General features: G+C 60.0%; 54 protein-coding genes (1 of these 54 cut by a window edge). 19 read left to right on the top strand and 35 right to left on the bottom strand.

All coding sequences use genetic code 11. The annotated features are described in order from the left end of the window. Nucleotides 1–302, bottom strand: the 5' end (the start) of a protein-coding gene (locus HGSM_RS08355; protein ID WP_019148297.1) for an LOG family protein. It extends 481 nt beyond the left edge of the window; the window shows 302 of its 783 coding nt (coding positions 1–302); it begins with the start codon at nt 300–302; the stop codon falls past the left edge of the window. Between the two features lie 56 nt (nt 303–358). Next, nucleotides 359–1,624: a succinyl-diaminopimelate desuccinylase gene (gene dapE / locus HGSM_RS08350; RefSeq protein WP_081581428.1), complete on the bottom strand. Its 1,266-nt coding sequence runs from the start codon at nt 1,622–1,624 to the stop codon at nt 359–361. 213 nt (nt 1,625–1,837) lie between these two features. On the opposite strand from dapE, the gene dapD reads away from it, so the two are divergent. Together dapD and HGSM_RS08340 are read left to right on the top strand one after the other, a co-directional pair. Further along, nucleotides 1,838–2,794: a 2,3,4,5-tetrahydropyridine-2,6-dicarboxylate N-succinyltransferase gene (gene dapD / locus HGSM_RS08345; RefSeq protein ID WP_019148295.1), complete on the top strand. Its 957-nt coding sequence runs from the start codon at nt 1,838–1,840 to the stop codon at nt 2,792–2,794. 189 nt (nt 2,795–2,983) lie between these two features. Next, nucleotides 2,984–3,898, top strand: coding sequence for a hypothetical protein (locus HGSM_RS08340; RefSeq protein ID WP_154646288.1), 915 nt, complete (start codon nt 2,984–2,986; stop codon nt 3,896–3,898). Nucleotides 3,899–4,084: 186 nt separating this feature from the next. Here the strand turns inward: HGSM_RS08340 and HGSM_RS08335 are convergent, their stop codons facing one another. From HGSM_RS08335 to HGSM_RS08285, 11 genes are all read right to left on the bottom strand, one after another. Continuing rightward, complete coding sequence (locus HGSM_RS08335; RefSeq protein ID WP_019148293.1) at nt 4,085–5,383, bottom strand: citrate synthase; 1,299 nt, start codon at nt 5,381–5,383, stop codon at nt 4,085–4,087. A 228-nt stretch (nt 5,384–5,611) separates the two neighbouring features. Continuing rightward, nucleotides 5,612–6,796, bottom strand: a complete 1,185-nt coding sequence (gene dapC, locus HGSM_RS08330; RefSeq protein WP_019148292.1) for a succinyldiaminopimelate transaminase — start codon at nt 6,794–6,796, stop codon at nt 5,612–5,614. Nucleotides 6,797–6,799: 3 nt separating this feature from the next. Continuing rightward, nucleotides 6,800–7,117, bottom strand: coding sequence for a ferredoxin (gene fdxA, locus HGSM_RS08325; protein ID WP_019148291.1), 318 nt, complete (start codon nt 7,115–7,117; stop codon nt 6,800–6,802). A gap of 338 nt (nt 7,118–7,455) precedes the next feature. Continuing rightward, complete coding sequence (locus HGSM_RS08320; RefSeq protein WP_019148290.1) at nt 7,456–8,511, bottom strand: prephenate dehydrogenase; 1,056 nt, start codon at nt 8,509–8,511, stop codon at nt 7,456–7,458. Next, entirely contained in the window at nt 8,505–9,443 is a 939-nt protein-coding gene (locus HGSM_RS08315; RefSeq protein ID WP_019148289.1) for a prephenate dehydratase, read from the bottom strand. Before HGSM_RS08315 ends, HGSM_RS08320 begins: the two co-directional genes overlap by 7 nt. Next, the gene (locus HGSM_RS08310) at nt 9,440–10,330 is read right to left on the bottom strand and encodes an ACT domain-containing protein (RefSeq protein ID WP_019148288.1); all 891 of its coding nucleotides are present in this window, start codon (nt 10,328–10,330) and stop codon (nt 9,440–9,442) included. Before HGSM_RS08310 ends, HGSM_RS08315 begins: the two co-directional genes overlap by 4 nt. 128 nt (nt 10,331–10,458) lie before the next feature. Then, nucleotides 10,459–12,999, bottom strand: a complete 2,541-nt coding sequence (locus tag HGSM_RS08305) for a VanW family protein (protein WP_019148287.1) — start codon at nt 12,997–12,999, stop codon at nt 10,459–10,461. Nucleotides 13,000–13,117: 118 nt separating this feature from the next. Then, nucleotides 13,118–13,483 carry a hypothetical protein gene (locus HGSM_RS08300; protein WP_019148286.1) on the bottom strand — a complete coding sequence of 122 codons (366 nt, stop codon included), beginning with the start codon at nt 13,481–13,483 and terminating at the stop codon, nt 13,118–13,120. A 73-nt stretch (nt 13,484–13,556) separates the two neighbouring features. Beyond that, nucleotides 13,557–14,549, bottom strand: coding sequence for a PIG-L family deacetylase (locus HGSM_RS13765; RefSeq protein WP_081581397.1), 993 nt, complete (start codon nt 14,547–14,549; stop codon nt 13,557–13,559). Between the two features lie 145 nt (nt 14,550–14,694). Continuing rightward, nucleotides 14,695–16,605 (bottom strand): translational GTPase TypA, encoded by a 1,911-nt coding sequence (typA, locus tag HGSM_RS08290; protein WP_019148283.1) that lies wholly within the window; start codon nt 16,603–16,605, stop codon nt 14,695–14,697. A gap of 286 nt (nt 16,606–16,891) precedes the next feature. Continuing rightward, nucleotides 16,892–18,595, bottom strand: a complete 1,704-nt coding sequence (locus tag HGSM_RS08285; protein WP_019148282.1) for an ABC transporter ATP-binding protein — start codon at nt 18,593–18,595, stop codon at nt 16,892–16,894. 84 nt (nt 18,596–18,679) lie between these two features. On the opposite strand from HGSM_RS08285, the gene HGSM_RS08280 reads away from it, so the two are divergent. Next, nucleotides 18,680–19,210, top strand: coding sequence for a hypothetical protein (locus HGSM_RS08280; RefSeq protein ID WP_019148281.1), 531 nt, complete (start codon nt 18,680–18,682; stop codon nt 19,208–19,210). A 17-nt stretch (nt 19,211–19,227) separates the two neighbouring features. Here the strand turns inward: HGSM_RS08280 and HGSM_RS08275 are convergent, their stop codons facing one another. The 3 genes from HGSM_RS08275 to HGSM_RS08265 form a co-directional block, all read right to left on the bottom strand. Further along, nucleotides 19,228–20,358, bottom strand: a complete 1,131-nt coding sequence (locus HGSM_RS08275; protein ID WP_019148280.1) for an ABC transporter permease — start codon at nt 20,356–20,358, stop codon at nt 19,228–19,230. Continuing rightward, nucleotides 20,355–21,890 carry an ABC transporter permease gene (locus HGSM_RS08270; RefSeq protein ID WP_019148279.1) on the bottom strand — a complete coding sequence of 512 codons (1,536 nt, stop codon included), beginning with the start codon at nt 21,888–21,890 and terminating at the stop codon, nt 20,355–20,357. Before HGSM_RS08270 ends, HGSM_RS08275 begins: the two co-directional genes overlap by 4 nt. A 178-nt stretch (nt 21,891–22,068) precedes the next feature. Then, the gene (locus HGSM_RS08265) at nt 22,069–23,892 is read right to left on the bottom strand and encodes an ABC transporter family substrate-binding protein (RefSeq protein WP_019148278.1); all 1,824 of its coding nucleotides are present in this window, start codon (nt 23,890–23,892) and stop codon (nt 22,069–22,071) included. Between the two features lie 634 nt (nt 23,893–24,526). Here HGSM_RS08265 and HGSM_RS08260 point away from each other — a divergent pair. The 3 genes from HGSM_RS08260 (at nt 24,527) to HGSM_RS08250 (ending at nt 28,064) form a co-directional block, all read left to right on the top strand. Further along, on the top strand, nt 24,527–26,638 hold the full coding sequence (locus tag HGSM_RS08260) for an NAD(P)/FAD-dependent oxidoreductase (protein WP_040594900.1): 2,112 nt from the start codon (nt 24,527–24,529) through the stop codon (nt 26,636–26,638). 193 nt (nt 26,639–26,831) lie between these two features. Then, a complete protein-coding gene (locus HGSM_RS08255) occupies nt 26,832–27,185 on the top strand; it encodes a YciI family protein (protein WP_019148276.1) in 354 nt (117 codons plus the stop codon). 156 nt (nt 27,186–27,341) lie between these two features. Beyond that, the gene (locus HGSM_RS08250; RefSeq protein WP_019148275.1) at nt 27,342–28,064 is read left to right on the top strand and encodes a lysoplasmalogenase; all 723 of its coding nucleotides are present in this window, start codon (nt 27,342–27,344) and stop codon (nt 28,062–28,064) included. Between the two features lie 95 nt (nt 28,065–28,159). Here HGSM_RS08250 and HGSM_RS08245 read toward each other — a convergent pair whose 3' ends face one another. Both HGSM_RS08245 and HGSM_RS08240 read right to left on the bottom strand, forming a co-directional pair. Beyond that, a complete protein-coding gene (locus HGSM_RS08245) occupies nt 28,160–30,208 on the bottom strand; it encodes an ABC transporter ATP-binding protein (RefSeq protein ID WP_019148274.1) in 2,049 nt (682 codons plus the stop codon). A 167-nt stretch (nt 30,209–30,375) separates the two neighbouring features. Further along, a complete protein-coding gene (locus HGSM_RS08240) occupies nt 30,376–30,753 on the bottom strand; it encodes a zinc ribbon domain-containing protein YjdM (protein WP_019148273.1) in 378 nt (125 codons plus the stop codon). Between the two features lie 27 nt (nt 30,754–30,780). On the opposite strand from HGSM_RS08240, the gene HGSM_RS08235 reads away from it, so the two are divergent. From HGSM_RS08235 to HGSM_RS08220, 4 genes are all read left to right on the top strand, one after another. Next, nucleotides 30,781–32,277 (top strand): hypothetical protein, encoded by a 1,497-nt coding sequence (locus HGSM_RS08235; RefSeq protein WP_154646287.1) that lies wholly within the window; start codon nt 30,781–30,783, stop codon nt 32,275–32,277. Nucleotides 32,278–32,438: 161 nt separating this feature from the next. Beyond that, a complete protein-coding gene (locus HGSM_RS08230; protein WP_019148271.1) occupies nt 32,439–32,837 on the top strand; it encodes a VOC family protein in 399 nt (132 codons plus the stop codon). A 36-nt stretch (nt 32,838–32,873) separates the two neighbouring features. Then, nucleotides 32,874–33,218 (top strand): VOC family protein, encoded by a 345-nt coding sequence (locus HGSM_RS08225; RefSeq protein WP_019148270.1) that lies wholly within the window; start codon nt 32,874–32,876, stop codon nt 33,216–33,218. Between the two features lie 44 nt (nt 33,219–33,262). Next, nucleotides 33,263–34,189, top strand: coding sequence for a patatin-like phospholipase family protein (locus HGSM_RS08220; protein ID WP_019148269.1), 927 nt, complete (start codon nt 33,263–33,265; stop codon nt 34,187–34,189). Nucleotides 34,190–34,304: 115 nt separating this feature from the next. Here HGSM_RS08220 and HGSM_RS08215 read toward each other — a convergent pair whose 3' ends face one another. Both HGSM_RS08215 and HGSM_RS08210 read right to left on the bottom strand, forming a co-directional pair. Further along, nucleotides 34,305–35,717: an MFS transporter gene (locus HGSM_RS08215; RefSeq protein WP_019148268.1), complete on the bottom strand. Its 1,413-nt coding sequence runs from the start codon at nt 35,715–35,717 to the stop codon at nt 34,305–34,307. 9 nt (nt 35,718–35,726) lie between these two features. After that, nucleotides 35,727–37,058: a glycoside hydrolase family 5 protein gene (locus HGSM_RS08210; RefSeq protein ID WP_019148267.1), complete on the bottom strand. Its 1,332-nt coding sequence runs from the start codon at nt 37,056–37,058 to the stop codon at nt 35,727–35,729. A 696-nt stretch (nt 37,059–37,754) separates the two neighbouring features. Here HGSM_RS08210 and HGSM_RS08205 point away from each other — a divergent pair. After that, nucleotides 37,755–38,537 (top strand): tocopherol cyclase family protein, encoded by a 783-nt coding sequence (locus HGSM_RS08205; protein WP_230197519.1) that lies wholly within the window; start codon nt 37,755–37,757, stop codon nt 38,535–38,537. 112 nt (nt 38,538–38,649) lie between these two features. Next, on the top strand, nt 38,650–39,168 hold the full coding sequence (locus HGSM_RS08200) for a lipocalin family protein (protein WP_019148266.1): 519 nt from the start codon (nt 38,650–38,652) through the stop codon (nt 39,166–39,168). A gap of 71 nt (nt 39,169–39,239) precedes the next feature. Here the strand turns inward: HGSM_RS08200 and HGSM_RS08195 are convergent, their stop codons facing one another. Genes HGSM_RS08195 through HGSM_RS08180 form a run of 4 tightly spaced genes read right to left on the bottom strand, consistent with a single transcriptional unit; the run spans nt 39,240 to nt 42,969 of the window. Continuing rightward, nucleotides 39,240–40,118, bottom strand: coding sequence for a DUF1295 domain-containing protein (locus tag HGSM_RS08195; RefSeq protein WP_019148265.1), 879 nt, complete (start codon nt 40,116–40,118; stop codon nt 39,240–39,242). Then, the gene (locus HGSM_RS08190) at nt 40,105–40,554 is read right to left on the bottom strand and encodes a DUF2177 family protein (protein ID WP_019148264.1); all 450 of its coding nucleotides are present in this window, start codon (nt 40,552–40,554) and stop codon (nt 40,105–40,107) included. The genes HGSM_RS08195 and HGSM_RS08190 overlap by 14 nt, the downstream gene beginning before the upstream one ends. Further along, nucleotides 40,551–42,401, bottom strand: coding sequence for an AMP-dependent synthetase/ligase (locus tag HGSM_RS08185; RefSeq protein WP_019148263.1), 1,851 nt, complete (start codon nt 42,399–42,401; stop codon nt 40,551–40,553). The genes HGSM_RS08190 and HGSM_RS08185 overlap by 4 nt, the downstream gene beginning before the upstream one ends. After that, entirely contained in the window at nt 42,394–42,969 is a 576-nt protein-coding gene (locus HGSM_RS08180) for a MarR family winged helix-turn-helix transcriptional regulator (RefSeq protein WP_040594899.1), read from the bottom strand. Before HGSM_RS08180 ends, HGSM_RS08185 begins: the two co-directional genes overlap by 8 nt. A gap of 395 nt (nt 42,970–43,364) precedes the next feature. Here HGSM_RS08180 and HGSM_RS08175 point away from each other — a divergent pair, with 395 nt between their 5' ends. Both HGSM_RS08175 and HGSM_RS08170 read left to right on the top strand, forming a co-directional pair. Beyond that, nucleotides 43,365–44,087, top strand: coding sequence for a hemerythrin domain-containing protein (locus HGSM_RS08175; RefSeq protein ID WP_019148261.1), 723 nt, complete (start codon nt 43,365–43,367; stop codon nt 44,085–44,087). 558 nt (nt 44,088–44,645) lie between these two features. Beyond that, a complete protein-coding gene (locus HGSM_RS08170) occupies nt 44,646–45,131 on the top strand; it encodes an FABP family protein (protein WP_019148259.1) in 486 nt (161 codons plus the stop codon). Nucleotides 45,132–45,248: 117 nt separating this feature from the next. On the opposite strand, the gene HGSM_RS08165 is transcribed toward HGSM_RS08170, so the two are convergent. The 10 genes from HGSM_RS08165 to HGSM_RS08120 form a co-directional block, all read right to left on the bottom strand. Then, complete coding sequence (locus HGSM_RS08165) at nt 45,249–45,701, bottom strand: DUF3817 domain-containing protein (protein ID WP_019148258.1); 453 nt, start codon at nt 45,699–45,701, stop codon at nt 45,249–45,251. A gap of 146 nt (nt 45,702–45,847) precedes the next feature. Next, the gene (locus tag HGSM_RS08160) at nt 45,848–46,378 is read right to left on the bottom strand and encodes a GNAT family N-acetyltransferase (RefSeq protein ID WP_040594898.1); all 531 of its coding nucleotides are present in this window, start codon (nt 46,376–46,378) and stop codon (nt 45,848–45,850) included. A 114-nt stretch (nt 46,379–46,492) separates the two neighbouring features. Beyond that, a complete protein-coding gene (locus HGSM_RS08155; protein WP_019148256.1) occupies nt 46,493–47,041 on the bottom strand; it encodes a GNAT family N-acetyltransferase in 549 nt (182 codons plus the stop codon). A gap of 292 nt (nt 47,042–47,333) precedes the next feature. Next, the gene (locus HGSM_RS13755) at nt 47,334–47,849 is read right to left on the bottom strand and encodes a GNAT family N-acetyltransferase (protein WP_019148255.1); all 516 of its coding nucleotides are present in this window, start codon (nt 47,847–47,849) and stop codon (nt 47,334–47,336) included. Beyond that, a complete protein-coding gene (locus HGSM_RS08145) occupies nt 47,846–48,148 on the bottom strand; it encodes a HigA family addiction module antitoxin (protein WP_040594896.1) in 303 nt (100 codons plus the stop codon). Before HGSM_RS08145 ends, HGSM_RS13755 begins: the two co-directional genes overlap by 4 nt. Beyond that, nucleotides 48,141–48,416, bottom strand: coding sequence for a type II toxin-antitoxin system RelE/ParE family toxin (locus HGSM_RS13750; RefSeq protein ID WP_051009778.1), 276 nt, complete (start codon nt 48,414–48,416; stop codon nt 48,141–48,143). The genes HGSM_RS08145 and HGSM_RS13750 overlap by 8 nt, the downstream gene beginning before the upstream one ends. Nucleotides 48,417–48,497: 81 nt before the next feature. Continuing rightward, entirely contained in the window at nt 48,498–48,968 is a 471-nt protein-coding gene (locus HGSM_RS08135) for a GNAT family N-acetyltransferase (RefSeq protein ID WP_230197518.1), read from the bottom strand. A 183-nt stretch (nt 48,969–49,151) separates the two neighbouring features. Then, the gene (ychF, locus tag HGSM_RS08130) at nt 49,152–50,237 is read right to left on the bottom strand and encodes a redox-regulated ATPase YchF (RefSeq protein ID WP_019148251.1); all 1,086 of its coding nucleotides are present in this window, start codon (nt 50,235–50,237) and stop codon (nt 49,152–49,154) included. A 156-nt stretch (nt 50,238–50,393) separates the two neighbouring features. Next, nucleotides 50,394–51,497, bottom strand: a complete 1,104-nt coding sequence (locus HGSM_RS08125) for a 4-hydroxy-3-methylbut-2-enyl diphosphate reductase (protein WP_019148250.1) — start codon at nt 51,495–51,497, stop codon at nt 50,394–50,396. Nucleotides 51,498–51,582: 85 nt separating this feature from the next. Then, entirely contained in the window at nt 51,583–51,792 is a 210-nt protein-coding gene (locus HGSM_RS08120) for a hypothetical protein (RefSeq protein WP_154896381.1), read from the bottom strand. A gap of 9 nt (nt 51,793–51,801) precedes the next feature. On the opposite strand from HGSM_RS08120, the gene xseA reads away from it, so the two are divergent. The 5 genes from xseA to HGSM_RS08090 all read left to right on the top strand — a co-directional run bounded on the left by xseA (nt 51,802) and on the right by HGSM_RS08090 (nt 56,699). After that, the gene (gene xseA, locus HGSM_RS08115) at nt 51,802–53,115 is read left to right on the top strand and encodes an exodeoxyribonuclease VII large subunit (protein ID WP_019148248.1); all 1,314 of its coding nucleotides are present in this window, start codon (nt 51,802–51,804) and stop codon (nt 53,113–53,115) included. Nucleotides 53,116–53,182: 67 nt separating this feature from the next. Then, the gene (locus tag HGSM_RS08110; protein ID WP_019148247.1) at nt 53,183–53,446 is read left to right on the top strand and encodes an exodeoxyribonuclease VII small subunit; all 264 of its coding nucleotides are present in this window, start codon (nt 53,183–53,185) and stop codon (nt 53,444–53,446) included. 8 nt (nt 53,447–53,454) lie between these two features. After that, the gene (locus HGSM_RS08105; RefSeq protein WP_019148246.1) at nt 53,455–54,378 is read left to right on the top strand and encodes a carbohydrate kinase family protein; all 924 of its coding nucleotides are present in this window, start codon (nt 53,455–53,457) and stop codon (nt 54,376–54,378) included. A 30-nt stretch (nt 54,379–54,408) separates the two neighbouring features. Beyond that, nucleotides 54,409–55,044 (top strand): carbonic anhydrase, encoded by a 636-nt coding sequence (locus HGSM_RS08100; RefSeq protein WP_019148245.1) that lies wholly within the window; start codon nt 54,409–54,411, stop codon nt 55,042–55,044. Nucleotides 55,045–55,280: 236 nt separating this feature from the next. Next, nucleotides 55,281–56,699 (top strand): class II fumarate hydratase, encoded by a 1,419-nt coding sequence (locus HGSM_RS08090; RefSeq protein WP_019148243.1) that lies wholly within the window; start codon nt 55,281–55,283, stop codon nt 56,697–56,699. A gap of 186 nt (nt 56,700–56,885) precedes the next feature. Here the strand turns inward: HGSM_RS08090 and HGSM_RS08085 are convergent, their stop codons facing one another. Further along, nucleotides 56,886–57,374 carry a MarR family winged helix-turn-helix transcriptional regulator gene (locus HGSM_RS08085; RefSeq protein WP_019148242.1) on the bottom strand — a complete coding sequence of 163 codons (489 nt, stop codon included), beginning with the start codon at nt 57,372–57,374 and terminating at the stop codon, nt 56,886–56,888. Nucleotides 57,375–57,671: the final 297 nt, after the last annotated feature.

Raw genomic sequence — 57,671 nt, 5'->3', positions numbered from 1 at the left:
TAGCCGCGTTCCACGAACATCGTGGCAGCGTCGATGGCGAGCTGATAGTCAGGGTGGTCGGGCTTGGTGCGCGCGGAACCAAAGATCGAGATTGCAGGACCCAACTCCGCGAGCGCCCCGAATCCTTCAACGAACTCGCTCTGAATACGCATGACTCGCCAAGGGTCGTCGTGCACCCAGGAGGAGTTCTGCGAGGTATCGAGGAGTCGCTTGTCGGAAGTCTCGTGCGGAATCTGGGAGCCGCGCAGGAGGACTGGTCCCTTGCGGTAGCTTTCCCGTGCCTGTTGGTTCGAAGTTGTCATGACTCCACACTAGTAGTCTTGGCCACGTCGCAGGCCTGGGACACCGGAAATTTTCGCTATTTCAACCAGGACTTCAAGGCCTCGTAACACACGGTGATCTGTGAGATCTCGCAGTGTTCGTCGTCCTTGTGCGCATACATCGGGTCCCCCGGGCCGAAGTTCACGGCTGCCACACCGAGTGCGGAGAATCGTGCCACGTCGGTCCATCCGTACTTGGGCGCGGGGCTGCCGCCCGTTAGGCCGAGGACGGTCGTGGAGAACTCGAGCGCCAGGGGGTCATCCAGTCCGGGCCTCGCCCCTGCAGCCCCGTCGGCGACCTCGAGTTCGAACCCCGAGAACACCTCGCGCACGTGTGCTTCAGCCTGTTCGAGGCTTCGTGACGGCGCAAACCGGAAGTTCACGGTGACCTCGCACCGGTCCGGGATAACGTTGCCCGCGATGCCGCCCACAATCGCCACTGCGTTGAGGCCCTCGCGGTAGTCGAGTCCGTCCACGGTGATGGTCTGGGGTTCGTAAGAGTCGAGGCGCGCAAGGATCTCGTGTGCGCCGTGGATTGCGTTCTTGCCCATCCACGCCCGCGCCGAGTGCGCTGCGGTTCCGTGGGTGGTGATGACGGCGCGAAGCGTGCCGTTGCAGCCGCCCTCAATTCCGGCGTTGGATGGCTCGCCAAGGATCGCGAAGTCGCCTTCCAGCAGGTCCGGTCGTGTCCGCGCGACCACACCAAGTCCGTTGAGGTCCGCCGCGACTTCCTCGTTGTCGTAGAAGCACCAGGTCACGTCCTGGCGCGGGCTGGTCAGCTCCACGGCGAGCGCGAGCTGGACTGCCACGCCGGCCTTCATGTCCACGGTGCCGCGCCCCCACAGCACGTCATTCCCCTCGATGACCGTCCTACGCACCGGCAGGTTCCCGGCGAGCGGCACGGTGTCGATGTGCCCCGCCACGACCACGCGGCGAGTACGCCCCAGCATGGTCCGCGCGATCACGTTATTTCCCAGCCGGGTCACCTCCAGGTGCGCGCATCCGCGCAGCACCTGCTCGATAGCATCCGCAATCGCGGCCTCGTTACCGGACACGGATTCGATGTTGCACAGCGCCTCAGTCAGCGCCACGGGCCCCTGTTCCACGGGTAGTAGAACCAGATTTTCGACGATCGACTCGCCGCCCGCATTCGGCTCGCGTCCCAGCGTGGCAGAGTCGGCGCTCACCGGGTCGGCACTCGACGCGGCCTCAGCCGCGTCGGCTCCCACGGGTTGCGTGGTCTCCTGCGTTAGTTCCAGTGGGGCGTCGTGCGGTGCGTCCTGCGGCGTTCGTGGGGAGGGCATGGTGCAAATATACTCTGCTGCCTGCCAGTGTTCGGGTGCGCGTCCGGCGGGTGTCCAGTGTTCGCATCCAGTGTCCGCCGAGAGGGCTTCAACCACACGCCAAACAGGCACCAAGCGGCCGATTGGGTTACCACCCAGTAATCGCGCGCAGATCACACAATGACTTTTCCCGAACTGTTTTTCTGGTGGCACCGGTGCGAATAGTGTTGATCCATGACCGCATCATCCAACCGTCTGGCATGGGGCTTCGGCCTCGCAACGTCTACCAATTCGGGCCTCGTACTCGACGTATGGTACCCAACGCCTCTGCTCGACGACGTCCCTGCGGAGGCAGAGGCACCGGCTACCTTGCTCGCCCTTGAGGGCAGGGATAATGACCGCGGAGTAACTGCGTCCGTGGTCCGCACCCGCATTGACCTGGACGCTCCGCCCGCCGATGCAGCTGATGCCTACCTCCGACTTCACCTTCTCTCGCACCGGCTCGTGCGTCCCCACGGACTGAACCTCGACGGCGTGTTTGGCGTGCTTACCAACGTGGTCTGGACCAACTTTGGACCGTGTTCCCCCGAGGGGTTTGAACTGGTGCGCGCTAGCCTTCGCTCCCGTGGCCCCGTCACCGTGTATGGGGTGGACAAGTTCCCTCGAATGGTGGACTACGTGGTTCCTGATGGCGTGCGCATCGCAGACGCAGACAGGGTCCGCCTCGGCGCCTACCTCGCGCCTGGGACCACGATCATGCATGAGGGCTTCTGCAACTTCAACGCGGGGACGCTAGGCACGTCCATGGTCGAGGGCCGAATCTCCTCGGGAGTCACGGTTGGCGACGGGTCTGACGTGGGCGGTGGCGCCTCCATCATGGGAACTCTCTCGGGCGGCGGCAGGGAGGTTGTGTCGATCGGCGAGCGCACACTGCTGGGCGCGAACTCGGGAGTGGGCATCTCACTGGGAAGCGATTGCATCGTCGAGGCTGGGCTGTACGTAACGGGTGGCACCAAGGTCGTTCTGGTCGGGCAGCTCACCGAAGACGGCTCCCCCGTGGTCCTCAAGGCGCGCGACCTGTCCGGCAAGGACAACATTCTGTTCCGCCGCAACTCCCAAACGGGTGCTGTAGAGGCAGTCACGCGCGCGGGCACCGGAGTGACGCTGAACTCTGCTCTGCACGCCAATTAACGTCAGCCCTACTTTTCCCCGAAACCTCCACGTCTGCACGGCGCCCGCCTCGTTGAATCGCGGCGGGCGCCGTGCTTCCATGAACGTGTGGCCCCTCCGACTCGCTCCACTCCCCGCAATCGTTCTCGTTCACGCTCGCAGTCGCGATCCTCGGGCGTGTGGGCGACTCTGCTTGCGACGCTCGCAATTGTGGCGCTTTTCGCCGCCGGTGTGTTCGGGGTCGTGCGGTTCCTCGACTCCCGGGTCTTGAGTGAGCGCACGATCAACCCCGCCTGCTGGGTGCAGGGTTCGGACTTGACGCACAAGTACTCGCCGACTCAGGCGAACAACGCGGCGCTCATCTCTGCCATGGCTATTTCGCGTGGGCTCCCTGCCCGTGCGGTTACGATCGCGCTAGCCACTGCCGCGCAGGAGTCCCGCACCGTCAATATCGACTACGGTGATCGCGATTCGGTTGGGCTGTTTCAGCAGCGCCCGTCGCAGGGGTGGGGTACGGTCGAGCAGATCATGGACCCGTATTACTCGTCGGGCAAGTTCTATGACGCGCTCGTGCGGGTCGATGGATACCAGGACATGGAGGTCACCGTGGCCGCCCAAACCGTCCAGCGCTCTGCCTTCCCCCGCGCTTATGCCCAGCACGAGAGCGCCTCTCGACTGTGGGCTTCCGCGCTGAGCGGCTATTCCTCGCGAACCGTGAGCTGCGAACTTGAACCTGCTCTTCCCTTTGCTGCTGGTTCGGCATCCGAGATCGCGCTCGACGCGGTGGCCGCGCGCGTCCACACGGACTTTCCGGGTCTGAAGATTACGACCCACCCCAAGGGCGGGTACGTGGAGGTCAGCACCGCAGGGATTCTCAATGCCGCCCGCGGCGCGGACGGGTTCGCGCAATGGGCAGTCATGACTGCCCACGAAACCCAGGTGGAGGCCGTTCTGACTCACAACTCGCAGTGGTCTCGGGCAGCCGGCCTGGCGGCCGGCTCTAATGCCGTTTCTGCTTGGTCCGCAATTACCGACGATTCACCTGACCAGGTGGGCACCGCACCTTCCAGCGCAAAGAGTGTTCGCCTCTACCTCAACATCCTGGAGCCCTCAGCTTCCTCCTAGCCCGGTGAGGCTGTCGTTGAGAACGCGTTGCGTCAGGACGAACGCGCCGAGTGGGCGCCTCCGCGGTAGCGAAACGCCGAAGGGCCGCGGAGCAGGTTCGTGTGAACCTGCTCCGTGGCCCTTCCTTTGACAACGTGGCGGGAAACGTCTGCTCAGCGCGGCCGACCGGATCCTACGCCTGCACCATCAGCGGTTTTCTACTGCCACAAAGTCGCGCTCTGCTACGCCCGTGTAGACCTGACGTGGACGGCCGATCTTGGTCTTCGGGTCCTTCATCATTTCGCGCCACTGAGCGATCCAGCCCGGCATGCGCCCGAGTGCGAACAGCGGGGTGAACATCTCTGGGTCGAAGCCCATCGCCTTGTAGATCAGACCCGTGTAGAAGTCCACGTTGGGGTAGAGCTTACGGGAAATAAAGTACTCGTCGTTCAGTGCGATCTCCTCGAGTTCCAATGCGATGTCGAGGAGCTGGTCGCGCTTACCGAGCGAGGAAAGTACATCGTCTGCGGAGCGCTTCACAATGGCGGCACGCGGGTCGTAGTTCTTGTACACGCGGTGTCCGAAGCCCATCAGGCGGACGCCGTCCTCCTTGTTCTTGACCTTTTCCATGAACTTCTTGGGGTCTCCCCCGTCAGCCTGGATGGTCGAGAGCATCTTGAGGACGGACTCGTTTGCGCCACCGTGGAGTGGGCCCGACAGTGCGTTGACTCCCGCGGAAACCGACGCATACAGGTTGGCGTGGCTCGAGCCCACTACACGCACGGTGGAGGTGGAGCAGTTCTGCTCGTGGTCTGCGTGCAGGATGAGCAGAGTGTCGAGGGCCTTGACCACCTTGGGGTCTACCTCGTACGAGTGGTACGGCTCCGAGAACGTCATGCGCAGGAAGTCTTCGACGTATCCGCGCGAGTAGTCCGGGTAGAGCAGCGGCTCGCCTGCGCGGCGTCGGTGCAGGTAGGACGTGATCGTGCGGGACTTGGCGAGCAGGAGAACAGTGGCCAGCTCGACAGTGTCGTCCTCGAACGGGTTCACGGACTCTGGATAGAAGGTTGGCAGCGCGTTGATTGCGGACGCCATGACCGCCATTGGGTGCGCCTTCGCAGGGAAGGTACCCATGAAGGTGCGGAAGCCCTCAGGTACGAGTGTGTGCCGGTTTACCCGCGACTCGAATGCGTCAAGCTCGGTAGCGTTCGGGAGCTCACCGTGAATCAGGAGGTAGGCAACCTCGAGGAACGTAGACTGCTCAGCCAACTGGTCAATTGGGTAGCCGCGGTATCGCAGGATGCCTGCATCGCCATCGATGTAGGTGATCTGCGATTCGCACGAAGCAGTGTTGGTAAAGCCCGGGTCAAGGGTGACCATACCGGTCGTTGCAAGCAACGATGAGACTCCAAAGCCATCGTTGCCAATGGATGCGGTAGTTACCGGAAGCTCTTGCGAGGCCTCATTGACCGTAAGAGTCACCTTGTTGTGCGGGTTCTCAGACATGTCTTCCTTCCTTGCGCTCTCACGCCGTCGTTGTGCGCAAACGCGGATCTTTCACTGGTGTGACGAAAAACTAGACCGGTCGTCGTCGGGTGATCGGCCCCCTCGTACATAGTGCGTCAAGTAACGGTAACCGAGTGCGCCCGTTAGGGGAAATAGTGACCGGTAATTGACCGCTTTTTGGGTGTGAGAGATGTCACACAAGCGGGGCGTTCGGCTATGAGTTTCCGGTCAGGAAGAGAGGCGCTCGGAGGCGACAGCGATCCGTTCGTCGCTCGCGGTCAATGCCACACGGACGTACTCGGCGCCACCAGCGCCGTAAAACGCACCGGGTGCCACGAGGATGCCTCGCTCCGCGAGGTAGCCAACGGTCAGCCAGCATGCACCCGGCATCTCTCGCTGCGCGCGCTCTACTAGGGCGCGGGTTGGAGCTGACACTGCGCTAACGAACGCCTCATTGCCCCGCACCCACAGGTAGAGGCCTGCTTCGGAAGACGTGACTGTAAGGCCCGCGGATTCGATGGCCCTCAGCATCACGCTCCTACGCGCGCGGTAGATTTCCCGCTGCACGCTAACGTGTGAATCATCCGAGAGCCCCACTGCCATGACGTCTTGGACCGGTCCTGGAACAATCATCCCGAGGTGCTTGCGCAGGGCAAGGATTCCTTGGATTGTGGCTGAGTCTCCGGCCACGAACGCGGCTCGATATCCGGCAAGGTTCGACTGCTTAGACAGGGAGTAGGTCACCAGAACGCCAGTGTAGTTGTCCCCACACACTCGCGGGTCGAGCACCGAGGGCACGCCCTCGCTCGCGAACGGCTCAGTCCATGGCAACTCGGCGTAGCACTCGTCGGAAACAACGAGCGCGCCGATTTCTCGTGCCGCTTCCACGATTGCCTTGAGTTCGGATACGCCCAGCACGCGGCCGTGTGGGTTGCCCGGGGAGTTTACCCAGACAAGCTTCACACGCTCATTGCCGCGCCACGCCTCCACGTCATCGGCTGGAAGAGGCGTCGCGCCCGCCAGTCGCGCACCCACGTCGTAGGTGGGGTATGCGATCTCGGGGTGCACCACGATATCTCCCGCGCCGAGCGAGAGCATGGCGGGAAGCAGTGCAACCAGTTCCTTGGAACCTACGGTCGGCAGCACGTCCCGTGGATCGAGGTTGGCCACGTTGCGCCGACGGGCGAACCAACCCGACACAGCGTCACGCAACTGAGGCGTGCCATAGGTCTGCGGGTAGCCGTGTGAGTCAGCGGACTGCGCCAACGCGTTCTGTAGAACTTGGGGAGTTGGATCCACCGGAGTGCCCACAGAGAGATCCACGATCCCGCCGGCGTGAGAGCGCGCCAAGTCGCCAAATGGCACCAAGAGATCCCACGGAAACGCTATGTCCGTGATGTCAGCGAACCCCATGGGTCACGCCTGGGGAGGAAGTGCCTCGATGATTTCGTGGTCCTTCTCGATCATTCCCATCTTGGCTGCTCCGCCTGGGGAACCGAGGTCGTCGAAGAACTCAACGTTTGCGCGGTAGTACTCCGACCACTCTTCGGGGACGTCGTCCTCATAGTAGATGGCCTCAACAGGGCATACGGGCTCGCAAGCGCCACAGTCCACACACTCATCAGGGTGGATATACAGCGATCGTTTGCCCTCGTAGATGCAGTCAACGGGGCATTCCTCGATGCACGCCTTGTCCTTAACATCGACGCACGGCTTGGCGATCACATAGGTCACTTGCAGTTCCTTTCCAACTGTCAGCCATCACTACTGGCCAATCCATTATTGCCCACCGCCGCCGCAAGCGCGAAAAGAGATTCCAGAGTGCGGTTCAGTGTTAAATGGATCTATGTCCAACACTAAACCCAAATCCGCCGGGGCGAGCATCAGTGAGCCGTGGCAGCAGTGGTCACCGGGACAGCGAGTTATGGTGCGGGTGACGCTAGATCCCGGGGATACTCACCTTTATTCGGATGTCTTAGGCACGATTGTGGAGATGGGTGAGGGAACAATCACACTCGACACCCGGGCGGGAATCAACACGATTGAGACCTCCCGAATAGCGATCGGGAAGCTCATCCCTCCGCCGCCTCCACGCCGCAGGCCTCGTACTCAATACAACCCCGAAGAGGATTAACCCGCACTCCTCGCACCAGTTCTCCCGAGCGCCCGAGGTCCAGAAGCTGATCCCTCCACGCCGGGTCAGCGTGCGAAACCATATGGGCAGCTCCACCAGTGGGGCGTACCCCGTGCGCCGTTCCCGCCGCAAAGTATGCGTGCACGGCGGCCTCATCCTGCTCCGCCAAAGACTGACGCAACGTGCCCAGTTGAGCGAGTGAATCGTCGAGAATCTGGAGCAGCGCCGAGCGGTTGTCCAGAATCATAGCGGCGTTGCGCGCGGCATCGCCGCGCGCGACGCGCGTGCCATCCCGGAAACTGCCAGCCGCAAGCGTCCTCGCAATCTGACCGATTGGGCTCTGGGCGACGTGCGCTGTGAGCGAGTGTGCATACACGTGCGGTAGGTGGCTGATCATGGCGGCAGCGCGGTCGTGGTCCGAGTCATTCAGCATGATCACCTCGCCACCCAACGCGCCGGTGATCAGTGCGGTCACGTTCGCCGCACGCAGCGGGTCCGTGGACCCGCTCAGCGTGACGGCCCATGTGGCCCCGACCAATATTCTCGACGATGCAGCAGCAAATCCCGAACGCTCAGTACCAGCCATCGGATGAGCGCCGACGTATTGCTCGTCAAGGCCAGCAGCGCGAACAGCCTCTCGGACACGAGATTTCACGCTCCCCACGTCTGTGACCGTGGTGTGGGGGTTGATGCGCTCAGCAATGTGGGTCATGGTCTGCGCCATGTGCCGCAGTGGCACAGCCACGAGCAACACGTCCGGTGCGCTGGACACGAGGTCGGCAAGGGAGGTGCGGGGCTCGATTCCCCGGTCCGACGCACTGTGACGGGTCTGCGAGTCGGGGTCCCATGCGCGGACCTCCAAACCTGCCTCAACAGCCGCAAGGGCGACGGAGCCGCCGATGAGTCCGAGGCCCACGATGCCCAGGGTGCGCGGGCCTGCGGCAATTCTGGCGAGGTCGTCACTTGCGGGCTGCACCGCGTGAGGGGTTACCACAGCAGTGCCTCACGAGCCTGTTCCGTGCTGGACTGCGAGTCGGCACTCAACGGGGCGATTCGCGGCTCGTCGATCGAATCATCAATCTCGCCGCGCGCCGGGAACACACCCAGGGTCTTGACCGCATCTCCTGCAGCGAGCAGACCCTCGATGACGTCGTGCAGGTCTTCCTCCCACGGCGCGCCATCCAGCGTCACGATGAACGTGTACTTTCCCTCGAGCGCCTTGAGCGGCCGGGTGATCAGCGAGGACATGTTGACTCCGCGCTCCCCCAACGCGCCGCTAATGCGCGCGAGTACACCAGGTCCAGTCGCGCGTGGCGTGACCGCAAGCATCGAACGCATCAGCGGCGCCGACCCCGAACGCAACTCGTCAAAACTCGCACGGGCTTGACCTCGGTCAGTAATCAGCAGAAAGCGGGTGCGCGCACCTGCAAAGTCGGAGACGTCCTTTGCGTGGAGGGCGAGCCCGTAGAGCTCTCCACACAGCGCAGGACCGAGTGCGATCTGGTGGTCTTGGACGTCCCTGCAGGCCGCCGCGTTAGAGGACGCGGGGGTCGGTTCAAGGCCATTGGCCGAGATGAACTCCTGGCACTGGGCGAGACCCACCGGATGCGCCATAACCTCGGTCTTTGCAGTATTTTCTGAGCCTGCGCGCACGAAGGCGTCAAAGGATACCGCCACAAAAGTCTCGTCCACCGCAACCACGTTGCGGGCCGCAACCAACGCATCGAGGGAGGGCACAACATAGCCTTCCACAGTGCTCTCAATCGCCACAATGCCGAACTGGGCAGAGCCCGACTCGACCTGCGCGTACACGTCCGTAACCACAGGAAGCGGCACGAGTTGCGCACCCTGAGGCGCCATCGCTAGCGCCGCTTGGTGTGTAAACGTGCCCTCCGGGCCAAGGTACGCGACCCTGACAGGGCTCATGAAGCATCGCCGCGGTGTTGTTCCAGCGCGCGATCTGACATGTTTGACCAGATCGGATCCAAGGCGTCTGGTCCCGGCACAAACTCGGTGCCGTCAATGACCGCGAGTACGCGGTAGGCGACGCCCCTCTCCGACAGCTGAGCGAGGAGGCCCAGGAGGTTTTCGGAGTTTGGCACACCAAAGCTACTGAGGAAGATGTGAGGGCCAGCTTGCGAGCGCTGTGAACGCAAGTGCTGCAGATCCACGCCGTGCTCGGCAAACACGTTCAGAGTGGTGAGTAGCGAGCCCTTGTGGTCTTGGTCTGGGCCAAACGCAAGCCATACCTGAGACGGCGAATCAAAGTCCGCGAGGGTCTCGACCGTCTCGAGCAACCCGTACCACAGCGGAGGTATCTCGGAGAACCGGCCAGCATCCGACAACTCGTGGAAGCCGGCTGGGATCAGCGACTTCTCAATGACGAGAACTCCGTGTTCGCCCGCGAGTTCCGCACGTTCTTCCACGCTCATCGACGTTGGAACCACGTGGGGGGCCAGGCCAAGGGTACGCAGGACGCCACGGCAGTCGCGCATGCCAGCCTCATCGATGATTGCAACACCAGAGGTCTCGTTTGACCGTCCAACGAGCGTCCACTGCGAGTGCACGGGCACCGCGGCGGTGAAGAGGAGCGAGTTCGACGTGGACAAAAGTAACCGCTCGAGGTCCGGGAGCGGCTGGGCAGGATGTCCAATGTGCACCACAGCAGAGATGCCGTCGATTGCCGCGATCGTAGCAAGCGTGACGCTCCGGGCCCCCAGGTCGAGGAGTACTGAGTCACCGCCCGTCCAACCTCCCAGCTGCGCTGCGAGTTGAGCGTGGACTGCGGACTCGCGTTCGCTCTTGCCAAGCATTGTGTGCTCCATTCTGTGGTGTGGCCTGCTCAACATGCTATAGCGCCGAGACACCATAAGGTGCCTCGGCGCTATATTCCGGACTTGGTTGTGACTCTATGAGCGCATTGCGGCTCATACGCGGCCGACTATTCGTCGGACTTGCTAGCTTTATCTGCCGCTGCCTCTGGCTTTTTGCAGACCACGCCGTTGTCTGGACGGTAGGTCCACGACTTTGCCTCGTCCTTGACGATCTTGCCGGTTGCGATTTCCTTCACCTTGCGGGTCACGGTCACGTTGAAACCGTCGTTCCCCTTTGGATAGGCCTCGCAGTTGGCAGCGGTCGAGGTGGTAGTAGTAGCGGCCACGATGTTGCGCTTAGGCGAAGTGGTAGTGGTGACCTCGTAGGTCTTGGTCCCCCACGCCTCTACAACCAGCTGGTTGTTTGAGATGTAGCTGCGCATCAGGATGCCGGTTGACGAGTCGTTGCGCCAGATCATGTCAATTGAGCCCGAGTAAAGGGTCGACTCGCGCCCCATTGGGTATCGGTTGAACCACACGGTATGCGGGCGGTGCGCGATGTCCGTCATGCCGGCAAAGAACCCAGCGTTGTACGCTGTGGTGGACATCTGCGAGAGTCCGCCGCCCATGCCCTCGGTGTGCACACCATTCACTATCACGCCGGAGTTGTGGTAGCCGTTGGCTGCCGAAATGGGACCGATCACCTCGATGAGGTTGAACTCCTCACCCGGCTTGACGAGAGTGCCGGTCACGCGTTCAGCTGCGACTCTCAGGTTCTCAGTGCGTGGCGGAGCGTACGGCACGGGAGTCGAGAACGAGGCGACCTTCTCCTTGATGCCCAGCTTCTTGAGCGATTCAACGGAATCCTTAGCCTCAAACTCCACAAGCTTGATCTCAGCGGTGCGCGTTTCAGAGCTGGCGGCCTTGGCGAACTCGGCTACCAGTTCCTCTTCGTCGATGGTCGTGCCAGCCTTACCAGCCTTAATGACCGGCTTGCCGCCCTCAAACACGAATCGCGCGTCCTTGGCGTCCGTCAGAAGATTCGTGGTCCGCTTGACGATCTCCTTGGACAGGTCCTTGCCGTTGTACGCGAAGTTCATAGTGGTGCCTTCGACCTCGACTGAGATGTCTTTGGTGAAGATATCCACGGGGATCTCAGCAGTCTGACCGTCGACCTTAACCGTGACTGGACCGCTCGCAATCTGCTGAGCCTGTTCAAGGTACGAATCGGTGATTTCCTGCGTGATCGTTGGAACGGTCGCTACGGAACTTAGTGCGACGGGTCGCACCGTGGTGAAGAGGTTGTCAACGATACGTGCCTGTGCCTCTTTGACGTCAACGCCCGAGCCATCCTTGGCATCCGTGGCCACGGCCTCGCCATCAACAAAAGCAACGGTTCCGTCCACGGGCTCGACGAGCAGCGAACTTGCGATCGATTCCAAAGTTGCAGTGAACTTGGCGTCATCAACGTCAAGCAGGGGCTGGACCTCACTGCCACCCGTGAGGTGTTCCCACAGGTAAACGGGGTCGAGCGTGAATCCGGTAAGGCCCGCAACTGTCCCTGCAGAATCCAGAGCAACTCCGGCATCTGCTGGCACGATGGACGTTTCCAGATCGCCCGCAGTCAGCGCCATCTTCTTGGAAAGGCTTGACGTGAGTTTGTCATCCAGGAGCGCAGCAGCCTCCGATTCTGATTTTCCACCTACGTCGACACCCGCAACCGTAGTGCCCTTCGCGATACTGTCCGAAAACGCCCACTGAGCGCCTGCGTACGCGCCCGCGAGTACGAGGACAGCGCCCAGGACTCCGGCCGCTACCTTGCCTGCACTGCGCTTTCGTTCAGGTTCCGATTCAAAGTCGGAGAGCGAAGAGTTCGATTGCTTCTTTGAAGATGGGGACGGCTTGGAAACCGAAGGCTTCTTCACCGCGGCTGAGGAACTTGGCACTGATTGGTTCTCTGTATCTGGCGTTGGACCGGCGCCGTTCTGGCCTGCCGAGTCCGGAAGTGTGGGGGTAAGTACAGCGGTGTCGTCAGAATCCGTCACTCGGCCAAACACATGAGTGTCATCATCGCCGCTGACTGGTTCGATTACGTGAGTGTCATCATCGCCTGCAACTGGCTCGAACTCACGAGTGTCGTCAGAGGCAATGGCCTCAAATACATGGGTTTCATCGGAGTCGGGCTCGACGGTTACCTGCGCACTGGCTTCTGGGGAACCTGTCTCAGGCACGTCATCGGCTTCGGTTTCGGCATTCTCCGCGACAGGAGCATCAGCAGCAGCTTCACGCTCGGAGGAGTCTGGCACGTCCTGTGGAGCCTCGTCTTCGTACCAGTCAAGGTTTGGGCTGTTGTCCTCGATGGGCGCCAACGGGTCAGCAGGCGGCGTGCTCAGAATGGGGATAGGCGACGGGGAAACACGGCGCTCAAGAACCTCAACGACTTCCTCTGGCTCGTTCGAGACGTCAACCTGCTCGCTGGCAACTTCCACTTCGGAAAGCTCGGCGTCTTCGCTCGAGGAATCGGCGTCCTCGACCTGGGAATCCTCTACTGCCTCAGTCTGTTCTTCGATATCTGGCGTCTGCGAAACCTCGGCGTGGGTCTCCCCTGCCTCGTCGAACGACTCTTCAGACTCGGGGCGCTGTGGCTCGTTGTCCTTAGGGATCGTCATTTCTCAAACCGCCTATGCATCAAATGGTTCCGGTGATTTTCCCAACGACGTTTACCTACCTGGCGCCGGGACCCTCACTATCTTAGTCAGAACCTCCGACAGCAGGGTTCACAATTCCCTATGCAAACCATCGCCGTGGGGTGAAACAGGCAATTCCTACCGCAATGAGGCTGCCTGCCATCCACAGGTAGGACAAATATGCCGTATCACCAGCGGGCATGAGGATATCTCCGCCCGGTCCATTGAGCGCGAGAACCTGAATAACCACGAGCAAGCCAACGCCAAACGCCGTGACTCCCCCAAGCCCGATCCATGCCCTGACCATCGTGGCGGCTGCAAACACTGCAATGATGGAAAACAGAAGCACCCAAGGCAGCCATTGCCTGTGCAACGTGGTTCCGATCGCACCAATGAGCACACCCAATACTCCGGCCAGCGCGTACTCAAAAACCGCGATCGCGCGTTCAGCCTTTTCGAGTTTCATACGTTGAGGTTACCTTTCAAACCTTGGCGATCACTGAACCTACTGACCGCCCAAGAAAGTAGTTACGAATGATCTAGTTGAGCGCTGCCACATACTCTCGGGAAAAAACTGGAAAGAAGACCCCGTTGCTGAGGGCAGCGGCGCCGAGCACCTCAACGCCCGCCGCCTTCTCACGACTCCCCGGCAGATCACGCCAGTCAGCTACCCACTGGACCTGAGTTGCGTGCGCTTCGAGCGCTCGAAGCACCTTGCCGGCAACGTCGCATACCTCCACCACATAGGTAATCTCCGGGTCATGCGAGCTGACTGCAGCAAGAGGGTCACTCGGCCTTGGTATGACAACCTCCACGCCGCCGTTGCCGCCCTGACCTGCCACATCGTCGCGAGCCAGGTCTCGCAGGAACTGCTCGCGCTGCCCCAGAACCTCGCGGCCGAAACGCATGACCTCACTGGGGATGACGGAGCTGAGGAGCTGTGGGACGTAACCAAGATCGTCGGAAATCAGTTCCACTGCGCGTGACGCAAGCTGATACGCCCGGATATGGTCCGGGTGTCCATACCCTCCGCCTGGCTCGTACGTGACCACGTAGCGCGGGCGGCGGGCTGAGATCAGGCGCGCAAGCGACTGGGCAGCGCGGTCGAGATCCGCAAAGTAGAACGCACCCTCAGGAACCTCGGAGGGCAACGCCGCGGCAGCGCTCGTCCCCGCGGCCCCTTCACCCACCCACGACATTCCCGAATCACGATACCTAGGTGACGGCTCGTTGGCGCCGAGTGCGCCATCGATTTGGTCGAGGAAGTAATGGTCACTCACTTCGAGCTCCCGCAGCGCGCCCGCGAGCTCTCGCTCGCGGTGGGCGCCGAAACGGTCTCCACTTCCTTCAAGACGATCTGGGTCCGGACCGATGACCTCGCCCTGTTCGCCACGTGTGCAGGTCACAAGCGTGACGGGCAGTCCCGCCGCAGCCCATGTGGCCAGCAAGCCGCCTGTGCTCAGGGTTTCGTCGTCTGGATGGGCATGGACGGCCAGAAGGCCACCCTCAATAGCAAGTGGTACATAAGTCACTGACCAATTCTCTCACTCGGTTGGAACTCGGCTCAGTTGTGACCACCGTTTTTTGGGCATCAGGTGGAAGTAGCGAACGGTCTGATAAAGCAAACGGCGCCCCGCAGCCGAAGTTGCGGGGCGCCGTCACAAGCTAACCGTTCGGTCAGGCCTTCTTGGCGCGGGAGAACGCACGAGCGCGCTCCGTCTGGTCAAGGATGACCTTGCGGATACGGACAACCTCAGGGGTGACCTCAACGCACTCGTCCTCGCGAGCAAACTCGAGGGACTCCTCGAGGGTGAGGTGCTTTGGTGGCACCAGGTTCTCGAACGTGTCGGACGAAGCTGCACGCATGTTGGTGAGCTTCTTTTCCTTGGTGATGTTCACGTCCATGTCCTCGTTGCGAGCGTTCTCGCCAACGATCATGCCCTCGTACACTTCCTGGGTTGGGTCCACGAAGAAGGAGCCGCGCTCCTGGAGGTTGATCATTGCGAACGGAGTGACAACACCTGCGCGGTCAGCCACGAGAGAACCGTTGATGCGGGTCTCGATTGGACCAGCCCATGGCTCGTAGCCTTCTGCGAGGGACGACGCGATACCGGTACCGCGGGTCTCAGTCATGAAGCGGGTACGGAAGCCGATAAGGCCACGTGCAGGAACCATGAACTCCATGCGAACCCAGCCGGAGCCGTGGTTCGACATGGTCTCCATGCGGCCCTTGCGCTGCGCCATGAGCTGCGTGACAGCACCGAGGTATTCCTCAGGTACGTCAATGGTCATACGCTCCATAGGCTCGTGGACCTTGCCGTCAATCTTCTTGGTCACAACCTGTGGCTTACCCACGGTGAGCTCAAAGCCTTCGCGGCGCATCTGCTCAACAAGGATGGCGAGCGCGAGCTCTCCACGGCCCTGAACCTCCCAAGCATCTGGACGCTCGGTTGGCAGAACTTTGAGGGACACGTTACCGATGAGCTCGGAGTCAAGGCGATCCTTAACCTGGCGTGCGGTGACCTTGTGGCCCTTTCCACCCTTACCTGCGAGTGGCGAGGTGTTGATACCAATGGTCATCGAGATCGCCGGGTCGTCAACCGTGATGGTTGGCAGCGGGCGTGGGTCGTTCAGGTCGGTGAGGGTCTCACCGATCATGATGTCGGCGATACCGGCAACTGCAACGATGTCACCGGGGCCTGCGGACTCGGTTGGAACACGGTCAAGAGCCTTCGTCTCGAGAAGCTCAGTGATCTTCACGGTCTGCATGGAGCCATCGGCACGCGCCCATGCAACCTGCTGGCCCTTGTGGAGGGTTCCATTGTGGATGCGGAGCAGTGCGAGACGTCCAAGGAATGGCGAAGCGTCAAGGTTGGTGACGTGGGCCTGGAGTGGAGCGTCCTCGTCAAAGGTTGGTGCTGGGATCTTCTCAAGGATCGTCTTGAACAGAGGCTCAAGGTCCTCATTCTCAGGAAGCGAGCCGTCAGCAGGCTGCTCGAGGGTTGCACGGCCGGTCTTTGCAGCGGCGTAGACAACTGGAACGTCGAGGATTGCCTCGAGGTCAAGGTCGTCGACCTCGTCCTGGAGGTCGGCGGCAAGGCCGAGGAGTAGGTCGGTGGCTTCGCCAACGACCTCGGTGATACGTGCGTCCGGGCGATCCACCTTGTTGACAACCAGGATGACTGGAAGCTTGGCGGCCAGAGCCTTACGCAGGACAAAACGGGTCTGTGGAAGTGGACCCTCAGAGGAGTCCACCAGAAGGACGACACCGTCGACCATGGACAGTCCACGCTCGACCTCTCCACCGAAGTCGGCGTGGCCTGGGGTGTCGATCACGTTAATCGTGATGCCATCAGCGTGGCCAGCTTCAACAGCCGCAGGACCCGAGTAACGGACAGCGGTGTTCTTGGCCAGGATGGTGATGCCCTTTTCCCGCTCAAGGTCACCGGAGTCCATGGAGCGCTCGTCAGCGTTCGCGCGTGGGTCAAATGCACCGGTCTGGCGGAGCATTGCATTAACAAGGGTGGTCTTACCGTGGTCCACGTGGGCGACGATTGCCACATTGCGCAGGTCAGAGCGCACTGACATAAAGGAACTCGTTTCACAGTGTGAGAGTGGGACACGCTGAGTTGTCAGCGTGTGGCGCATCGTGGACGGCGCAAACTCTAGGTTCGCACTCAGTCAATTACGGGCGTTTCATACGATGGCCTATGCAATATTACCGCCCGGCCCCCAGTTGGGCGCTACATGTTCTCCCTCACACACCTGTCACGAGGGCGATCACGTGGGAGAACGCAAAGATGGACCGCCCTAATGGGCGGCCCACCTTTGGGTCAATCTATGCTGTGTGTGCCTGCACTGTTGAGTGCAAGACTCACGCGTTCTGTTCGAAGAGCTTATCGCGGGTCAGACGACGCTGCTGCTGAGCATCCGGGTCCGGAACCGGAACCGCTGCCAGAAGCCGCTTGGTGTAGTCATCCACTGGATTCTCCAGAACCGACTTGCGGGTTCCGAACTCAGCCATCTTTCCGTGACGCATGACTGCGATGCGTGACGCCAGCATTTCCACAACCGCAAGGTCGTGAGAGATGAACAGGCAGGCAAAGCCGTGCTCGCGCTGCAGGTCAAGGAAGAGGTCGAGAACCTTGGCCTGCACGGAAACGTCAAGTGCCGACGTAGGCTCGTCCGCGATGAGCAGCTTAGGGCTCAGGGACAGAGCACGTGCGATACCTACGCGTTGACGCTGACCACCCGAAAGTTCGTGGGGGTAACGGTTACGCATGGCACGTGGCAGTTCAACCTGGTCGAGCAGTTCCTCAATGCGCTTCTGGAGACCAGCACCCTTTGCAAGCTTGTGCAGGAGCAGAGGCTCACCGATCGACTCACCGACTGGGAGACGTGGGTTCAAGGACGAACCCGGGTCCTGGAACACGATCGAGACGTCGTTGCGGACAGCGAGGAGGTTCTTTGAAGAGATCCCCTTCATCTCGACGCCGTCAATCTTGAGCGAGCCGCCAGCAACAGGAAGCAGACCGATCGCCGCGCGGCCAACGGTTGTCTTACCTGAACCAGACTCACCTACGAGACCCACAACCTCACCGCGAGCGATGTTGAAGGAGATACCGTCCACGGCGCGAACTGCAGGTACGCGTCCGCGCTTCGGGTACTCGACCACCAGGTCTCGTGCGTCAAGAACGAGGTCCTCGTCCTTGTAGGTCACAGGAACCACTGGGTCGACATCGTTCACCGTGAACTGTCCCAGGTGCGGGACAGCGTCCAGCAACTGGCGAGTGTACGGGTGCTGTGGGTTGTTGAAGATCTCGTGCGAGGTACCCCGCTCGACGATCTCACCATTGCGCATGACGAGGATGCGGTCAGCCATGTCGGCAACAACACCCATGTCGTGCGTGATCAGCACGATGCCGGACTCAAACTTGTGGCGAAGGTCGCGCATGAGCTTGAGGATCTCAGCCTGAACCGTCACGTCAAGTGCCGTGGTTGGCTCATCGGCGATAAGCATCTTGGGGTTAAGTGCCAGCGCCTGTGCGATCATCGCACGCTGACGCTGACCACCAGAGAGCTGGTGAGGGTACTTGTCCAGCGCGATCTCTGGGTTAGGAATCTCCACCATGGTGAGGAGCTCGAGCGCGCGGGCACGAGCCTGCTTGGGGCTCATTTCCGTGTGAGTGCGCAGAGTCTCGATGATCTGGAAACCGATGGTGTACACCGGGTTCATCGCAGTCATCGGTTCCTGGAAGATGACGGCCATTTCGTTACCGCGCAGGTGACGAAGCTGGCTGTGGCTCAGGCCAACAAGCTCACGTCCGTGAAGCTTTGCGCTTCCCTTAGAGCGACCGTTTGGTGGAAGGAGTCCAAGCAACGACATGGAGGACTGGGTCTTGCCAGAACCAGACTCTCCTACGATTGCGAGGACCTCACCTGGGTACACCTCGTAGCTAATGTCCTTTGCTGCGGTGAACCAATCACCATCAACCCAGAACTCGACGGTGAGGTCATTGACCTCAAGGATCGGTTCATTCTTAGTTAGTTCGTGCGATTGCGCGTTGTCTGAAGTCACGGACAATCACTTCCTTCCAAGTACAGTCGCCCGGTTGCGAGCGTCGTGTGCTGCAATACCCGAGCGCACTGTCAAAATTGAATTATGGGCCCTACAGAGATTTTCCGTCCAACGTTTAGCCGAGTACTCGCCTACGCACTGTGGGTACTTCTCGCGTTCATCGCGATTAGTGCCACAGTGGGAACCTCCGGTTCCGTCCGTTTGCGCGTCATCACAGGCTGCATATTTGCAGCGACTGTTGTTGTCCTCTTCTACTTCCGCCCTTACGTGGAGGTCTCGGATGGTGGCATATTGCTTGCCAATCCGCTCAAAACCACGATGCTTCCCTGGCCGGCAATTGAGTCCACCGAGATTCACGGTTCGTTCAATGTCCAAACAGTTGATGGCATGAAGCACAGCTCCTACGCCGCAACCATTGCGAACAAACGAAACGACCTTGGCCTTGCCGGGGAGGTGAAGAAGTTCAGCGACAACCGCTTGGAAGCGCTCTCCGCTGCCGGATACCTCAATGACATTCGCCCCGAGGGCGCGCCGGTCACAGTAACCAGGAACATTGCCGGACTGGTTGCCATCTCGGCGACCGCCCTTGCCTTCCTGATCACGCTCTTCACGTAGCGCGCCCTCGGAGACCATCAGTTCTTCGAGTCCTTGCCGTCCGAGTCGCCTTCACTCTCGAGGCGGTCGACCACAGGTCGATCTGCCTCGAGGGTGTCCACAGCGATTCCCGTCGGGGTAGCCTCAGGAGCGCCAAGCTGAGCCTTGAGCTCCGCCTTGCGCAGTGCGCGAACCGTAGGAACGCGACGCTGGCGTGGGTCAAACGCGTCTCGCAGACCGTCACCAATGAAGTTGACGCACAATGCGATGGTGACGATGAACAGACCAGCCCACCAGAACAGCCATGGACGCGTAGCGAACGCCGACTGGTATTCGGAGATGAGGTTACCCAGAGAGACCTCTGGAGCCTGGATACCAAAGCCCAGGTAAGACAGCGACGTCTCAAGCAGAACAGCCGAGCTGAGCATCAGCGTGGAGTTCACGATGATGACAGCGATCGTGTTTGGCAGCATGTGCTTGAAGATGATGCGAGTGTTCGAGGCTCCGGCAACACGTGCCGCCTCGACAAACTCCCGCTCACGCAGCGAAAGAAACTCTGCACGCACAAGACGCGCCAAGCCCGTCCAGTTCAACAGACCCAGAGCAATTGCCAGAATTACTGGAGTTGGTGAACCGTAGAGCTTTCCAAGAACAGCACCCGTGATAAGCACAGGAACCACGATGAAGAGCTCAGTGAAACGCATCAGCAGAGTGTCCAGCCAGCCGCGGAAGAAGCCTGCAATCGCACCAATGAGGATACCAATAGCAGTCGAAACCGTAGCCACGATGAACATGACCGTGAGCGAGGTCTGGATTCCACGCATGACGCGAGCAAAGTTGTCACGTCCAAGCTCGTCCTGACCAAATGGGTGGTCTCCGATCTGGAAGCCGCCCTCGCCCCACAGCTGCAGGGTTGGGCGTCCACCAGGCAGAGTCAACGCACCGGTTTCCTTGTAGCCGAACTTCCACCATCCTGGCAGTGGTCCCCAACCAATGGAGGTCACTGCAAGGAGGATGACTGCGGCCAGCACGATCAGGGAGATCATTGCCGCCTTGTGGCGGAAGAACCGCTTGCGGACGATCTGCCCCTGGGACAGTCCAGCAACCTCGCGGAGCTCGAGTTCATTCTCAGCGCGAGTTTCTTCTGTGTTACTCATGTTCTCGCTCATGCGTTCACTCGAATCCTTGGGTCCAGTACGGCGTACAGCAGGTCCGCCAAGAAGTTCGCGACGATTGCGACAAAGCCAATCACAAGAACGTAGGCCATCACTGGGTCGATCTCGCTCTTCTGCAGACCCGAAAGGAACATGGTTCCCATGCCTCGCCAGCCAAAGATCTTCTCCGTGATAACAGCACCACCGAGAATTCCAGCAAAGTCGAGCGGAATGATCGTAGCGAGTGGGATCAGGGAGTTACGGAATGCGTGGCGAACCACTACGACTCGCTCTGAAAGGCCCTTGGCACGCGCTGTTCGCACGTAATCCTGGTTCATGACCTCAAGCATCGAGGCACGCGAGTAACGCGTGTACGCGGCGAAAGAGACTAGAACAAGTACGAGGGTTGGAAGAATCAGGTGGGTGTACGAGTCGAGCTGAGTGGTCCAGAAGGAACCCTTCAGACCAGGAGTCTCAGAACCGATCGTTGCGATGGGCCGACCATTGATTGCACTCGAGTTGAAGTAAGGAACCCAAGCCTGCATGACTCGGTCAGCAAACAGAAGTCCAAACCCAAGTAGAGCAACCAGCGCGGAGATTCGCATCGAAACGGCGCGGTCGTAACCGCCCCAGAGCCAACCAATAAGTACACCCCCGGCAACCACAGCAACGAGGAGGCCGAACACGATTCCGGCATTGGCACCGTGGAATGCGAACTGCATTGGGTACCACAGGGCAGCGATGAGCACTGCCGTGGAAACGGCTGCGTAGAGCGCCTTCCTGTTTCGCAGGCCAGCCATGATGGCGGTCAGCGCGAACGCAATGCCGACACCCGTCAGCAGAATCACGATTGGGCCAAGCGACGGCTTACGGAACCAGTCCGTTGCGATCATGTACCACAGGACACCCGAGGTCACCGCAAATGCCGATCCAAAGACAATGAGTCGGCGTTTGAGGTCACCAGAGAAAATGGCCTGCCAGATTATGCCCGCAACCACTCCAATAAGGAGGATGACTCCGATGCTCAGCTCAGGGTTGGCGAGGAAGTCGTTAAATCCGATTGCTCCCCACTGCTTCATGAGTACAGCGACCCAGAAGCTTGGGAGCGAGTAAAGCAGGAAGGAGATGAAGATCATCGTGTAGTCAAACCCGGTGTACTGACGCAGTGCGGAAACCACACCGACAGTGATGCCGAGGATCATTGCAACAACGGTAGCCAGGGTTACCAGCTTGATCGTCACGCCGATGGAGGAAACGAGGATGTCCGTAACCTGTTGGTTGGTGGTCCATGCAACGCCGAGGTCACACTTTCCGATAAAGCATCCAGCTACGCCCCCAAGCCATCCGAGGTAACGGACCGGCGATGGAACGTCCAGCTGCAACTGCTGGACTCGGGCGGCAATGAGCGCTTCCTTGTTGGGTGCGGTGCTCTGCAGCAAGTCTTGAAGTGGGTCGATAGCGATATCAACCAGCACATAGATCAAGAATGTTGCGACAAGCAGCACACCCAGAGACGAAAGCGCTCGTCTAAAGATGAAGTTGTACATGAATTGACCTCTCCAGCGGCGACCATTCCGGCCTGTCCGCAAGCGAATTACCGCTCAAGTTTACCCGGTGATTGGGAAACTCAAACATCGCACTGAGGCGCCAGAGCTGAAGCCAGCTCTGGCGCCACAGTTAAACTACGCGATTACCGCGGTTGTTCAGACCTTAGGCCTGCGATTCTCAACCAGCGATCTCCCAGTTCCAGAACTCGGAGAAGATGGTTGGGCTGATCGAAATTGGGGAAACACCGGTGATCTTGGAGTTCCAAGCGTTAACTGCTGGGAACTGGAAGATCGTGGTACCGAAGGCGTCGGCCCACAGGTGCTTTTCAACGTCGATCTGAATCTGAGCCTGCTTGGCTGGGTCGGTCTCAGTCTGCAGCTGGTCGAACAGGCCGTCAACGGTCTTGTTCGAGTAGCCGTAGAAGTTGTTCAGGCCACCGGTACGGAAGTTAGCGTCAGACTCCGTCACAGCGGTCGAGGTGGACTGCCATCCGAAGAGTGCTGCGTCGTACTTGTCCTGTGCGGTGGAGAGCATGGTTCCCCAGTCGTCGTTTCCACCGTCAATGACGTTGAAGCCGGCCTTAGCAGCGGACTCCTGGATCAGAACGAACTCGTTCGCACGACGAACGTTGGACTTGCCGTAGAGGAAGCGAACGTCAACCTTCTCTACGCCAGCTTCCTTGAGGAGGGACTTTGCCTTCTCAATGTCAGTTTCCTTGTAGAAGTCCGAGCCGTTCTCGGCGACCATCTTCTCGTAGTTAGGGTCGTCCGAGAGGAGGATGAAGGAGTCACGGGTCTCAGCGTTAGGGTTGAGCGGCTTGATCAGCTGGTCAACAATTGCCTGGCGTGGGATGGTCAGCAGGAATGCCTGGCGAACCTTCTTGGCCTTCTCTGCGTCTCCACCGTAGGACTCTGGGTCGAATGGACCGCCGTTGTCCTGGACCATGTCGACGTGCTCGTAGGTGCCGTCAACACCGGTCTGGATCTCAACCTTGTCGCCGAGAGCCTGGAGCTGGGTCAGGGTGTCAGCAGTAGCCTGTGGGGCGAGCATGTCCAGCTCACCGTTCTGGAATGCCTGAACCTGAGCCTGTGGGTCCTCAGAGTAGCGAACGATGATCTTGTCGATCTTGCCCGCGTGGTCACCTGTGTACTGAGCGTTCTTCTCGAGGATGATCGACTGATTCTCAGTGTACTCAGTGATGATGTATGGACCGGAAGCGAAGTTCTGGTCTGCAGTTGGCGTCGAGGTGAAGTCGAAGCCGGTGCGCCATGCGTTTGCAATCTTGGCAAGGGTCGCACGGTCGTTGTCCTGGATTGCCTTGATGACAGCAGCCTTGTTTGCAGTGGCGTCATCGCCTAGGCCTGCAAGCTTAGCGGTTGCGTGTGCTGGCATGGTTACACCGAAAGCGGTCTCCCAGTCAGCGAAAGGCTTGGTGTAGGTAACGGTGACGGACTTGCCGTCTTCGCCGATCTCAGGAACGTCCTTGATGAGCGCGGTTCCTGGGGAACCTGAAGCAAAGAACACTTCGTTCTCACCAACGATGACCTCACCGGTCTCCTCGTCAGTCTCAACCTTGTCGTTCAGGTTCGAAGAAAGGCCTGCCCATGCGAGGACGAGGTCAGCGGCGTCGATTGGGGTGCCGTCAGACCACTTTGCGTTCTCGGAGAGGGTGTACTTGACCTGCAGTGGGTCGTCGGAGAGCTTCTCGTACGAACCGAAGGACGTGTCTGGAACGAGCTTCAGGTCCTTGTCGTAGTAGTTGAAGCCGGCCTGAGTCATGTAGTTGATGACTGCGTTGGCGGTGGCGTTACCGTGGTCAGTGTTCTGGTTAGCCGAGTACATTGGCTGGTTCCAGCCGACGCGTACCTCAGTTGGACCAGCAGATGCCGAGGTTCCCTCGGTGGTTGGATTGTCGTCCCCTGGGGCAGGGGTCGAGCATGCGCCCAGTGCCAGGGTGGCGCCAACGAGTGCGGCCAGCGGGGCCCACTTCTTGATCTTCAATTTTCCTCCTTGAAGGAAGGGAGGCATCGGAACCGTTTGTGTCAGATGTAGACACTCCGATGCTGCAACTCCCAGTGCTTACCTAGAAAGGTACAGACGTTTAACCCTCTTGAGATACCAAATTCGGGCTATCACATACATCGTTATCGAAGTGATACCGAGCGGTAACCTGAGAAACAGAGTTCTCAATATGTGGACAGCAGTCGCGACTTTGGCTTAATTTCGCCGTTTGAGCGCGACAAAGTGCTGCGCATCGAGGCAAAATAGAGTGTGCCAATGCCGTATTAGCGCGAAATATCCGTTTAGATTTTAGGGACTTATGCCCCCTAGACGATCACGCGTCATGGATCTCACATCGTGATATTTCCCGTCAAACGCTTCCAGCAAGCGTCGACAGCTGCAGGAGCCAACGTCGCGCGCGCATCCGCGTATCGCGATCGTCACCCTGTGCACTCGCACACGTCGACGACTGGGGCATCAATTGAAAGACCGCAAGAAACGCAGTCTGACCTGCTATAACACCCTCGAGGAGCAAAAATGATCAGCTGGCGCAGAGCCATAGCAAAAATGATCCGTCCGTCACGTCTCGACATTTGGGCCATCTTTGATGTCTCTGGGACGTTAGTCTGATGAAATGAGCACAAAGAGATTCCCTCATCTGATGTCTGCCGGCAAGATCGGCCCAATGGAGACATCGAATCGTATTGTTCTTCCAGCAATGGACATGAACGTTTCCGAGCACGGTGAGGTTGAACAGACCGAAATTGACCATTATGTCGCACGTGCCAAGGGTGGCGCGGGTCTTATCATCACTGGCGCATGCGCCATCGACTTCCCGTACGGTGCGGCTTCGATGAAGGAGCCTGGACTTTCGGACGACAAGTTCATTCCGGGACTCAAGGCCCTTGCGGACGCGATTCACGCTGCTGGCAGCAAGCTGTGCATCCAGTCCACTCACCACGGCAAGGTCGCCCGCGTGGACGTTGCCAACGACCGTCCGGTTCTTGCACCAAACCAGCCGGACTACAGCTACTCAATGGCGGCTCTCGCGGACTCCACTCCTGAAGAGCTCCGCAAGATGGGCGCTGCAACTGCAGGCAAGCAGATCACTTACAAGGCAATGGATAAGAACGACATTGCCAAGCTCATCTCCGACTGGGCCGACGCCGCTGAGCGCGTAGCCAAGTCCGGTGCTGACGCACTCGAGATCCACGTAGCTCACGGCTACATCCTCGGTGTGTTCCTGAACCAGCGCGACAACAAGCGCACCGACGAGTACGGCGGCTCCCTCGAGAACCGTGCACGCCTTGCATGTGAGGTCATCAGCGCAGTGAAGCAGCGCGTTGGCGACCGCATCGCAATCCTCGTGCGCGTCTCCGGTGAAGAGTACGGTCAGGAAGGTGCACTAACCCTGGCTGAGTCGACCGAAGCATCGGTTCTGTTTGAGAAGGCCGGCGCTGACGCAATCCACGTCACCGGCTGGGGACGCAACCCGTTCGACAACTTCACCGATGGCCCCCTCCCTAACAAGGTTGGCGCCTACTTGGAGAACGCTGCTGAGATCAAGAAGCACGTTTCCATCCCAGTGATCGCAGTTGGCCGTATGCTTCCTGAGATCTCTGAGAAGGCAATTGCTGCAGGCAAGGTTGACTTCGCCGCAATGGGCCGCCAGCTCCTCGCTGACCCAGAACTGCCAAACAAGCTCCGTGAGGGCAAGTTTGACCAGGTTCGTCCATGCATCAACTGCTACCTGTGTGTCACCGAGAACTTCTTTGACGACACCCCATTCTGTGCAGTTAACCCTGCACTGGGCAACGAAAAGGTTCTGCCACTGCGCTCAACCTCAAACTCCAAGCACGTTGTTGTTGTTGGTGCTGGCCCTTCCGGCCTCGAGAGCGCACGCGTCCTCACCGAGCGTGGCCACCGCGTCACCGTTGTGGACAAGGCTGACCGCATGGGCGGAACCATGTGGTTCTCCACCATGACCACTCCTGATAACGAGCGCCTGCTGAACTGGCTCAAGTCCGAGGTCAAGCGCCTTCGTATTGACGTCAAGCTCAACACCTTGGCAACTCCTGAGGTGATCAAGTCGCTCAAGGCTGACCACGTCATCGTTGCAACCGGTGCGGTTCGTCCAAAGCCAGACATTCCTGGTGGTGACCTGCCAAACGTTCAGACCGGTGACACCCTGCGCGCAATGATGCTGGGAACTGCGACCGCTGAAGAGGCCGGCATTGTTATGTCTACCCTCGGCAAGGTTGGCCGTCTCTCCGGCATGACCAAGAGCCCAGGAATGGTTCGTCAGATCACCAAGATGTTCCTCCCTATGGGTAAGGACATCGTTGTGATTGGTGGTTCGCTGGTTGGCCTCGAACTCTCAGAGTTCCTTGCCGAGCGTGGTCGCCGCGTTACCCTCCTGCACGAGTCTCAGCAGCTTGGTCTGCCACTCGCTATGCCACGTCGCTGGACTGCAGTACACGACACCGTTGAGCACGGTGTGAAGATTCACCGCAACGTGAAGGTTACCCGCATCACCAAGAACACCGTTGAGTGGACCGAGGGCGGAGAGACCTTCTCCGCACCCGCATCGACCGTGGTCTACGCTGACGGCACCACCTCGGCATCGCCACTCGCTGATGCGCTCCGCGCTGAGGGTGTTTCGGTGGATGTTGTTGGTGACGCCAACGAGGTCAACTACATTCACGGCGCAATCCACTCGTCGTGGAAGGTTGCAACGGAGCTCTAAGCCCCGCAAAGCGGTCCGCGCATGGCCGTCACATAATATGCACGCGAGAACGGTTCGGATGATAATTGTCCGAACCGTTCTCGCGTTTGTGCGTTTCAGAGTCGATTGGGCTGACACTTCCGGTTCCATAGCAAAGGGCTGGGCTGCATTACGGGTCATAACGAGACGCACCCGTTCACCTAGGAGTCCCACCATGCCTATGTTCCTCATTTCCTTTCCTTCCTCTGCAATGGTCCTGACTGCGGATGAGTTTCCTGTCGTAGCGGCCGCAGCAAACGCCATCGTCGACGAGATCAAGGCTGCGGGCATCTACGTGTTCGCGGAGGGGCTCGACGACCAACAGCCCGCCACGGTGGTGAGCCAAGACGGCACGGTCTCAGCGCATTCCAACCCGGAGACAGCAGGCCTCAACGGCGGCATGACAATCATCGATGTCCCCACCCGCAAGGACGCCGAGTACTGGGCGGCTAAGGTTGCGGTTGCGTGCAGATGCCCGCAGGAGTTGCGCGCGTTCGGGATCGACATGGACGCCGTGCCCGAATCCTGAGTCTGGCTCCGCCTTGATGCCCGACCCAATCCTGAGGCCTGCCCCAGCCCCGGCCCCACTCCCGCCCCATACGCCTACCCCGGCCCCTTGACCCCGCCTACTCGCGCGCCGATATACTCTGGCGGTCCACCCATTTCAGCGTTGATATGAGGTTCCGTGCCCGACTCCCTACCCAGCTCCGCCCTCGCTCCCACTCTCAGTGATCGTCGCCCGTGGCCGTGGGCTGGCGCCGCCTTCATCGCGATCGCCACCATTCACCTTGCGTCCCAGCTGTTCGGCCTCGACGTCCTTAACAATGTCACGCAGGTCTTTCTGATGCCCGCACTTGCGCTCACGGTTGTGCTCGCCACCACCTCCCCGCGCTCACTGCTTGTCCGATTGCTCCTGGTGTCCTTGTTCTTCTCGTGGTTGGGTGACACCGTCCCCCGCTTCCTGCACGGTGACCCAGGTTTCCTTGCAATGGTTGGGTTCTTCCTCATCGCTCAGGTGGTGTTCATTGTGGCTCTGTGGCCGCACCGCTCGCATTCAGTCCTGCGCAAGCCTGTGCTGCTTCTCCCCTACATCGCGTTTTTTGGCCTGCTCATCGCGATGTGCGCACCGAACGCTGGTTCACTCCTAGTGCCCGTGATCTTCTACGGGCTCACGCTCCTGACCATGGCGGTCCTGTCCACTGGCCTGGGCCCGGTCGCAGCACTCGGCGGCGCGCTCTTCTTCCTGTCTGACGGCCTGATCGCGTCCCGCTCGTTCAGTGACTTTCTGCTTCCTCAGCACGGATTCTTGGTAATGCTCACATACATTGCCGCGCAGGCGATCCTCGCTTACGCGTTCGTCACGCATGCTCGTTCCAGCGCAGTCACGTCGGGAGAAACCGCATCCTGACGGATGCACACCTAATAAACGACGATTGACGCTGGTTCCGCAACGTGCGTGCGGTACCAGCGTCAATCGTCGGGAATCAAATTCTGACCCGCGGGTCAGTGGTCTCCAGGGTAGATCCTGCCCTCAGAATCTGGCAGGCCGAACAGCGGAAGCGACGTGACAATCGCTGCCACGGCGTCCGCGGCAGCGGACCCGGCTGGCGCGCGGTCTGCACGGCGCTCAGGGTGGGACTTGGGCAGCCCGCCCGAGACGACCGAGTCGATTGCTACGGAGGTCTCGAGGACCTTGGATGCGGCCACCTGCTGTGCGGCAAGCTCCGCGTACAACCCATCTAGAGCGAGGAGTTCGTTGTGGGTTCCGGACTCCACGATCTTGCCGGCCTCGATGACATGGATGATGTCGGCGCCCATGACTGTGGAAAGCCGGTGCGCGATCGAGATCGTGGTGCGGCCCTTGGATGCCTCGTCCAACGCTTCTTGGACGACTCGCTCTGACACTGTGTCAAGTGCGGAGGTCGCCTCATCGAGCAACAGCACTGCTGGGTCCTTGAGTAGAACCCTAGCGATGGCAATGCGCTGCTTTTCACCGCCGGAAAGTCGGTAGCCGCGCTCACCCACTACGGTGTCATAGCCGTCCTCGAAACCGGAGATAATGTGGTGGATGTTGGCTGAGGTGCAGGCTGCGATCATCTCCTCTTCCGTGGCGCCGGGCTTGGCATACAAGAGGTTCTCGCGGATCGTGGCGTGGAAGAGGTAGGTCTCTTGGGAGACGATTCCAACGTTGTCGATGATCGAGTCTTGCGTCAGCGTAGTGACATCGGCGCCCGAGAACTTCACTACGCCTCCGTTCGCGCCATACAGGCGAGGTGCTAGGTAGAGGACCGTGGTCTTACCCGCGCCAGAGGGGCCAACGAACGCAACGTGTTGTCCGGGCTCGGCCACAAAAGAGATCCCCTTGAGGGTCGCGGGTGCGTCCGGCGCCGCGTCCGGGTATCTGAAGACCACGTCTTGGAACTCGACCTGGCCGCGGGGACCGGGCGCCTGGTTCACGGAGATCGCTCCCGGGGCATCGGAGATCGCTGGGACCAAATCTAGGTACTCAAAGATCCGGGCGAACAACGCGGACGAGGTCTGTAAGTCGAGCGAGACGCGCATAAGGCCCATGAGTGGCTGAAGCAGCCTGGCCTGAACAGTGGTGAACGCAACCACGGTTCCAGCAGTGATTGTGTCCGCTCCCCCGGTGATGAGATATCCGGACACCAGGTAGATGACCGCGGGGACACTCGCCATGAGCACCTGGACCACGGCAAAGAAACCCTGGCCGCTCATTGCCCGTTTGACCTGGAGGTGCACCTGGTTGAGGTTCTCGGCCTTGTAGCGTTCGGACTCCGTCTGCTGGCGATTGAACGACTTGGACAGGAGCATGCCCGAAACGCTGAGCGTCTCCTGCGTGATTGAGGTCAACTCGGACAGGGATTCCTGGGTTTCCCCCGCAATCCTCGCTCTGACCTGACCCACCTTGCGCTGCACAACAATAAGGAATGGCATGAGCACGATGGCGATGAGCGTGAGCCGCCAGTCGATCAGGATCATCGCCACGAGCGATGCAATCACCGTGACCACGTTGCCAAGAATGCTGGTCACCGTGTTGGTCAGGACGCCAGACACCCCGCCAACGTCGTTTTGCAGCCTGGACTGAATAACACCAGTCTTGGTGCGAGTAAAGAAGCCCAGCTCCATGGACTGTAGATGCTCGAAGAGCTTGACGCGCAGGTCGCCGGTAACACGGTTTCCCACAGTCGCAGTGAGCCACGTCTGCGCGACTCCCAGCAGCGCCGACAGAAGGAACAGCCCGACCATTGCGAGTACGAGTTTGATCAGGAGCGATGTATCTACTCCCCCAGTGGTGGGGAACAGCGCGTCGTCGAAGATGCGCTGGACGATCAGCGGTGGAATGACGGCGATTGCCGCGCCGACAATAACAAGTGCCGCTGTGGCCAGGAGTCTTCCGCGGTAGGCGCTGAAGAGCCCCACAACGCGCTTTCCGAGTCCAGCAATCTTGGGGGCCTGCGCATTCAGCTTGCGCTGTGCCGCCTCATCGACGCCCCTGAAACCGCCTCCGCCGCCACCGCGGCCGCCACCCATACTCATTTTGTCAGCGTAACATCGGGGCCTTTTCCACCAGCGTAAACGCTGGAAATTAACCCGATTATCGACGATTCCCGCGGGCTCCCAGCGCACCACCGGATGTGGTGGGGTGGTGCTGGGAGGAGGTGGATCGTCGAGAATCTTGGAGGTGACCGGAGGTCAGCTCACAAGACCTTCTTGACCACGGAGGATTTCAATTGCATCTGGCCGAAGCCGGGGACCTTGGCGTCGATGTCGTGGCCGTCGGGGCCGCCGGGAGCGAGGCGGATGCCGCGCACCTTGGTGCCCACCTTGACTGTGCCACCTCCCCCGCCTTTGACCTTGAGGTCCTTGACCACGGTCACGGTGTCGCCGTCTTCGAGTACGTTGCCCACGGAGTCTTTTATGACGGGCTCGGAGTTGGCATCGGCGTGGGTTGCCTCTGCGCCAGTAACCGCATCAGCTGACCATTCGTGCGCGCACATTGGGCAGACGAGGAGCCCGCCCATTTCGTAGGTGAACTCGCTCTGGCACTGTGGGCAGGGTGGAAGTGATGCGGACATGGGCCAGCTCCTTTGTGGGATGGGGACGTGGCTACAGCATACGTGGGCCCGGCTACGCGCTCGTGGGACCGCCTTGGTGAAATAGCAGGGCGTTCAGGCAATGAGTTGTGTACGCTGGGACTTCGTGCCAAAAACTTTGAGGGGAAACTAATGCGCGTCTGGCTTGAATTCACTATTGAGACAAAGGACGCTACTGTTCAGCGCATCTCGCAGGTCCTCCAAGACTCTGGACTGTATGGAGTAATTGATTGGACCTCGAGTTCCCTAGAGCTTGTTAATGCACAGGTTCTGGCGGAACTAGATGGTGTCACCGAGGAGACTTCTCTGGTCGTGCGAACCACGGACGGCGCGCAGTTAGTCGAGGACATCGAGGGGTTTCTGCAGGAGATCGCCAATGCGCATTCGATTACAATTGCCGCTGACAACTGGGAGGTTGACCTTCACGCATACGTCGAGCCTGAGGGCCATCAGGAGGGCGAGGTTGGGCTGGGTGACCATGACTACGAGGATGGGGTCGATCACGAGGCATCCAATCCGCACCTGTTCGTGATCTACGGGGAGGCCATGTCGCTGGGAGGGATTGCCAACCCATCTCTCACTTCGCTCGCACACGAACTAGCACGAGACGTGAAGAGCCCCGTGACGGTGGCGGCAGTGACTCTCACAGGCGGACGCGAGGTGGCAATCGGCTACGCAATGCAGGGCATCGATGAGGAACCCGTCTGGGTTGATCACAGGCCAATCCTCGATTTCACTCAAGGTGACTTCACTGAGCTCAGCTGGCACTCTGTGCACAAGTCCACGGCAAAGGGACTACGTAAGCTCGCCGCGTTGAGCGAACCAGCGCACGTGTGGCTCCTATCTGACTTCCGCCATTACGACGTGGACTTTACTCCAATTGCTCCGAACTCCGGAGGCGAGGGGGACGATGTCGTTGCCGCGGCGTTAATCGCGCAGGACGCCCGACTGGCGGAGATGCGGTATGAAGCCGCGGATGTAACGCGTGACAACGACGAACGCGTGCAGGCGATTGCACTTGCTGACGAACTCGGACTTGATGAGGCCAACACCGAGGCGTTGACCAGCCTACTCACCGCAAAGGACCGCGCAGTGGATGCAGCGGAGGTTCTCAAGGTTCTCGGCGTACCCGCAGAAGCCATCGCGGCCTTCGGAGCAGGAGGGGACCCCGCATCTCTGCCCAACGCTGTGCACGTGGAAAAGGGCAAGGTGTTCAACCAGTTGATCGATCTGCCGTCGTTGTCCGAGCGACCATCAGACGATTCATGGGTTTCGCGTGCTCGGCGAATCGACTTTGACCGTCCGGCACTGGGGCTCGTGCTGAACCTAGCGCTACTTGCCGCGGGCGCGGCACTGGTTGTGCTTGGAGTGCTGGGAATCGGTCCGTTTGATCGGACCTGGATCAAGGTAGTTGGCTTTGTGGTGGGCGGTTCGATGCTGATCGATGGCGTTGCGTCGATGTGGGTGTGGACCAAGATCCGGCTCAAGAATCGGCGATCCCGGTAACTTGGTGGCCGAGGGGCCCGACGCACGGTATTGCGCGTGTCCGATCCCGCTGAATCGGGACGTTCGCAATGCTCGCAGGGTAATACAGTGCAATCCTGTGAGGAGCATCTCTCTAGTTTGTGACTCACCTACAGCACCTGAACTCGGAAGGAAGTACCAGCATGGCTCAGAGTTTGTACCTTTGGTTCCCCGGCAACGCAGCCGAGGCCTTGAACCATTACCACAGCGTCTTTGGTGGGAAGCTGGAAACGTTCACCTTTGAGCAATTCGAGCGGACAGACGGGCCACCAGACGCCATTGCGCACGGCGTGCTTTCAGGCCCCGTAGAGCTTTACGGCACTGACGCGGTAGAAGGCGAAGACACTGTGAACCCAAAAGGTGTGGCCATTTCGCTTCTGGGCGTTGCGGACGGGACCACGCTCACATCATGGTTTGAGGCGCTGAGCCAGGATGGCGCCGTCCTCGATCCACTCGCCCATCGTGCGTGGGGCGCCACCGACGGTCAGGTGGTAGACAAGTTCGGCGTACGGTGGCTCATCGGCTTTGAGGACGGGCACTAGCGGCAGACGCCAGCAAGGCTGAGGCTCGAGTTCTTTGTGCGTGACCTCAATGCGTTTGTGGACCTCTACTCGCGGGTGCTCGGGTTCGAGATTGCGGATGACAGGCGCGAGTCCGCGGCACCCTGCGCCTCTGTGGTCCGCAGAAGTGTTCGGCTCGGCGCTGTCCCCGCATGGGAACCAGTCGATCCGTCCACGAGGTATGTGCCAAGCGGAGTGGAGATAGTGATTGAAGTCGAGGATGTCTCGGCGGAGTTCGAGCACGTCCAGGCAACGGGTTGGCCGCTCGTGGAAGGCCTTCAAGCGCGCGCGTGGGGGCTCACAGATTTCCGCCTCCTAGATCCTGATGGGTACTTCCTGCGGATCACCTCCGCAGCACCCTAGGTAAATGGGTTGCGCTGCCCGCGATGGAAGCGCACGCTTCAAGGTTGGATAACAACCTTGCCTTGGTACTGGGTGGTGGCGGCGCCACAGGAAACGGGTGGGAGATCGGAGTTCTCGCGGGATTCGACCATGCAGGGATCCGCGTGGCCAATGATGCTGGCGTGATCATCGGGACCTCGGCGGGCGCGACCACTGCGACGCAGGTCAGCGGAAATGTTTCGCTTTCGGATCTGTACGAACAGGCGGTAGCCCCCGCCCCGACAAGCACAGGTCGCTCGCAGCAACGCAGCGCCCCTGCCATACCCGTCAGCACTGTGTTTGATCGGATGCGCCAAATCTCCGCCAACGCCCACTCGGCGCAGGACATCAGGGCCGGAATGGGCACCTTCGCGCTCGAGTGCGATCCCGTGCTTGCTGACAGCGCAGACGCGTGGCGCGCAACTGTCGAGTCGAGGTTTCCCGCTAGGTCATGGCCCGAGCAGCGGCATCTCATCACTGCCGTCAACGCCCACACCGGCGAGTTAGTGGCGTTCGATCGCAGTTCCGACGTGGACCTTGTGGACGCCGTGACGGCAAACTGCTCACTCCCTGGTGGTGTGGCCTCCCGTGAGATCAACGGCGAGCGGTTCATCGACGGAGGCGCGCATTCTGCCGAAAACGTCCACCTTGCATCCGGGTACCGCCACGTTGTCGTGCTGGCGCCGCTCGCGCGCCACCCCGGTAGCGAGGGCCACGCAACGATGTTCGAGGGACTCCGCCGCGAGCCCGCCTGGGGCACCGAGCTGTTCTCCTGCATTGAGGACCTCGAGGCCGGCGGCAGTTCCGTCCTCCTGCTCACCCCAAGTCCCGCAGTCCTTGAGGCCATGGGCGGAAACAACATGAACCCTGCGGCACGGGCTGCAACAGCCCAAGCAGGGTTCAGGCAAGGAGTGGAATCCGCCCGATCGCTCGGTCAGTTCCTCGAGAGCTGATGTCCCCGATGGGCAACCCTCGTGTTGTAGCGCGGCGCCTATTCACGCAGGAAATTCCCGACGATCTTGGCTGGGAGGCGAGGACGCAGCGACTCCCAGCCAAGATCGTCGAAAATCAGGCAATTTCCTCAGAAGCCAACGGCTTCTGAGGGATAAAAGCGGTACTGTCCCCGCGCCTGACGCGGGAGAACTCGGAAAGGTCCGCCTCGACCTTTTTGGAGTAGGGCAAGAAGAAGAGCGCGACGATACCGAGCAGGCCAAACAGAATGGGGACGCCCGCAGCCGCGATGCGGATTCCCCACTGGGCGGTCTCGGACTGCACGTCGGCGTCCTGGTTGTAGCCGTACGCGGCGATAATCCACATGAAGATCGTGGTCTGTGTTCCGGTGATCGGCGCGGACATGAGCGCGCGAAGCGCAGCGAACGAACCGGTCTTGCGGGTGCCGGTGAGGCGCTCGTTGTCGTCAATAAGCGCACCTTCGAGCGCGACGCCCGCAGTTGTCATGATGTAGCGGCCGCCCATGATGAAGATGTAGCTGATCAGGACCTGCCACCACTGCGTGACAAAGAACAGTGCCCCGAGCCCTCCCAAGTACGGGACGAATCCGATATAGATCGCGGTGCGGCTCCCCACCCGCTTGATCATTCGAGCCGCGAACGGCAAAAGGAGTAGGACGACAACCATCGAACCTACATCGGTGATGGTTGCCTCAGTGCCGCTGCTCCGGATCACGTGGTCCATGAGGAACAGGAACGCCGTGAAGTACATGCCCATAGGCGCCAATGCCGTAATGCCATAGCCAAACCACGCCCAGAACGCGCGCATGGACACGATCGACTTAGCATCCACCTTGAGCTGAGCCCAGGTGACGGCCTCGTTGCCGGCATCGCCATTCTCGTAGAGTTCCGGCGGATCCTTGAGGAGCAACGCCGGGATCAGATACAGGGCGGCATTGACCAGGACTACCCCCATGAGCATTGTTGCCATGGTGGTGCGCTCGGTGATCGCGTCGCCTACCAGCAGTTGTGTCGCAACGATTGTGGCCACCGCCGAGGTGATGTTTCCTACCCAGGACTTCACAACCTCAACGTCGATGCGGTCCTCCCGAGTGGGCGCCGCCAAGTATCCGTAGCTGACCGCCGAGATCATGTAGAACGTGGAGGCCACGTCAAAGAGAAAGAGCTCCAGCAGGAACACCGTGAGGATAATGGCTTGCGGCCATGACGGACTGCTCCACGCCATGGCAACGATTCCGACCAGCATGAACGGGATTGTTACCCGCATGACCAGCAGGAACTTGCCACGCCCCGGCCGGTACTTCATCTTGTCCAGTATGACCCCGAACACCGGGTCGTTGAGGATGTTCCAGATATTGAAGGCCAGGTACACCCAACCCACATACTTGGGATCAAGCCCGATCACGTCCGTATAGAACTTGACGTAGACGTTGTGGATGATGACGTTCGACATCCACGTGGCAGGGAGCGGAGTAGCGAGCAGAAACCTCTGCTTGAACGACATCGCCATCGCGGCGGCCTATTGCCTTGCGTTCAACACAAAGTGGCCCTGTGCGGCGGGGACCCTGATCCACGGGCCGTCCATCTGGGCCGCGATCTCGGCCCCATCGCACAGTACTTCCACGTGGTATTCGGAGGCTGATTCTGGGACGAAGAAGACTGACGGCTGGTCTCCTACCTGGCCGTCCCATTCAGCGTGGAGGTGCCCATCCTCGACTCGCCACACGCGGGCGGTTCCAGCAAAGGCGATGGGTCGAGGCCTAGTGAGAGTTTCGCAGGCTTCCGAGCCGGAAAACTCTGGTTCCCACGCCCAGTAGGTCCACGACCAGCCATACGAATCAAACAGGTCCATGAGGAATTGTCCGTGCGCACGCACGCCCTCACCCGTACTGAGCGCGCCCCACTCCCCCACGATCACGGGCACGTTCAGGCGCTCTTGAGTTTCCTTGTGCCGAGAGAAGATCACGCCAGCACGAGTGTTCGAGGACAGCGCGATGGCCGGTGTATCCACCGTCAGGTCATAGCCGTGCGGAGAGTAGACCCACGCGTTGTCCGCGAGCGCAGGCTGCCCAGATGGCACGCCCATGTTGGCAAAGTAGGAGTGCTCGCGGGCCAGAAGTCCGTTTGTGTCCACGGCACGGATCGCCTCCGCCACTCTCTCCATGAGCGGCGCCACTGAGTCGACCTCGAACGCTTGGACGAGTGGTGCAACGGCGTCCCCAAGTTGGCGGTAGAGCGCCGCATCCTCTAGCCTCGCTAGCTGGGCAAACTTGGCTTCCGGATCCTCAAAGTCTGCAAAGACCTGCTCTGGGGCTTGGTCCGTCACCGCGGCAAATGTAGCGATGAGCGTGCCAAAGATCTCCGGCGCCTGCGAGCCCGGCGAGGGCTCATTGAGAATGTCATATCCAATCACAGCCGGGTGGCTGCCCAACGTTGTGGCCACGTGCGCCCACATCCCAGCGAACCTGTCCTGCAATCCCACTCCGCCGGGTCCGGGGGCGTTGGCCCAGAACGCGTCTAGCGCCTCATGGAGTGCAGGGCTCGTCAGATAGGCGTCACTCCACAGTTCGGTTTCCTCGAACGAATGGGTGGACTGGGTGGCCCATTCCGGTGCTCCGTCACCAAAGCTCTGCGAGTACAAATCCTGGTGGGCATCAAGGAGCACGCTCATCCCCGCCGAGTGGATCAGGTCCAACTGCTCTGCAACCCAGTGGAGATACGCGCTGTCGTACTGCCCTGGCGCAGGCTCTACTGCCGCCCACATGACTCCAAGCCGGATCAGCGTAAAACCGCGGGCGGCAAGTTCCTTGATGTCCTGCTCAGTCCACTCGCCTTTGAACCCTCTATCCACGAATGTGCCGTGGGGTTCATGGTTCCCCTTTGCCACTAGGTTTATCCCGTGAAAAACACGTTGCCGGCCGTACTCGTCCCTCAGTGTGGTTCCATCATTGGTAACCCGCATTGCGCCCCCTCCTGTGCTCCGTTGCAGCAAGATTGCGTTCCCACAGTGTACTGGTGAAGTGTGGCTTTAAGCATGAGCCCAGTCATCACAGTTTCCTGGCACACACCCCATTCGAAACCCTGTCCAGAACGAAATCTCGTTTGCGCGAGTCCGCGACGCAGTCTCGTGGCCCATTCCTTCCGCGCTTATCACTAAGTCCTCGCGCCTTTGGCGCCTGATTTTCGACGATCTTGGCTGGGACCGCACATGGGCTGCGGTGCCAGCCAAGATCGTCGTGAATCCTGTGGAGCGGCATCTCAGATGGCGTGTTGTACTGAGGCATGGGACTGCTCAAGCGTTACCGCGGCACTGGCGCCGACCCACTGTTTGGATTCCCTGTGCGGGCGCACAGTGGAGTTGCCATGGAGGGCTACTTTTGGCGGATCACCGACCCCGACACTGGGCGCGTGCTCATTGCCTTGTGCGGTGCTAATCGAGGGCCACAGGGTCAGTGGGCAACGGTCGGTCTGGCTTCATGGCCCAACGGTTTTCTACGCACCGAGGCCTTCGATGGGGCGTGGACAGACCCCAAGCGGCTAGGTGTATGTGGCGGGGACTGAAGACCGGGTATTCGAAGGCGATGAGCGGAGCTTGCGCGTGGACCTCGGTCCGGACGTACGTCTCGATCTCACCTTCGATGAGCTGGTTCCATGGCCCCGGCGCTCGCTTGGAGGTTCGAGCGTTTTCCACATGATTCCAGGCCTCAACCAGTACTGGCATCCGTGGCTCCTTGGAGGCAAAGCGAGCGGGACTGCAGTTGTAGGAGACACGGTGATGCAGTTCGCTGGCGCGGAGGTGTACGGGGAGAAGAACTGGGGGCGTGAGGGCTTTCCAGAGGCTTGGTGGTGGGGGCAAGCCCAAGGGTTCGCTGACACTGGTGCATGTGTCGCGTTTGCCGGCGGACTCGTGACTGCGGGCCCAATGAAGGTCGAGGTGACCGGGCTTGTTGTGCGGTTGCCCGATGGGCGGGTCTTCCGTTTGGGCAATCCCGTGGTCAGCCCCGTGCGGACTACCTCGGGCGATGAGTGGTGGCGGTTGTCAGGGCGCGGATATGGGTGGCGAGTCGAGGTTGAAGCCTCGGCCCCTCTGGACCAGGCGTTCGTGCTCCCCGTTCCACTGCCCAGCGAGCACCGCAATGTTGCCGGCGATCTGGAACACTTAGTTGGGGACCTGACAGTTCGGGTGTGGCGTTTCGGCCGCGAAGTATGGGCAGGAACTACCGCGCTTGCGGCGCTGAAGCACGGAGGACTGGAGCGCGCCCGCGCCGAGCTACTTCGGAGGAGGCTCGATGCTTCCGTAACTTCTGCGGGACCAGCAAGATTGCCCTAAGGTTTTGCTGACGGCACAGAATCCGGCACATCGTTTTCATGATTCGCAGGTGCTGCCGTCCACCCAACGTGGAGTGGTTGGACCATTCCCCGCCCTATCGTTAGGAGTACGGATGAGTGAAACCGCCGGCGTACAGTCTGTTTCTGAGCTCGACCTTACAAAGTACGTTGGTCAGTGGTTTGAGATTGGCCGCTTACCCCTCAAATGGGAGGACCATAACGCGTCATGTATTACGGCCAACTATGCGCTGGCCGAGGACGGCAGCGTAACGGTAGACAACCGGTGCTTTGATGAAAACGGCGAACCCACTCAGTCACTTGGCCGCGCACTACCCGTGGACGGAGAACCGGGACAACTCACAGTGTCGTTCCTGCCCAAGCTCCTACGGTGGCTTCCATTTACTGAGGGTGACTACTGGGTGCTAAAGATTGATCCGGAGTACACGGTTTCGCCTGTGGGCACGCCTGACCGCAAGAACCTGTGGCTTCTGGCTCGAGACTGGGACCTTCCTGAGGCCATCAAGGCCGAGTATCTTACTGAGGCGCGCGCGCAGGGTTTTGATCTGTCGGCGTGGATAACCCCTGCCCAAGATGGCCAAGTGGTCTCCGACGAGCTCCTCAATGATCTGTAACTAGGAGCTCGCCGGAGTTTTCGACCCACAGGCACATCAATGGCTTTTTAGGAGTCCTTCCTCTGCGCGCATTACTTCCGGCGTGGTGGCATCGGGAACAAGATCGATGTGCGCGCTTTGTACGCTTGATAGGCGGGGTCATCCCCCCACTTAGTTTCCGCCTTCGCCTCAAGCGTGGGGATACCACTAACTTTGGTGAGCAGCACGTACACAAAAACTGGAGACATAAGGCCGATGAGCTGCCAGCCACTGAGGTTTCCCAGAGCAACCAGGGCGATGCCCGTCCACATCGCAACTTCTCCAAAGTAATTCGGGTGCTGCGACCATGCCCACAATCCTGAGGTTATGAACGGTTCCGTCTTGTCCGTGCGGGCTCTGAAGCGACGCTTCTGCGCATCAGCAATGACCTCAAATGCGAACCCTACGACCCAGATGCAGATTCCGACATAGAAGAGCACATCGGGCTTGGACTGGTTGTTCGAACTTATGGCAATCCACGCTGCTGAAGCAGTGACGGTAATCCACAAGCCCTGAATCGTCCACACGTTGAAGAAACGCATAGGCGATTTCTTGATCTCATCGAACCTGCTGTCGGACTTGTCTTTGCTGATGCGGATGAACAGGAAGGAGCCCAACCGGACAGCCCAGACTATGACAAGGACACCGAGCACAGTTGCTCGTACACCCCGGTCCTCGTTCGCGGCCAACACACCAAGCGTGATCAGCGAGTAGGTCAGGCTTCCAGTCAGGTCAAAGAACCGCTCCGTGTGGAAGATCTGCGAAGGAATGTATACGAGCCACTGCACAATGAACGCGGCTGCCACAACCACGGCATAGAGAGGTACCCCACTCCATTCCACGGTGTCGCTGCTTCCCGCCCAAGCAAACAACGCAGCAGGAATCAGCACACCCAGGGTGATAGCTAGTCGTCGTGCTTCAGTCTTTTTCATGGTTGAGTGCCTTCCTTTGGGAGAGTTTTCCCAGTTGGTAACTGATGAGCATTGTTATTCCACTTACAACTCCACAAAGAGCGATACCCCACAGAATGTCGCCCAAAACTAGAGCCCACGACACCTTGCCGAGTACGACCTTCAGCGTGAGGGCCCAGGTCGCGTACGTAAATAACCCGTAGAGCGCAGAGTTGATAATGCGCTGTTTCACGGGAACTCCCTGTTTCTGTGGCGCCAACCCGAAGTAGGTAAGCCCCGCACAGAACAAGAGGTAGAAGGCCAAAGCTGAACCTGAATCCACGGACGCTGCCATCACATCACCAAGTTCTCTGCGGTAGATCGGCATGACAACGCCCATGATCCAGCCAGCATCTACGAGCGCAAACACAATGAGAACCAGCAGCCAGTTCAAGATCCAACGACGAACGCCGCTCACTGTAGCGCCCGCCCACTCACGTAGAGTTCTTCAAACTGCCTTGTCATCTTGCCGAGGACATTTGACCGTCGGAGCTTCATAGTGGGAGTCATGAACTCGCTGCCTGGCTGGAAACGTGTCACGAAAACGGCGAAGCGCTTCACTTGCTCGGGCTTGGAAACCTGCTGGTTGGCAGTTTGGAGTGCGCGAATGACTCGGGCCAAGATTTTAGGGTCCTCAACCGGAGTAAATCCTTGTTCTGAGGCCTCAAGTTCCAGACCAACTCGAGACAACTCACTCGATTCCAGGAAAACAAAGGCACCTGGGAACGGTTTTGCTTCTCCCACCATGATCGCGTGGGCAATTAATGGATCTGACTCCACCTGCTGTTCCCATGCCTGTGGAGAGATCGTTTTCCCGCCAGCCGTAACGATGGCCTCTTTGATCCGGCCGGTAATCGTCAGTCTGCCTTGCGAGTCCAGCCTCCCGAGATCCCCGGTTTTGAAGTATCCATCAACAAACGAGTTATCGGTGCTGGGAGCATTCCAGTACCCCGGCGTAACACCTATCCCGCGCGCTAGCACCTCGCCCTCGTTAGAAATACGGATACTGTGCCCGGGCTGCGGTGGACCTACGGTACCCGAGAAGTTGTTTCCTACGCGGTTTCCTGTCACAGGAGCAGTGGTCTCGGTGAGACCGTAGCCTTCGTAAACATCAATGCCCATTCCTCGAAAGAGCAAGCCGAGCTCCTTTTCCAGTGGCGCGGCACCACTCAGCACATACTCAAGTTTGTTACCAAAGAGTTTGCGAACCTTCCGGTAGAAGAGTAAGTCAAAGAACGTGTGCGCAGCCCTGAGCTGCAAAGGAGGTTTGGTGTGCGGTGCATCCTGAACACTTTCTAGATGAAGCCCAAAGGAAACTGCGGTAGTTTCAGCGTTCTTCCAGAGCCATCCGATCCGCTTCTGTGCAGCAGTTGCTGCGACTCGTTCACGAACCTTCTGAAGCACGCGCGGCACCACCACCAAGAACGACGGTCGAATCTGGGTAAGCGCCGCCACAGCCTTGGAAGGATCTGATTCGTAACTGATCGCCATCCCCTCCGAAAGACAGATCAGTTGCAGCCCTCGTGCAAGGACGTGCGCCAGAGGCAGGAAGATCAGAGTGCTTCCGTCAACACTGAATACCTCCCTATATCCTGCAGCGATGTTCAGCACCTGGCCCACCAAGTTCCGGTGGGTAATAACCACGCCCTTGGGGCGCCCCTCGGTGCCGGAGGTGTAAACGATAGTTGCGACATCATCGAGAGCGGCGGAGACGCGGCGTTCTTCCAGAGTCTCATCGCTGATCCCCAAACCGGATTCTGCCAGCCCGAGCATCCCGGAGTCGTCGAGGCTCAAACTCCACACCACCTCAGCACTCGAGCTACTTGGCTTCACCAAGGAGTCTTGTATCCCCGCTCGCTGCTTGGCAGTGGTGGCGAAACCCCACTTGACACCCGCATCTTTGAGTGCAAAGTCCACTTGGTCGGGCGATGCGGTGTCAAAAATCGGAACGACCACAGCACCAACCCAGAACGAAGCCATATCGGCCACTGCCCATTCGTAACTGGTAGGACCCTGAATCGCAATCGCGTCTCCCGGCCTCACCCCTTTACGGATCAAACCTTTTGCAACGGACGTGACCGTACGGTGGAACTCAGCAGTTGTCACATCGGCAAGCGCTCCTGCTGTCGAATCGCGTAATGCAACCTTGAAGGCGACATGGCCAGGCGACCGAGTGACCCGATCTAACAGCAGATCTGTCACGTTCTGTTTGGTGGATGGATCCACCAGGAGTGGCGCATGGATTTCAGTTCTTGTGTCAGTCATTGTTCCCCCAGTCGGCGTGAGCAAGATCTATTTCCTGCGTCATATCTTTGAGGAAGCGCGTTACCACTTCCCTCTCACGTGAAGTCAGGCGAGCAGCGGCATGGAACCGCCGCGCCTGATGCTTTCCTACGGTTTCGTACGCAGCGCGCCTGGTTTCCGGCGTTACGTTGATTTGTAGAGCGCGTCGATCGCTGGGGTGCGGTTGCCGCGCGATGTGCCCGCCATGCTCTAAACGGTCGAGGAGTTTGGTTGTAGACGCGGCGGAGACAGAAAGGAACTTTGAGATGTCCCGTGCAGTCACCACAGTGTTTTGGTTTTCACACACCATGATGTAGCGCAAGGCACGCATGTCTGTCTCATTGAGCCCCATGTACTTTGCAGAGGCCTCGGCTACTGCTTTCTCCATCTCACGCAGATGCCCCAAAGCTTGCATGAGCGAGGAGATCTCCTCCAGATCTTGCGGCGCCACAGAAGAAAAATCAATCAACTTACCCTGAGGGTCGTTCTGGGTTACGCCATTAACGCCACCCATTCGTAACGCATCATGTGCATCTGGTGTACTTTCCATTCCATAAACTTACTACACATGGCTTAATACATGCTAGGTATAATTTCAACCTAGTTAAGTTAATGAGACTGCTCGGGCCGATCCTCCTCGCCATCTATAGATAGTCACCTCCGAGCAAGACTCACGCTTTCGATCTCAATCGAGTTGAGTGCAGATTCCGGAAACACCGTGCGCGTCACCACCCTTAGAGCGACAATTAATGGAGTTACTAGGTGAACGCGACACTCACCGATGCGAATTGACCAACAGAACTCCCTTTTGGGCTGAATCTGTGAAAGCGCCACCGCGCCTCATCTCATGCAACGCCAGGTGCCTCCACGTTGCAGTGGACCCACCTACAGTTCTCCCTCCCCGTACTTATTTCGCACCTCGACAGTGCGTACTTTGGAGTACCTATGAAGATTGAATACGCCTCGCTTCCTGGTGAGGTTCCACCACCCGTCCCCGACGGACCGCGCCTATGCAGCGGTGACGACATGAGAATCCTTCACAACGCATTCCTCTGGGGGTACGAACAAGCACCAGAGTTAGTCCGAGCGGTGCTCTCCGGTGACACCAACCGCAGCAAGTTCGTAGGTGAATGGCTTTCCAACCTAGACAAGACACTGCACAGTCACCACGAAAGCGAGGATCTCCTGCTCTGGGAAAAACTCGAGAAGCGTTCTCCCAGTTGCGCCCTACATGTTGGCCAAATGCGAGCACATCACGCACAGGTTGCATCGCTGTTGGACGATGCGTCGCCACTTCTTGAACAGTGGACAACCACTGCGGACAAAAGGATTGGAGAACAACTCGCAGAGGCTTACGAGCGTTTGCTGGAAGTGCTCAAGGTGCACCTGCGGCGGGAAGTGGTTGAAGTAGTACCTATCGCCGAGAAAGTTCTTACAGCTGAGGAGTGGGAGGCCATCGGCGAGCACAGCAGGGCAGCGATTCCGAAAAGTCGCTTGCTACCTCAACTCGGCATGCTGTTTGCTAACTCCAGCCCAGAGGACAGAGCAGCGTTCTACGCCACCATGCCCGCAGCGGTGAAATTCCTCTGGAAGGTGAGCGGGAGGCGCCAATACAAACACGAGTACGAACACTTATTCCCAGGAGAACCCATCCCCGAGACGATATAGCCGTGGAACGTTGCTGCAGGACCGTGCGCCCGCCAAGCGGCGGTCCTTTCAACACGTCTGCGCAAGAAGTTCTGTCCTACCAAATGGTGTACTCTCGCCTGATCTCCCGTGTTGTTGCGCCCCATTCGCTCGACCGCACCCGCTTATGGTGGGATTCGAAGGCTTCCCGGCTGGCAAACAGCCCGAGACTTCCCACACCAGTGGATCAATGGTCGCGTTGACCTCGAAGGAGATACATCCTTGCTCCGCCCGCGTCAGCGCGAGGTGCTGCGTCAGATGTTCGCGCACGATAGCTGCCTGGCCTTCATCCTCACAGAGCAGCAATCCCCGAAGTGAGACCTCGCTGCGTGCTCGCGCAACTCCACGCGCGACCGAGTGGGCACTCTCCGATCCAGTTGGCATGGTCTCCCCCGTCAATTGGCTGCGCAGTCCCATTCGGGACTGCGCACCAGGACCCCAATACTATCGACGATCGACTCACCGTTCGTCCGTACGTCCAGATGGACTGATGGCAGGGATGTATGGTGCTTGGAGACACCAACTCCGAAGGGAATCCTCATGACACTGCACCCCGGACTTGCAGCGGTAGCCGGGCTCATCGGCACCTGGAGGGGAGAAGGCTCGGGCGAGTACCCAACGATCCACTCTTTCACTTACACCGAGGAGGTGACGTTCACAGACATTGGAAAGCCGTTTCTCCACTACGCCCAGCGCACGTGGTCTCCGACCGGAGCTCCCATGCACACAGAGACCGGCTACTTCCGCGTAATTGAGGGAACAACAGTGGAGTTCGTACTAGCACAACCAACTGGCCAGACCGAGCTGGCGGAAGGCCCACTCACGGTTTCCGAGAATGGATTCAAGTGCACGCTTGAAGCGCAGATCACGAACTCAGCAAGCGCCAAGCAGGTTGACGCAACAGGGCGCCAACTGGAACTCGTTGGAGACGTCCTCACCACTCGTTTTGCCATGGCAGCAGTGAGCGTTCCCATGACCCACCACCTGGCATCCGAACTACATAGGGTCGACGCAGCGGCTGGTTAATATGAAGACCTCAGCCATATCGTCGAAGATCAAACAAAACAGGGGCCACAATCCATCTGGATTGCGGCCCTGCGTGCGTCAGCGCGCGCACGATTGCGTGTCGGCGTCCACCTTGCCTTACGACTGTGGGATAGGAGGTCCGAGGTACAGGAGCACGGAGAAGACCACGGACACGATGAGAAGGAGAAGGACAGCCGCTACGACCGGACGTGCAAGGACGAGGGCCTGGATCTTCTCAACAAAGTTCTGTGGCGTCTCTCCGCCAGGGGCGAGCCTCCAGGTGCCGTCCAGCAGGTTGTTGCGGTCAGCCCACAGTTCGAATGGCAGCGTTGCAAACGGAATGATGGCCAAAGCAACACCGGTCACACCGATGCGTGGCTTCCACTGCTGGTTTACCCACACGAAGATCGTGGTGGCTACGTAGCACAGGAAGATAAAACCGTGGATTCCTCCGGCAATTGACACAATGTCAGCGGTACCTGTCGCACGGAGAATGAGTGCGGTAATAAGGCCGGCCCAGGTGAAGAGCTCTGCGATCGAGAAAATCCTAAACAGCGTGCGCGGTGCCATACGGGGTAATGCCTTCCAACGTGAGTTTCTCGAATACGGCCAGAGCGGCCTTGCTCATCCTATCCGTGCCGTCTCGCGGGGCCTAAAGCGCTGCTCACGCACCTGGGGAGTTCAACATCGTCATGTGACGAAATTGTGCCCTAGCCTTAGAACATTGGAAGACCCTCAAATGATGGTGAAGGGTCCGATCTCAGCCGCCCGTATGTGGCCACGTCGACCCTCTGCCCATCCACAAGGAACTTCTCGCGCTCTGTGCCTTCCTGCACGAACCCAGCACGCCGAGCTACCGCACCCGATGCGGGGTTGTTCACGCGGTGCCCAAGTTCCAAGCGTTCGAGTCCACGTGGTCCTAGCGCCCATTCCGCGATGGTGGCCGCTGCTGCGGCGGTCCACCCGCGCCCTCGGGCAGCATCCGTCATCCAATACCAGAACCAGCCGTTCCGGTTCTCTTCGTCGACACTCACGCATATGAGGCCCACCACAGTGGAGTCAACTGTGATGGCCCACGCTTCATGCGGTGATCCTGGCTTGATCAAGTTACCCACATACCTTTCGGCTTCTGCCAAGTTGGATACCTCGCCTTGGCGCGCCATGTCAGGATTCGAGTCGAACGCGTCAAGAACTGCCCTAGCGTCCTCGCTGCGAAGTCGCCGCAAGGCGGGAGAAATGTGAGTCATGGTTTTCACACTAGCCTGTGTTCCCGCGACCGGTCACAACGCGGATGCTCCTGACCTGCACCGCTCGGTACCAAACTCACCATCTGACTCGGTGCGCGTCCTATCAATCTGGCCTCAGCGCCGCTTCGGAAGAATACTGTAGCTGTACATGTCTTTTCGCTCGTCGCCAACCTGCTGCCACGATCTCAGAAGGCCTTCGCGCTCGTATCCACACGCTTCGGCGGTCCGCCAGGAGGCCACGTTCCAGGGCTCAACGTACAGCTGGATCCGTGCCACAGGGTCAAGGCATAGGACCCAATCCGTGAGTACGGAGAGAGCAGCACGTGCACGGCCAACTCCACGATCCTTTGGCGCAATCCAATAGCCGGTAGAGGCACGCCATTGGGAAATGTCACCGATCCACAGTCCAATCTGCCCGACCGCACGATCAGTGGCGGCATCGGCGATTGCGAACGAGTACCCAGTGTTGGCTGCCAACCGAGAGCGCTGCCTCGCGACATACGCAAGACCGTCATTGCCGGTACCACTTGTGGGAACCGTTGTAATGAGCGGGATGAGTGGATCAGACGCCACGGTCATCACCATCCCGGCAGCGCGGTCCTCGAACGGTCGAAGGGCCACGCCTTCGTCGTTGAGCCGTGGCATCTCCTGCGGCAACGTCATATCAATCGAGGCCCTTTCGGTTCGGTTCAGGACTGACTAACCGACATCATCTACGAGAAGTAACTGAGATCCGTCCCGTTCCTGAATCTGCGAAAAGCCGTCGGGGACGCCTACTGCAGCCGCTGAAACCACGAGCCAACTTGCCGTCCCGGCCTTTTCGTCGATATGACAAAAGTTAGGGCCCGCATTCCAAACGGAATGCGGGCCCCCGCCGGAAAATTAGCGCCGCAGATCAGACGTTAAAGCGGAACTCCACCGAGTTCCGGTACAGACCAACCTCTGGGTCAAGAGGTCACCCATGCCTCAGCAGCACTCCCTCACCGCCGGTGAACTCGATGCCCGCGTAGTTCGCCGACCGCCCCACCTCGACGAATCCCAGCTTCAGGTGCAGATCGATCGAGGCGAGGTTCCGGGCGTTGATCACGCTGAAGACCGACTCGCCAGGCGCTCTCTCCGTCGCGGCTCGGAGCACCTCGCCCAGCAGCCGGGCAGCGACACCCTCTCGGCGCGCCTCAGGCACGACCATCAGCCCTGCGATCAGCCACTCCGGATCAGAGCCGGGGTGAAGTGCGAACTTCTGCACACCGCACCAGCCGACTGCATCTCCATCCCGCTCAGCGATGAGCAGGACATCCAGCCGTTCGATCATCCTCCGCGCGCGATCGACGTGTTCGTCGACGGTTCCGCCACGCACTGCCATGACTGTGGCGAGCGCGCCAGCGTCCGCCGGGTCGGCCAACCTGGTGCTGACCGTCCCGTTGGCCACCGACGGATTCACGCTGGGCGCGTAGGCGGCGAAGTCGCTCACGCGACCTGCAGCGGCGTGATCGACTCGATCTGCTCCCCCGCAGCATCCTCTGCCCGGTCAAGCTCGTAGTGGCTCTGCAGGTTGATCCAGAACTCAGCCGACGTGCCGAAGTACTTCGCCAGCCGCAATGCGGTGTCCGCCGTGATCCCTCGCTTGCCGTGCACGATCTCGTTGATTCGGCGCGGCGGCACCCCGATCGACACGGCGAGCTTGTTCTGAGTGATCCCGAACCCCTCGATGAAGTCCTCCATGAGGACCTCCCCGGGGTGGATCGGCTCGATCCTGCCAGTGCTAGTCAACGATCTCCACCTCCTCTGGCCCAGCATCCGTCCACACGAAGCAGATTCGCCACTGGTCGTTGATCCTGATGCTGTATTGCCCGACCCGATCACCCTTCAGTGCTTCGAGCCGGTTGCCCGGCGGGACGCGAAGGTCGTCGAGCACCTCCGCCGACCCCACCTGACGCAGCTTGCGCAGAGCAACCCGATGGATCCTGGGATCGATGGACCGCACGCGCTCACGACGCCACAGACGCTCGGTGTCCTTGCTGCCGAACGACCTGATCACGAGACCAGCGTATAACGCGAAGCGTCAATAACGCTATACGTTAAATCGAAACTCGACCACGTTTCGTCGCTTAGAGAACATCTAGGCGACAGCCACCGGCCGCACCCAGATTCGAGCGGTCGACTCCACAGTCCCGGAAACGTACGGCACCGCTTCACCGGTGGGCTCGTAGCCAAGCTTCGTCCAGAACGGTGCAGCCAGATCGGCATTGGTATCAACTATCGACAGCCGAAGCGACTGAATGCCAGGCCTCCTGCCAGCCAGGTCGACCACGGCGTCGTGCATCTTACGGCCGAGGCCTTCGCCCTGACGAGCACCATCCGTCATCAGCAGGCCGATGTGAGCGACAGACACGGTGGGCCATCCGAGGATCACGTCTGCAAAGGCGACGAGTTCCTGACCATCCCACAGCCCGAGATCGACCTTCTGCGAGATCGGCACCCCTGGCGGCAGGGCCGACAGGACTTCGTTTGCAGCAGCGGGGGTCGGCACAGCACCCTCGACGCGACGTGAATACTCGGCGTTGGATTCCATGATGCGCTGTACAGCCATGGACTGACTCGGATCGACAAGCCGCGCTTCCATCTGCACCTCTCCGTAGTTCAGCTTGACCCAACGGCATCAGCATCGACCGTAGCGTCAAGGCTGGCGCTCATCCTGCCCGTACCTAAGACGTTGAACTGGAACTGTACAGCACTGGCGCTCCGAGCCGAAAACCGTGCATGACCAGCACTTTTACACGTTAAATCTGAACTCCACCACGTCGCCATCCTGCATGACGTAGTCCTTGCCTTCCATGCGCGCCTTACCTGCTGCGCGGGCGTTGGCTACGGAGCCGGTCTCAACCAGGTCCTCGAACGAGATGACCTCTGCCTTGATGAAGCCACGCTCGAAGTCGGTGTGGATGACGCCGGCGGCCTGTGGTGCGGTCCAGCCCTTGTGGATCGTCCACGCACGGGACTCCTTGGGGCCTGCGGTGAGGTAGGTCTGCAGGCCGAGTGTGTCGAAGCCAACGCGGGCCAGCTGGTCGAGGCCTGCCTCTTCCTGGCCGTTCTCGGCGAGCATCTCGGCGGCCTCTTCAGGCTCGAGCTCTACCAGCTCGGACTCAAACTTGGCGTCAAGGAAGATCGCCTCGGCTGGAGCAACAATTGCGCGGATCTCGTCCTGGAACGCCTTGTCCTGCAGACCAGCGTCGTCAGTGTTGAACACGTAGATGAATGGCTTGGCGGTCATGAGCTGCAGCGACGAGATGTCATCGAGGTTCAGCTTGGCTGCGGCAGCGCCCGCGAACAAGGTCTGTCCGTCCTCAAGAATCTTCTGGGCGGTCTTCGCGGCCTCAAAGAGAACCGGATCGCCCTTCTTGATCTTGACTTCCTTTTCGATCCGCACGAGCGCCTTCTCAAGCGTCTGCAGATCGGCGAGGATCAGTTCAGTGTTGATGGTCTCGATGTCGTCTTTAGGCGAGACCTTGCCGTCCACGTGGACCACGTCTGGGTCGGCGAATGCGCGCGTGACCTGGCAGATTGCGTCAGCCTCGCGGATGTTAGCCAGGAACTTGTTGCCCAGTCCTTCACCCTCAGATGCGCCGCGCACGATACCTGCGATGTCCACGAAGGACACGGTCGCCGGCAGGATCTTGGTGGAACCAAAGATCTCCGCGAGCTTGTTCAGCCGCGGGTCGGGAAGGGGAACAACGCCAACGTTGGGTTCGATCGTTGCGAACGGGTAGTTCGCTGCGAGTACCTGCGCACGTGTCAGGGCGTTGAACAACGTCGACTTACCGACGTTCGGGAGACCAGCAATTCCAATAGTAAGAGCCACGTTGCCCAATCTTACCGGCTCACGCCCAAAAACTGGACTTCCACAAACGAGAGGTTGACCGCATAACTCAGCCCGATCGTCGAAAATCTGTGGGGCCAAAGGCCCCAACTGACAATCGACGAACGGGCTGGGTTGGTACGACGCGTCGTGCTGGTACTACAGGGAGTTGCAGTCATCCCCCGCAGGAACGACCGAATCGGCCGAAACTGGCGTGACGTCAAGCGACTTGCGTGCGCCACGGCGAGGGCGAGGCTCGCCCATGCCGGCCTTCTTGAGGTCGGCGCGCAGCTCGCGAGGGAGCGAGAACATGAGGTCCTCGGTGGCGGTGCGAACCTCTTCGACATCGCTGTAGCCGCGCTCGTCAAGGTACTTGAGGACGTCCTGGACCAGGATGTCTGGGACCGAGGCACCGGAGGTGACGCCGACGGTCTTGGCTCCCTCGAGCCAGGCCTCGTCGATTTCCTTGGCGTAGTCGATCAGGTACGACTCGGTGGCGCCGGCGTCCTTAGCAACCTCCTTGAGGCGCACGGAGTTGGACGAGTTACGCGAACCGACCACGATCACCACGTCACACTGCGGCGCGAGCTTCTTCACCGCGACCTGTCGGTTCTGGGTGGCGTAGCAGATGTCATCGCTTGGCGGGTTCTGCAGGGTTGGGAACTTGGTGCGCAGGCGGTTGACCGTTTCCATGGTCTCGTCCACGGACAGGGTGGTCTGCGAGATCCAGACGACCTTTTCGGGGTCGCGCACGGTCACGTTGTCCACGTCGTCCGGGGAGTTGACGATCTGGATGTGGTCGGGGGCCTCACCTGCAGTTCCCTCAACTTCCTCGTGTCCGGTGTGGCCGATCAGCAGGATGTCGTAGTCGTCAGCCGCAAAGCGGACGGCTTCCTTGTGAACCTTGGTCACGAGCGGGCACGTTGCGTCGATCGTGTCCAGGTTGCGCTCCTTAGCGGCGGCAACCACTGCGGGCGAGACTCCGTGGGCCGAGAAGACGACGCGGGCGCCTTCTGGAACCTCATCGGTCTCGTTAACAAAGATGGCACCGCGCTCAGACAGAGTTTCCACAACGTACTTGTTGTGGACGATCTCCTTGCGCACGTACACGGGCGCGCCGTGCAGTTCGAGGGCCTTTTCAACTGCGATCACAGCGCGGTCCACTCCGGCGCAGTACCCGCGTGGGGCTGCAAGGAGGACGCGCTTTCCGTTGTCAGATTGGGAGCGCGAACCTGCGAGCCGCTCACCAGTGGCGAGTGGCATGTGCAATACGGATTCGGCTGGGCTGGCTGCGGAAGACAAAGTTTGACTCACCCCTTGATTCTAGGTGAGAGCGGCACAGAAAGGGTCAGGGGAATGCGGTGACCTTGTGCACGATCTGGGGGTGGCTTGGTTCTGTTTCATCGAGAGTGGGCTCAGGAATACTCTCGTAAGGGAGAGTGAGCTCAGGGACACTCTCGTAAGGGAGAGTGGGCTCAGGGACACTCTCGTGGAGGGTGGTGGTGTGGGTTGGCGGCGTGGCGGGTCGCATGCGAGCAGTGTCAGAGGGCTGAGGCATCCTTGATGTGTGACTGATCAAAACCCTGAGGTCCCAGCCCACGACTCCCCTGCCACTGCGGACGAGTTCGCGCCGGATTCGTCTGTGCCAGCGCCCGCACCCGCTCGGCCCGCGGAGCGCGCCGGCGACACCACCAAGGACAACCCTTGGCCTGTGCGCCTGCTCTCGCAGAAGATCGCGCAGTACATCGACCGCATGGTTCCGCTGTGGATCGAGGGTCAGGTTGTTCAGCTCAACCGCCGCCCCGGCGCCGGGATGGCATTTCTGACGCTGCGCGACACCGACCAGGACATGTCCCTGCCGGTCTCCATCTACGCCAATGCGCTGAGCGCCGCTGGCCCGTTGTCCGAGGGGGCGCACGTAGTCGCCCACGTCAAGCCCACCTTCTGGACCAAGCGCGGCTCATTCCAACTTCAGGCGCGGGAAATCGCGCAGGTAGGGTTGGGCGAGCTGCTAGCTCGGATTGAGCAGCTCAAGTCCCAGCTCGCTGCGGAAGGGCTTTTCGACGATTCACGTAAGAAACCCCTCCCCTTCCTACCCGCTCGGGTCGGGCTGATTTGCGGCCGCGAATCCGAGGCTCTCCATGACGTCGTGGTGAATGCCTCCAACCGCTGGCCCGAGGTTCAGTTTGAGATCAGAGAGGTCGCGGTCCAAGGTGTGCACGCGGTTGCGCAGGTCTCCGCTGCCCTTGCGGAACTTGACGCTCGGGATGACATCGACGTGATCGTCATTGCCCGTGGTGGCGGGGCCGTTGAGGATCTGCTGCCGTTCTCCAACGAGTCACTTGTGCGTGCTGTGGCTGCGGCCCGCACACCGATCGTGTCCGCGATTGGGCACGAACGCGACACTCCCCTTATCGACTTTGCGGCGGACTTCCGTGCGTCAACGCCCACGGACGCGGCCAAGCGGATCGTCCCAAACGTTGTGGAGGAGCGCGCCGGGGTCGCCAACGCTCTGGGCAGGATCCGTGGGGCTATCGAGTCCCGGGTCATCCGCGAGAGCAACGGGCTCGCACAACTGGTTTCACGGCCTGTTCTAGCCAACCCCATGGCACTCATCGCGCCACACGAGGTAGCGCTTGGGCAGCAGACAGAGCGATTGCGCAACTCCCTGGATCGACAGGTCATGCGCCTTGAGCTGGAATTGCACCGCCTCAGCGCGCAGGTCGGGGCGCTGTCTCCTCGGGCAACCCTCGAGCGCGGATACGCCGTGGTCCAGGACCTAAGCGGTCACGTGGTGACTACGGCTGAATCCGTAGCTCCCGGCCAGGAGGTCTCGGTCCGGCTCTACGAGGGCTCGTTCACTGCGACTCGCAACTCATAAAACTTTCTTAATTGGATTATGTAAGCCCTAGCATTTCCCTACATCGGTATCGGAGAATAGAAGAATCATGACGGAAAACTTCCCAACACCCAGCGCAATCGACGCCGCTGCGCGGGAGCAGATCGCCCAGCTCGGTTACGAAGAGGCCCGCGATGAACTGATCGGGATCGTTCAGCGACTCGAGGCGGGCTCGGCTTCGCTAGAGGCGTCACTTGCCCTATGGGAACGCGGCGAATTACTCGCCGCGAGGTGCCAGGAATGGCTCGATGGTGCGAAGCAGCGCCTAGAACAGGCCCGTCAGTCCACATCAGGCTTTCCATCTGAAGACTAGGAAACTGCATGTCCAGTCCAACGCACTTTGCATTCATCATCGGTGAAGCACTCATCGATGCCGTCACTACAACGGACGGGGTAACCAAGGAACACCCAGGTGGAAGCCCTGCAAATGTGGCGCTCACGCTTGGCAGACTTGGACGAAGCGCCCATCTGCTGACGTGGATTGGACAGGATGAACGAGGGCGGACGATCGAGCAATGGCTCCAGGAGTCTCGCGTCTACATTGAGCCTGCGAGCGCCGGGGCGCAGGCCACCTCGCTTGCACGCGCGTCACTTTCCGCAAGTGGGTCAGCCACGTATCAGTTCGACGTCGAGTGGGACCTTCCCCCGGTGCAGGTACCCGCTGGCGCTGTCATCGCACACACCGGATCCATCGCCGCAATCCTGCAGCCTGGCGGAGCCAAGGTTCGTGCGCTCCTCGAGGCTGCCCGCGACACCGCAACCATTACGTACGACCCAAACATGCGGCCCACACTCATGGGCAGTCCGAATGAAGTGCGCCCCCACGTTGAGACCTACGTTGGACTGTCGGACGTGGTGAAGGTCAGCGACGAGGACCTTGAGTGGCTCTACCCGGGAGTTGACCCACGCGACGTTGCGCGGCGTTGGCAAGCTGGCGGCCCAGCCCTCGTGGTTGTGACCTTCGGCGGTGAGGGAGCGTTTGCTGTCACCTCCCAGGATGAACTCACGGTGGCGGCCCCTCAGACGACGGTTGCTGACACGGTCGGCGCAGGTGACTCGTTCATGGGCGCACTCCTCCACGGCCTGTGGGAGCAGGGACTTGTCGGATCCGTGGAACGCCAAAACCTCCACGCGATCAACAGCGCTACTCTAGAAACTGTCTTGTTGCAGTGCACCAAGGTCGCAGCCGTCACTGTCTCCCGCGCAGGCGCTAACCCTCCTTGGCTTGCTGAACTCGACGAGTAAATCTATTTCCAACATTGGGTTAGGAATTTCGTGCCAACACAACTCACTCCCGCTCAGGCTTGGCAACAACTCAAGGACGGCAACTCCAGGTTCGTTAACGGAACCATGGAACACCCCTCACAGGGGTTTGAAATCCGTGAGCAGCTCAAGGTCGCGCAAAACCCCTTTGCCACGTTCTTTGGCTGCTCCGATTCCCGTGTCGCGGCCGAGATCATCTTTGACCGCGGCCTCGGCGACCTCTTTGTGGTGCGCACTGCCGGCCACACCGTGGACACCACAGTGGTGGGCTCAATCGAGTACGCAGTAGAGGTCCTGCACACACCACTCATCGTTGTCCTTGGACACGACAAGTGCGGAGCCGTCCATGCGGCTGCTCAAACACTGGCCACCGGCGAGCAGCCCCCAGGGTTCATTCGCGCAGTCACCGACCGTGTCATCCCATCGATCGTAGCTATGACGGCGACACCGGAAGCACTCGATGAGATCGACGAGGCGCTCCTGCGCACCGTGCACGTCAAGCACACCGCTGAGATGCTCCACGGGTACTCTGCAGCAATTGCCGCCGCCGTGGCTGAGGGGCGCTGCGCGATCATTGGTCTGGAATATGACCTCGAGGATGGCGCCGCCCACCTCATTAAGGTGATCGGCGACATCGGGGAAGAGTAGTCCTCATCGGGTCCCGGACTGCGGGACGTCAGCGGAGGAATGCCACAGCGGTGTTCCTCCGCTTTTTTACGCCGTCTGCCCAGGTAGTCGTAGAGGGGAACTGGGTTTGTGGGCTCATTCCCGCCCGTCCGGGTCTCCACAAGGAACTCGATGACAGATCGCCTGGCTGGACCGCTCCATACCAGATGCAGACCAGCGACTTTGGGTCACAGGTCACAATGAGGCAGGATTGACCCATGAGCCTTTCACACGAAGAAGAAGTCACCGCAGACTTCCGCATTGAACACGACACCATGGGAGAGGTCCGCGTACCCGCATCGGCCCTCTACCGCGCACAGACCCAGCGCGCCGTTGAGAACTTCCCCATTTCTGGGACTCCTCTCGAGCGCTCGCACATCGAGGCACTTGCCCGCGTCAAGAAGGCCGCTGCTCTAGCCAACGCGGAGCTCGGCGTCCTTGACTCGGCAGTTGCCTCCGCGATCGTCTCCGCTGCAGACCAGGTAGCCGGCGGAGGGTTGGACGAGCACTTCCCGGTAGACGTCTATCAGACCGGTTCGGGCACCTCCTCGAACATGAACATGAACGAGGTGCTCGCCACGCTGGCCACCCGCGAGCTGGGCAGCGAGGTTCACCCGAACGACCACGTCAACGCTTCGCAGTCCTCGAACGACGTCTTTCCCACCTCGGTTCACGTAGCCGCGACCGCAGGCGTCATCCACACGCTCATCCCATCGCTCGAGCACCTCGCAGTCTCACTTGAAAAGAAGTCCTCTGAGTTCAAGGCCGTGGTCAAGTCCGGCCGCACGCACCTCATGGACGCAACCCCTGTCACGCTGGGCCAGGAGTTCGGCGGCTACGCAGCCGCTATCCGTTACGGCATCGAACGCCTAGAGTCAGCCCTCCCCCGCGCAGCAGAGGTCCCACTCGGCGGAACAGCCGTGGGCACTGGAATCAACACCCCCAAGGGATTCCCGCAGCGCGTCATCGCCCTGCTGGTTGAGGACACTGGGCTTCCGCTGACCGAGGCACGCGACCACTTTGAGGCGCAGTCGTCCCGTGACGGCCTCGTCGAGCTCTCCGGAGCGCTTCGCACCATCGCCGTGTCCTTGACCAAGATCTGCAACGACCTGCGCTGGATGGGCTCCGGTCCAAACACCGGCCTTGGCGAGATCGCAATCCCGGACCTCCAGCCCGGCTCATCAATCATGCCCGGCAAGGTCAACCCGGTCATCCCTGAGGCCGTGCTCATGGTCGCCGCGCGCGTCATCGGTAACGACGCAACGGTCGCGTGGGCTGGTGCATCCGGCTCCTTCGAGCTCAACGTCCAGATCCCAGTCATTGCTCAGGGCGTGCTCGAATCAATCCGCCTGCTCTCCTCTGCGGCAACAGTGCTCGCCGACAAGACCGTTGACGGCATCACTGCGAACGTAGAACACGCTCGCGCGCTGGCCGAGTCTTCCCCATCGATCGTGACCCCGCTCAACCGCACCATCGGTTATGAGGCTGCGGCCAAGGTGGCCAAGCACTCCGTCAAGCAGGGCATGACCGTACGCGAGGCAGTCATCGACCTCGGCTTTGTGGAGCGCGGCGAGGTCACCCTCGAGCAGCTCGACACTGCGCTCGACGTGCTGTCGATGACGCGTCCAGCCGAGTAGTCCCACCGCCCGACAATAAGAAGAGGGAGGCGCCCCGGAGAAATTCTCCGGGGCGCCTCCCTCTTCATGACCCCACACCTCACGCATCAAGAGCTCTGCGTGGTCAGGCGCTCGACTTGAACCCCTCTACGCCCAGCCCACACCGTACGGTGCGGGAAGCGACTAACGCGAGGGAATCGTCGAAAATCAGTACTGGACGGGATCAACCGCAGCCTGCAGGCGAGCCAGGAACTCACCAAACTGCTTGATCTCCTGCTCGTCAAAGTCCGCGAGTAACTTGCCCTCAGCCACTGTCACGAGCGGTAGGAGCTTGTCCACGAGCTCGCGACCCGCGTCCGTGAGGTCCACCATGACGACCCGGCGGTCGCGCGGCAGTACCTGGCGGGACACCAAACCCGCGGCCGACAGCCGATCTAGGCGCTTAGTAATGGCGGCTCCGGACGATTTGGTGAGGACAGAGAGCTCGGTAGCCCTGCAATTCTTGCCTGAGCGGCGCACAGCGGAGAGCAAATCAAACTCGCCACGCGTAAGGTTGTGCGCCCCAACGATCTCCTCTGACGTGGCAAGGAGGAAGGACGCGATGCGCAAGATGCGCCCCGTCGTCAACAAAGAATCTACGTCTTTGCCCGGCAGGATAGCTTGCCACTGCCTGTGGGCTCGTTCATTGAAATCCACGCCGTCATCGTATCCATTTTTCGTGTGAAAGTGTTATAGGCAATCCTTCCGATGTGCCACACAAGGCTTCGAATCGCGCAAAACACCCGCACTACATGCATCTGACGGCCCAAAAACGTAGGCTGGTGTCACTAGGAGTCGACTGAGTTTTCAGCCGTTTCCACTGGTGCGGGCGGGTTTCGAGGCGCAGAGTTAGTCAGGAGTCCCCAGCCCCACCTCAGGATTCCACCAACGACCCAAAAGGACACCTCTTGGCCAGCGCGAACTCCCCCGATGCGACTCCCCGAGTGGCACCCG

This window comes from Timonella senegalensis JC301, assembly GCF_000312125.1.
In the GTDB taxonomy this organism is placed as follows: Bacteria; Actinomycetota; Actinomycetes; order Actinomycetales; family Cellulomonadaceae; genus Timonella; species Timonella senegalensis.
This window is presented reverse-complemented; position numbering and strand designations above follow the sequence as displayed.

Coding starts and splice junctions, on each gene's coding strand:
- dapE (WP_081581428.1), bottom strand. CDS start 1,624: ATGCCCTCCCCACGAACGCCGCAGGACGCACCGCACGACGCCCCACTG.
- dapD (WP_019148295.1), top strand. CDS start 1,838: ATGACCGCATCATCCAACCGTCTGGCATGGGGCTTCGGCCTCGCAACG.
- HGSM_RS08335 (WP_019148293.1), bottom strand. CDS start 5,383: ATGTCTGAGAACCCGCACAACAAGGTGACTCTTACGGTCAATGAGGCC.
- dapC (WP_019148292.1), bottom strand. CDS start 6,796: ATGGGGTTCGCTGACATCACGGACATAGCGTTTCCGTGGGATCTCTTG.
- HGSM_RS08315 (WP_019148289.1), bottom strand. CDS start 9,443: ATGAGCCCTGTCAGGGTCGCGTACCTTGGCCCGGAGGGCACGTTTACA.
- HGSM_RS08310 (WP_019148288.1), bottom strand. CDS start 10,330: ATGCTTGGCAAGAGCGAACGCGAGTCCGCAGTCCACGCTCAACTCGCA.
- HGSM_RS08305 (WP_019148287.1), bottom strand. CDS start 12,999: ATGACGATCCCTAAGGACAACGAGCCACAGCGCCCCGAGTCTGAAGAG.
- HGSM_RS08300 (WP_019148286.1), bottom strand. CDS start 13,483: ATGAAACTCGAAAAGGCTGAACGCGCGATCGCGGTTTTTGAGTACGCG.
- typA (WP_019148283.1), bottom strand. CDS start 16,605: ATGTCAGTGCGCTCTGACCTGCGCAATGTGGCAATCGTCGCCCACGTG.
- HGSM_RS08280 (WP_019148281.1), top strand. CDS start 18,680: ATGGGCCCTACAGAGATTTTCCGTCCAACGTTTAGCCGAGTACTCGCC.
- HGSM_RS08275 (WP_019148280.1), bottom strand. CDS start 20,358: ATGAGCGAGAACATGAGTAACACAGAAGAAACTCGCGCTGAGAATGAA.
- HGSM_RS08270 (WP_019148279.1), bottom strand. CDS start 21,890: ATGTACAACTTCATCTTTAGACGAGCGCTTTCGTCTCTGGGTGTGCTG.
- HGSM_RS08260 (WP_040594900.1), top strand. CDS start 24,527: ATGAGCACAAAGAGATTCCCTCATCTGATGTCTGCCGGCAAGATCGGC.
- HGSM_RS08255 (WP_019148276.1), top strand. CDS start 26,832: ATGCCTATGTTCCTCATTTCCTTTCCTTCCTCTGCAATGGTCCTGACT.
- HGSM_RS08245 (WP_019148274.1), bottom strand. CDS start 30,208: ATGGGTGGCGGCCGCGGTGGCGGCGGAGGCGGTTTCAGGGGCGTCGAT.
- HGSM_RS08240 (WP_019148273.1), bottom strand. CDS start 30,753: ATGTCCGCATCACTTCCACCCTGCCCACAGTGCCAGAGCGAGTTCACC.
- HGSM_RS08230 (WP_019148271.1), top strand. CDS start 32,439: ATGGCTCAGAGTTTGTACCTTTGGTTCCCCGGCAACGCAGCCGAGGCC.
- HGSM_RS08215 (WP_019148268.1), bottom strand. CDS start 35,717: ATGGCGATGTCGTTCAAGCAGAGGTTTCTGCTCGCTACTCCGCTCCCT.
- HGSM_RS08200 (WP_019148266.1), top strand. CDS start 38,650: ATGAGTGAAACCGCCGGCGTACAGTCTGTTTCTGAGCTCGACCTTACA.
- HGSM_RS08195 (WP_019148265.1), bottom strand. CDS start 40,118: ATGAAAAAGACTGAAGCACGACGACTAGCTATCACCCTGGGTGTGCTG.
- HGSM_RS08185 (WP_019148263.1), bottom strand. CDS start 42,401: ATGACTGACACAAGAACTGAAATCCATGCGCCACTCCTGGTGGATCCA.
- HGSM_RS08180 (WP_040594899.1), bottom strand. CDS start 42,969: ATGGAAAGTACACCAGATGCACATGATGCGTTACGAATGGGTGGCGTT.
- HGSM_RS08175 (WP_019148261.1), top strand. CDS start 43,365: ATGAAGATTGAATACGCCTCGCTTCCTGGTGAGGTTCCACCACCCGTC.
- HGSM_RS08170 (WP_019148259.1), top strand. CDS start 44,646: ATGACACTGCACCCCGGACTTGCAGCGGTAGCCGGGCTCATCGGCACC.
- HGSM_RS08165 (WP_019148258.1), bottom strand. CDS start 45,701: ATGGCACCGCGCACGCTGTTTAGGATTTTCTCGATCGCAGAGCTCTTC.
- HGSM_RS08160 (WP_040594898.1), bottom strand. CDS start 46,378: ATGACTCACATTTCTCCCGCCTTGCGGCGACTTCGCAGCGAGGACGCT.
- HGSM_RS08155 (WP_019148256.1), bottom strand. CDS start 47,041: ATGACGTTGCCGCAGGAGATGCCACGGCTCAACGACGAAGGCGTGGCC.
- HGSM_RS08135 (WP_230197518.1), bottom strand. CDS start 48,968: ATGGCTGTACAGCGCATCATGGAATCCAACGCCGAGTATTCACGTCGC.
- HGSM_RS08125 (WP_019148250.1), bottom strand. CDS start 51,497: ATGCCACTCGCCACTGGTGAGCGGCTCGCAGGTTCGCGCTCCCAATCT.
- HGSM_RS08120 (WP_154896381.1), bottom strand. CDS start 51,792: ATGCCTCAGCCCTCTGACACTGCTCGCATGCGACCCGCCACGCCGCCA.
- HGSM_RS08110 (WP_019148247.1), top strand. CDS start 53,183: ATGACGGAAAACTTCCCAACACCCAGCGCAATCGACGCCGCTGCGCGG.
- HGSM_RS08105 (WP_019148246.1), top strand. CDS start 53,455: ATGTCCAGTCCAACGCACTTTGCATTCATCATCGGTGAAGCACTCATC.
- HGSM_RS08090 (WP_019148243.1), top strand. CDS start 55,281: ATGAGCCTTTCACACGAAGAAGAAGTCACCGCAGACTTCCGCATTGAA.